This window comes from Algoriphagus algorifonticola (assembly GCF_007655305.1).
Lineage (GTDB): Bacteria > Bacteroidota > Bacteroidia > Cytophagales > Cyclobacteriaceae > Algoriphagus > Algoriphagus algorifonticola.
The window spans coordinates 1-57,671 of record NZ_VLOG01000048.1 but is presented as its reverse complement, the minus strand read 5'-3'; the positions used below and the strand labels follow the sequence as shown (position 1 = coordinate 57,671).

The window sequence follows — 57,671 nt, the reverse complement described above, 5'->3', positions numbered from 1 at the left end:
TGTAAGTAAAATATATGGCTAAGAATAGACCCAAAATATCAAAACCAGAAGCTTCGACAACCTCTACTAAGCGGAGTCGAAATATTTATCTTCTAGCCAGTCAATCAAAAAAATGGGATAAATGCCATGATTGAGAAATATCCGAAAAATTAAATTTTCTAATTTTATCTAATCATCTCAGAACTTAAAATACCTTCCCCCCTGGTACATGATACATTAAGATTATTCATTCAATTTAAATAATTGGGGCAAAAGTTCGCTTTCGCCCAAATACGTTGCTTCTTTTAGTCTAGTTAATTCACTTGTAGCGAAGAAAAGATAAACACTGATCAAAGTTTCCTTTAAAATATAAAGACTGCCATCCCATCTAGAATGATTTTGGTTCCCTTCCGGTCTCTTACCCTCATGTTGATTTTCAGAAACTTCTGAATTGAAAAGCAAATATTATCTTCCAAAATCGTCCTGGAGTCTTACAATATCATCCTCATCTGAGGGGTTTGTCGCATCTATGTGCTGCCAGATTTCAGCCACCATACTCCAATCCTCCAAACCTATCAGGCGATGTCTTTCTCCTTGCTGTAATTTTATTTTATCTCCTTTTTCAAGAGTGATTACATCCTTTTCCTCATCTGTCATACTGGTGGCTACTTTAACCTTTCCATCAATGCATCGCCAGATTTCTGCTCTTCTAAAATGATATTGCCAACTTAGCCTTTTTTCAGGTGCCACAAGTAATATTTTGGGACTTAACTTTTCAGAAATTTTTAATGCTTCAAAATCCTCCTCCGGAAAAAATTGTTTGGCAAATTTTTTTGCCTGATTTTCATGGATCACCAAGAATCCTCCCCATGGTCTATTTCTATCAAATTTGACGATATCAAAACCAAATACATCCATTAGTCTTTCAGCCTTTTCAAAGGCTGATTCAGTGCTTTTCATTTACCTAAAGTTTAGATCCTACAATTTTAAGATTATTTCGAATAATAGGACAACAGGTGTCCGAAATTGTAGCACCTCCTTGATGCAATTTTTTATAAAACACTCTAAATCAATGAATAAATTATTTAGGCATTTTCTTTGTTCTATTAATTTACTATTAAATTATCTATGCTCAACTTTCTACTTTGGTTAATCCTTCTGGTGCTTTGCTGGCCCATTGCGATCATAGCTTTAATTCTCTACCCATTTGTCTGGTTGCTTTTGCTTCCATTCAAATTACTGGGCCTTGCCATAGATATTTCATTCGACTTTGTTCGAGGCATTTTTATGCTTCCATTTCGACTCTTGGGAGTGAAATAATAGATTATTCCATCTCAGACTTTCTATTTTCCAATAGCTCTTTGGTCACCTCCTTATTGCCCCCACCAAACTGCTGGGTCTTTTCCAGGTGATCCAAGTATTCATTTAGATATCGCTGAGAAATCTCAGAGTTATCTCCATATTTTTTTCAAATTGATCTAATGATCGATCAGACGCAAATCCATCTCATTGATAAAAAAATGTACAAACTAATGATTGAAAGCATTGTACATCCGATAAACATCCTTCGAATTGAAAACGAATTCCTGAAAAATTAAAGTATAAGACAACCCGACTTATAACCAGTTGAGTTTTAAGCTATGAGATCAAAAATCCCTTTTTCTAAAAATCCGAGTGGCAAGATAATTCGGAACAAGCATCCATATCAACAATGCAAATGTGGCAATAAAAATGCCTGATCCACTGGAAAAGAACTGTTGGAAAAATGCCCCTGTATAGCCCATTAAGGCCGAAATATCCAACTGCATCAACATGAGTATTCTTCCCAGGTCAACAGGATTTAACATAACCAATGCCAAGGTGGCTTTTTCCAGAGGATAATCGGCAAAACTGTAAATGATGTACAAGACTAAACCATCATAGACCAAGGAAAAGTAAATCCACAGTGCCAAACTTATACCGATGGCTTTGGCTTTGTCCCTAGTAAGTACGCTCGCCAAAAATGCAAATCCTGCAAAGACTGAGCTTAGTACTACTCCAACAACCAGTAGCGTGATTAAGCTGCTATCAGCACCCCAAAGTAGCATGGGAAGTCCAAATCCTAGCAAAATAGATAAACTCAACATAATCACAACGGCCAGGAGTTGGCTGAGAAACACATGAATCCGCTTTACCGGCTGAGCCAGCATCAACTCGATAAACTCCAGGTTATTGTAAAAATGGGTAGTGGCAAAAACCGCCGAAATCAACGGAATAAACAGGATCATGATGTTCATCAGACTCAGAGAAACTTTGCTCAGATCGTCCGAAACCTGATAAATCGAAATCGCTACCAATGCCAGAAAAACGGTATAAATGATCGCAAAGCGGGATTTCAGAATGTCGTATAGCGCGTATTTGAGTAGCTTAAACATGATTCAGTATGGTTTTTTTTGACTTCTTTTTTAGGGTCCACTCCATCAGCTTGGCAATTGCCGGGGAAAACTTGCTCTCTCCGGTGATTTCCTTCAGCTCTTCAATGGTGTTGGAGAAAAACACCTCTCCTTCGTAAATGTAAATCGCACGGTTAGTCAGCTCTTCCAGATCACTGAGAATATGGGAAGTAATCAGAATCAGCTTCCCCTGATCCCGTTCCTTTTTGATTTTGGCTTTAAGTACCTCAACGGCAATGGGATCAAGCCCGGCAGTAGGCTCATCGAGAATAAGAATGCTTGGGTGGAAAAGAAAAGCCAAGGCTGCAGAGACTTTTTGGCGAGTACCGCCAGAAAGTGTCCCCATAGCTTTATCTTTCATTTCTTCGAGGCCATAAGCTTCTACAAGCTCCAAATCGTATTTTTTGATTTCGGGACGCATGTCTTTCATCATCGAAAATAGCTGACCGATTTTTATATTGGCCGGGTAGTGCCCAATCTGAGGCATATAGCCAATCTGTTTCCGATAGGACACATCACCTTTGATAGACTGATTTCCCACCCTAATATCCCCACTATCAGGAATCACCATACCGAGGATGGTTTTGATCAGGGTAGTTTTGCCGGAGCCGTTTGGCCCCATGAGCGCATAGCTGTTGCCGAGCTCAAATTCCAGATTGAATTCATTGAGCACTTGCAGCTTGCCAAATTTTTTGGATATGTTATGTACCGAAATCATAGGGTCTCATTTTGGGTGAATGATCAATCATTTCATCTGGGGTCATGGTAGGAAGGATTTTTTCCATCCTATCTAATAAGGTCACCAGAAAACTCCTCCAAAGCATAACTGATGCAGGAATTTTTTCCACAATCACACTATAAAGATTAATAGGACGAAAAGGCACATCACCGATTCTGTCTCGATTGAGATCATAACCTTCGTATTTGTCCCAGTAGTTTTCATTAAGTTGGTTGAGTACTAAGTTGCCATTCGTACTGATATCAAAGGTGTTTCTTGTGAAGTTGTTGGCTTGGAATAGATTTTGGTCACAGCTCGCCATCAGCTTGAGAGCCCAACCGTTTTCTTTAAAAGTATTTTCTTTAAAATCGATTCGGCTGCTGCCTTCCATGTAGATCCCAACTGTGTTTTTCAGAAAGACATTGCCGATCACTTTGCTGTCTGATATATCTTTCAACAAAATTCCATAGGCACTGCTTCCCCAGTTTTCTTCAAATCGGTTTTCCTGCATTGTGACGTTTTTAGTATACATGACCGCAACACCGGCTCCATTTCTTTTGAAGGTGTTTTTCAGATAGGTATTGTTATGAGCAAACATAAAGTGAAGCCCATAGCGCATATTGCCTTGGATGAAGTTTTCCTTTGCTAGAGTATTGGTCACAAACTCGAGGTAAATACCATCTCGATGACCAGAGACCTCATTTTTCTCTATCAGGCTGTCCTTGCATTTCCAGAGATGAATACCGTTTCCTACTTCAAATTCCCGACTAGCCGATGCATTCACTTTATTGTTTCGGATGGTCAGATTTGAGGAGTTGGAAAAGTGTAATCCAAAAAAAGTATCCACCAAAATATTATTTTCAATGACGCAATTTTTGGAATCAAAGAACTTGATTGCCGCAGAGTCGTCCATGTTGGATTTCCCGGTTCGGATAAATTTCAGGCCCCGGATCAGTACATTTTCGGAAGCTACCAGAAAAATATTGCCTTTATTCTCACCGTCCATGACCGGGTGATTATTTCCGATTAAACTCAAAGGCTTTCGTATTGTCACTGCCGAAGCTTGATAAATTCCAGGGGAGAAAATCAAAGTATCCCCTGCAGCTGAGCGATCTACTGCTGCTTGAATGGATTGTCCGGGCTTGAGAATGACTTTGCCTGCCTCTGCATGGATGGCGTACAGGCACAAAATCAAAATAAATGAAAAGATTCGGTTCATGGCTTTTCTGAGTTTGAGCATCACTTAAATTGAGTGGTTAATTCTCCCCAGGCGAGGTACACCCCACCATTTTTGACTTTATATTTTTTTAATAATTGGTAGTCCGGGAAAGCAACCACTTCAGAAGCCATGGGAGTTTTAAATTCGGGAGATTTGAGGTAATGGGCGAAATTGGCATCCAGTAAGGTGCCTGGATTCAGGTAGTCCATAACAAGTATATGTTTAAACACCTGGCCTTTTCCCTCCTCAGAATCCATATAGCCAAGCAAACAGTTGACATCGTCGAAAATGAATATTTTCCCTTTTTCTGTAACCAATTCTGCCCCAAACTTTGGATCCATCAGGGTCATTTTGCAATGGTGACAAGCGTCCTGCCCTAGTACAATCGGACGCGGGTCTGCATTGCAAGACATCAGAATTGGGATCAGAGCAATCAGTATTCGTTTCATGATCAGTTGGGTTAAATGAAAGTTTTTAATTCAGCAGGTGGATGAGATTTATTTTCCTTTCCAATCCAGGTAAACAGCCAATATCAAGAGGCCCATTCCTCCTATCAATATCCAGCTACCGGTATCAGGACCGGAATACGCCAAGAAGTTTAGAAGTTGTTTATAACCAATTAGAGGTGGCTGGTAGCTCATTCCCTCTACTTTGATAGCTGCCTTTGGGTCAAGCTCATGGCCATACTCATAGCCCCAGAGGTACATATCCACCAGAATAGCAATACCAAAGGCGGAAAGAAGCCCCAGAAAGGAGTAAATCGACCATCTTTTTCCCACTAAGAAAAAGATCAGACCTAGTCCGATCATCGCACCAATCACATACTTTAGGTAATTGAATTCAGGAAACATCTCTACCCCGATATGCTTCATTCCGATGTAGTGGTTGACGCCGTTGATCTGGTCCACATTACCACTAAGCTGGTCGATCCAAATCTTCATATTCAGACCCTCAGGATATTGAGGAGCCCAGAGGCTAATCTGCCAAAGTGGAGTGAAATACGCAGGAATCAAAGTCAATACCGCCAGTAAAAGCAATATCCGATTGGTGAGGCTGAGGGATTTCATAATCAATTTTTGAAAATCGCCGGTGGAGATTCCCACCGGCGAAAGTGGATAGTTTTATTCAGAGGCTCCTGTGGAGTATTTCAGCGAGACATTCGACCCTTTAGGCGAAACTCTCAGATAGCCTTGCATCTCTTGGTGAAGTGCCGAACAGAAGTCGGTACAGTAGAATGGGAACACCCCTACGCGATCGGGTATCCATTTCAGCGTAGAAGTCTCTCCCGGCATAATCAAGAGCTCCGCAGTATTGGCTCCTTTGATTGCAAATCCGTGAGGCACATCCCAGTCTTGCTCCAAGTTGGTGACGTGGAAGTATACCTCATCCCCTACCTGTACCCCTTCGATATTGTCAGGTCGGAAGTTGGATCGGATGGAAGTCATATACACGTGTACCTGATTGCCTTTTCGCTCCACTCGGGCGTCATTAATTCCTTTGAGGGCATAAGGGCTGTTATTTTTTTCGATTGGATAGAATTTCACCTGACGGTCTTTGATCAAAGAGGCAGGAAAGGCTTCTGCATAGTGAGGCTCACCAATGGTAGGAAAGTCGAGAAGCAACTGCATTTTATCTCCCGAGATATCGTAGAGCTGAGCTGAGTGGGCCAGTTCGGGGCCGGTAGGTAGGTACCTGTCTTTGGTGATTTTGTTGTAAGCCACCAGATACTTACCATGAGGTTTTCCGGTAGGTCCACCTGGGATACTCAAGTGACCTACTGAATAATAGGTAGGCGCTCTATCCAGCACTTCAAGGGTCTCGATATTCCATTTCACGATCTCTGAGGACACAAACATGGATGTGTAGGCATTTCCTTTTCCATCAAATTCCGTGTGCAAAGGACCTAAACCTGGTTTTTGAACTTCGCCATGTAGTACTGATTCATATTTCAAAACCGGCATGCCCTGGATATCTCCTTCAAAATCTTTCTTTTCGATTGCGGCCAGCATTTTGGTGAAGGAGAAAACCGGAATGATCGCTGCCAACTTACCTGAACCGATGATGTATTCTCCAGTTGGGTCGGTATCAGTACCATGTGGAGACTTTGGACATGGGATGAAATAAACAATGTCTTTCAACACAGTTGGGTCCAAAGTTAACACCTCCTCCATGATCGTGGAGGTAGCAGAATGCGTTTCTTCATTCCACTTGTTGTGAGCATACCTTGCTTTTTTCTTGGTGCCTTTTCCGGCTTTCACATATTCTTCTGCTTTTTTCCAGTTGACCGCCATGATAAAGTCCTTATCCTTTTGGGAAGCATTCACTTCCAAAAGTGTATGAGCCATTTCGGTATTGTAGGTAGAGAAGAAGAACCAACCATGAGATTTATTTTTACCGGCTCGGGCCAAGTCAAAGTTGAATGGCGGTGCTTCAATCTGGAAAGAAAGGTTCATTTCCCCAGTCTCCTGATTCACCCCGATAAAGGAAATATAGCCTTTGAAATTCTCCTTGTAGGAGTCAATAGACACGTCCTGATTATCGCCAACAGGCACTGAGAAACGGGTACCCGCCACCACATACTCGGTGTTTTGAGTAATGAAAGGCGAGGAGTGGTTACCGGCAGAATTAGGAATCTCGATGATTTCCACTGTCTTAAAACTGTTCAAATCTACCCTTGCAATCCTCGGGGTATTGTTTGCATTTCCAAAGGCCCATCTGGCATCGTGTTCTGCATTGGTTGTGGAAATTGCGATGTGGTGCAAGTCATCCCAAGGCACAAAACCGTTTGCAGTATTGAGCATGGGCTTGGATTGTTCAGAGTAACCCCAGCCATTTTCCGGGTGAACGGAAAAAACAGGGAGAATTTTCAATACCCGACCGGAGGGAAGACCTACGACGGACATTTGACCATTAAAACCACCAGAGACAATGTTGTAAAACTCATCATGCTGTCCTGGCGCTACATAGACCTTAGCAGCCGCATCACCTGTGATGGCACTTTGGGCTCCTTTGGGCTTACATCCGGGCGCTATTGCTGCCGCAATCAGACCTGCAGCAAGTAGCCATTTGTTTGTTTTCATTTGGATTTTAGTTTAACTGGGTTATTTCACGGCAGCATCGCGCTGGCCTGCTTTTTCTTCGTCATTTTTTCTCATAAACTCCAGAATACCTCTTGCATCATTCATGGAGATATTTTGATTTGGCATTCTGGTAAGACATTCTTCCAGAAGCTTTTGTGCTTCGGGGTCTTGATCCAGCATCACGTCCACATTGGTAATCATATTCATGATCCATTCCGGACGACGTCGATTGGTTACACCCTGAAAACCCGGGCCCACCAGACGCTTGTCATTGAGCTGGTGACAGGCCGTACACTTCATGTCCACGATAGCTTTACCCTGGTCAGCCAAGGTTGCGTTGACACCCGGTCCGAGATCAACCGATTTTATTTCGCCTATCCCTTTGGGATCGGCAACAGGTGCAGCTGCTTCAGCAGCAGGAGAACCCGATTCGGAGGAGGAAGACTGTGATTCGCTTCCACCACCACAGGAGGTCATCAGCATCGCTACGATGCCCAAGGACCAAATCATCACTTTTTTCATAGTTTCGACATTGAGTTGATTAGAGTTGGGATACTTTAAGAAAGATTGGTTTTGTACATATGGACCGGAAAACAGACTGATAAAGGACAAGGCAAGACCTAAAGGGAAAAGGACAGAAAAAACAAACAGTCCTAGGTGATACCATGAAAGGTATCCCAACTGCATCCAGACCAGGGTACCTTGACCAAAGAGGAGAAGTTCTGTTCCAAGAAAACCTCCCAAAATGAGGCTCCATCCAATTTTGGAAGAAAGCGTAGAAGGAAGTCTGCCTTCTTCCATGGCTAAACCCACTATTCCGAAAGTCATTGCTCCCAGCATAACCAGATGAAGGAAGCCGATGACATACATTCGGATGGTATAAGAAATCACAGCAACCTCCGGAAATACCAGAAGAACCTGAAGAAAAGCCTTGGCTACCAAGCTTCCCAAAGCAAGCAGGATCAGCATTTTTGTAAAGGGCTGAGGGAAAAGCCTTGGAAGAGTCTTTAGAACTTTTTGGAGAAGGATGTAGTACGCCAAGGCCTGAATTATTACGGCCAAGGAATTAATCCAAAAGAAGATAGGTGAAGGTTTCGCCCAGGTAATAGCTAAGGCAAAAGTCAAGAATACAGACCCAATTAACAGTCCCTGCTGAAAGCTGGACAATAAGATCTTAATACCTCTTTTTTCTGCAAAAAAAACGATCATGCCAAGTGTTCCGAGCACAAACCAGGCATTGAGTTGGAAGTGCAAAAACCACTGAATGGTCATGAAATACAATTCATGCATCCGTCCCAAAGTGGCTGTCACAGGCCCCAAAGCCCATAGCCCCAAGGTCGAGATCAAATACCCGATCAAAGACCAGCGAATCAGCCGAATGCCTAGCGTGTATTCTTTTTGCCCTAGGGTCTTCCAAAGCTTGAAGATCAATGCATAGGAAATGAGCACAAACAGGGTAGAAAAGGTAATACTCACTACTCCATAGCCTTGCACTGGAAAAGAAAACAGCATTCCGAGCAGGGAAATGAGCAAGGCTATGAATAGCCATCCGTATTTTTCCCCATAGCTTGCTTTTCCTTCCAGCTCGAATATCATGGTTCCCATCAGCATCATAAATCCCCATCCCAAAAGGGCTAAATGAGAATGGGTATGGAGAATATGACGGTATTCGAGAACGGGGATTTCCACGATATAAAATGCTCTCATAGTCACACCCAAAAGCGCAGCGATCAGGAAAAATCCTACTGCCCATCGGTTCCAGATGCGAATAAAGAGTTCGTTTGGTTTTGAAATCCTCATGATATTCGGACTAAAAGGGGTTTATTTTTAAGAGTTTAATTCTGTATAAAGCACCGTCGCCTTTGGAAACAATACATTGTTTTCCAAATGAATATGGGTATGTAAATCCTGCTCAAACTCCTGCAGCATAGAAAATGCAACCCGGTAAGTTTGACAAGCATCCGCAGGTGCAGTATATCCCTGAGTCAAGGAGTCAATTCTTCTAAACCGCTCCCCTTCTGTGTCATGCTCGTCTTCCATCATAGAAATCGGGTTTTCGATATGTCCAAAATGTGGCTTTGAAAGCGGGAATCTGTTGGACTTGGCTTCTTCCATTGCTTTGATGTAAGGGAAAAGCACAAATTCTTCCTTCTTCATATGGATGGTCAGTGCATCTGCAGCTTCAAAAAACTCCTGGCGGATATGGGTCAGTTCTGGATGACGGTCGCCATGAACCCGCTCAATTTTATCGAGATAAAATTTCAAAGCAGGAAGAGTATCTTCGACATACTTGTGATGGATACTCACAATATGGTCAATCAATTGGCTGAGAGACATATCCTGGTATGGGCTCTGATCCGCCACTTGCATGATTGTTTCAAGCTTTTCGACTACTTCATCCAAGTCGAGGCCTCTTGTGCTACAGGCATCGGATAGTTTTACACCTCCTTTGCAACAGAAGTCGATCCCATATTCTGTAAATACCTTTGCGGTTCGAAAATTCTCGGCTACAATTTTGCCTACTTTTTTGTCAGTGATAGTTGCCATTTGAGTTGATTTTAAAGGATATTTTTATCTTTTATATTGGTAAATTTTTTAAGTTTTTAAGAAGCTTACCCCACTTTGAATCCCAAGGGCCATATCCTGTAGAGAAGTGGTCATCATCATGCCGGTCAGGTGATCCCGGATAGCCTTAAACTTATGATGAACCGCACAGGGATGGGCCTCGGAACACTCCTGTAGTCCCAGCGCACAGCCAATGAAGATCGAGTCCCCGTCAATGACCTGCACAATCCTATAAAGAGTTGATTTTCTGCCCTCTTCACTAATTTCAAAGCCTCCATTTGGGCCTTTGATAGATAGAAGAAGATTCTCTCTCACCAAAGTTTGAAGGATTTTTGCGGTAAAGGCTTCCGGAGAATTTATCGCAAAAGCAATATCCTTGATCCCCGCACGCTCTTTTCCTTCCGGTAAAGTGGCTAGAAAAACCATCGAATTTATTGCGTACTTACAGGCTTTGGAAAACATCTTCGTTCCGATTGATGTCTCAAATGTAATAGAAAATTAATAAAAGATAAAAATATCCTGTAATATTTTTTTATTAGAAATTCGGTTTAAAAAGTTATTTCTTGAATTTCACCTCATCTGTATGTGCCTCATCATTATTAAAAACATCTTTTAAAGGTTAGGAGCGGGAAGGAATTGCGGAAAAAATTTCAATATTTGAAGCGATCATAATACCAAGTGAATTAAAAAAGGCAGGTATTTGTATGAATGCTGCTCATCTGGCATCTCTTCATAAATCCATCATTCATTTCCTCCACACCCCCACCCTGCTTTTTAAACCTGGCTTTTTGCTCTCACCCAAATCGCCAAGAGTCTGCTTATCTCCCCGAAAAGGCTGCAAGTAATAGCTTCCGAAATAGCCTTTCCCCCTTAGCCAGGTGTTCATGGCATCAAGGTCGGATGCCCTCAATTGCTCCGAATGAACTGTAGTCCGAACCTCAAAGGGAACGGAAGACGAGACCATGATTTCCAAAGTTTTCTCAAAAGACCAAAACAAATCAGATCGGGTAATTTCCCAATACTTTTCTGGTAAAGATTTAAAATCAAGGGCCACATAGTGCAGCAAATCTTCGATAATTAGCTGTCTAATTACCTCAGGCCGGCTGCCGTTGGTGTCGATTTTCACCTCAAACCCCATCTTTTTCACCTCCCTTACAAATGGAATCAACTGAGGATGCATCGTGCATTCGCCTCCGCTGAACACCACCCCATCCAGCAAGTGACGGCGGCTTTGCAGAAATTCCCTGACATGAGCCCAACTCAGCTTGCCTTTGCCAAGAACGATCTCGGGATTGTAGCAGTAGTCGCAGCGCATGTTGCAGCCGGCAAACCAAAGGATGCAGGCTGTTCGGTCTGGAAAATCCAGCATTGTAAAAGGGGAGATACTAAAAACAGGTCTCCCCTTTTCCATGCTATTCGACGAAGTGGGTGCGCTGCTTGTGTTCACCTTTTTTGCCGATGTTAAAACTTTCTACAGGTCGGTGGTAGCCCATCACGCGGGTGTAAACGAGACATTTGGTACGTTTTTCCTCATGGAGTTGGAGCTTGGTTTGGGTTTCGATGTGTTCAGTGCTTGTCTGCATAGTTTATTGGTTTTTGGTTAAGTGAATTGAGTAGATCTTCATCGCAATGCGGGCAGTATTCATGTTCGCCGTTGAGGTATCCATGTACCGGACAAATACTGAATACCGGAGTGACGGTGATGTAAGGCAACTTGAAGTTGGAAAGCACCTTCTTCACCAGTCGGCGACAAGCCTCAGGCGAAGAGATTTTTTCCCTCATGTACAGGTGCAGCACGGTACCTCCGGTGTACTTACATTGGAGTTCGTCCTGTAGCATTAAAGCCTCAAATGGATCATCGGTGTAGTCCACCGGGATTTGAGAACTATTGGTATAATATATGTTTTCCTCCATTCCAGCCTGGATGATATCGGGAAATCGTTTCTTGTCCTCTTTGGCAAAACGATAAGTCGTCCCTTCTGCCGGGGTGGCCTCGAGATTATAAAGGTTTCCGGTTTCTTCCTGAAATTCTTTCATGCGATTTCGGATGTATTCGAGGAGCTCAGCGGCAAAATTTTGTCCGAAGTGTCCCGTGATATCTTCTTTTCCCTGGGAATAATTCAGAATCATTTCATTTAATCCATTCACGCCAATGGTGGAAAAGTGATTTCGGAAATGCTTCAGATAGCGCTTGGTGTAAGGATAAAGCCCCCGGTCGAACATTTCCTGAATGAAAACACGCTTTTTCTCCAGGGTGGATTTGGAGATTTGCATCAGGTAGTCCAATCGCTCATAAAGCCCCGCCTTATTTCCGGAGTATAGGTAGCCCAAGCGTGCCATATTGATCGTCACCACCCCGATACTTCCAGTCATCTCGGCACTTCCAAAGAGTCCATTTCCCCGCTTGAGCAACTCCCGCAAGTCGAGTTGAAGTCTACAGCACATCGATCGAACAGCATTGGGTTTGTAAGCATTTGGATTTTCAACCTTTTGACCCTTTTCATCTAGCGTGTATTGACTTCCGATGAAATTTTGAAAATAAGAAGACCCAATTTTGGCCGTGTTTTCAAATAGCAAATCCGTATTGGGTCCGTACCAGTCAAAGTCTTCGGTGATATTGACCGTGGGGATTGGAAATGTAAAAGGCTGCCCATTCGCATCTCCTTCTGTCATGATCGTATAGTAGGCCTTGTTGATCAGCTCCATCTCAGGTTGGAAATGCTTGTAGGTGAGTTCTTCCAAGGAATGAACTCCTCGCTTTTTCGCCTTTTCCATCAACAAATCAGAATCAATTCCCTGAAATAAGTGAAGATCATTTTTTGTTGGCATTTGGTCTTTTAGATCCTCAGGCACCACCCAGTCGAGTGTCACATTGGTGAAAGGCGATTGCCCCCATCTCGCAGGCACATTGAGATTATAGACAAAAGAGCGAATGGCTTTCACAATCTCCTTGTAATTAAGCTGGTCCTTAAATACATACGGAGCCAAATAGGTATCAAAAGAACTGAATGCCTGTGCACCAGCCCATTCACTTTGGAGTATCCCTAGAAAATTGGCCATTTGTCCCAAAGCTTCTCGAAAATGTGCCGGTGGACGGCTTTCAACCCGGCCTCGCACCCCATTGAATCCTTCATTGAGCAAGCCCCTTAAGCTCCAACCTGCACAATAGCCGGTCAAGCAGTCCAAATCATGGATATGGATATCTCCATTGCGATGAGCATAGCCTTCCTCTTTGGTATAAACTTTATCAAGCCAGTAGTTGGCTATGATTTTTCCTGCCACATTATTGACCAAGCCTGCATTGGAGTAGGAAGTGTTGGCGTTGGCATTGATCCGCCAGTCAGTCTGCTGGATATATTCTTCGATTGTCTGGGTACTGTCCACATAGGTGGTGTCATCGTTGAGTCCAGCCACATGTTCACGCTGGAGTTTTCGGGTATGACGGTAGAGCATATAGGACCGCATGACCTGAAAGTAACCCGACTGAAAAAGCTCCTTTTCGATTAAATCCTGAATCTCTTCAACCACCCATGTGGTCTTGGAAGCTAAATTTCTGAGTATTCGATCAAAAACCAAGGAATTATAAGTTTCTGACACACTATAAAAGCCTTTTTTCAGGGCGTCTTCAATCTTAAAGGAGGCAAAAGGCTCATATTCTCCATTTCTTTTGATCACATATTGTTCCATATTTCATTTAATTAAGGGATTATTTTATCCTTTAATATTGAATAAAAAGCGAGCCAACTGAAAAAAATCTGAACTAATATTCCTCAGATTCCAGCATGATATTTATCATGAATTTTTATCGAAACAAGGTATCCTCAATTCATTTTTGAAAATATAAATTGGTTACCCTATGAAGTTAGCTAATCAAAATTCTTTTATTTTAGCCTTAAATGACTATTTACTAAAAAAAATACCTAGAATTTTATATGCTAATGAATTCAGAATGATTTTTCATCTGCAAAAATTAAAAAATTATCTCTCAAGTGAAATCCATAGATCTTAAGTCTTAGAAATAAAAAGTTGAGAAAATTATTAAAGGACTTTTTTATCTTTTAATAATAGATTTGTAACTTTATACACGAATCTGGGACGCCGTCCCTTTTCTTAACTTTAAAAAGAGGACACCAATATCCTTTATTATATGAAAAATATCGCAGAACTACCCATAAGCGAAATAGTCTCAAAGGATTACAGAGCTGCTTTGGTATTCCGGACTTTCGGAATAGATTTTTGTTGCAAAGGAGATCAGAAAATTCAGGAGGCATGCACTCAAAAAAAGGTAGACCCCCACCTTTTGTTTGAAAAACTTGTCGAAGCATTCACCCAACCTTCTGAGGACCACTTCGATTACAAAAGTTGGCCTCTAACCCTTTTGGCTAACTATATTGAAAATAAGCATCACGCCATGCTGCGGGAACGGATTCCACTAATCCGGAAATTCCTAAAGCGAGTCGTCAAGGTTCACGGCGCCCATGAACCTCAGCTCAAAAAAATCAAAGCCCTTTTTGAAGATTCCACCGAAGATTTAAAAAGACATTTAGAACAGGAGGAACTGATAGTTTTTCCGTTCATCCGCAAGATTTGCACAGACGAAAAGAGAAAAAAACTGCTTTTAAGCTCAAATTTCCAGAAAATCCGAGAATTGATCTACCAATTAATGGAGGATCATGCTCAAGAAGGAGCGTGTTTGGAAGAGATCCGGAGACTTTCAAATGATTACAATCCTCCCTCTTATGCCTGCAACACCTACAAAGTAGCCTTTGCATTACTTCAGGAATTTGATGTAAATCTTCAGAAGCATATGCACTTGGAGCATAATATCTTATTCCCCGAAGCCATTTCCTTGAAACCTGACCAGAGCATAAACTAATTGAAAGAAATGATTTCCTCCTCATTCAAGGCCTTCTACCTGCTCCCCTTTATTCTTTTGGGTTTGGTGGCCGGGATATCCGGAGGCTGGATCAGGCTTGGCTACCCAGCGCTCCCCCTTGCCGAAGCCGCAAGTCAACATGGATTGATTATGACGGGTGGATTCTTGGGTACTTTGATTTCTTTGGAGCGGGCCATGGCCATGGCAAAAAAAACATGGCTTTTGATTCCTTTCCTTACCGGGATTTCAGTTTTCGTTTTTCTCCTTGGTCTCTCTGAAGTCGGTTTGCTCCTATTGACCACAGGGTCTCTTGGGCTAAGCTTGATTATGCACCTGCAAACCCTGAAGCAACCAAAATTCCACTCCGCGTTGCTGTATGGAGGTGCGGTCTCCTGGTTTATCGGCAATTTTCTTGCATGGCAGACTGGATTGATTGCGGCGGGAAGTATTTGGTGGATTGGCCTCCTCCTGTTTACTATTGTAGGCGAACGGCTTGAATTGAGCCAGTTTTTACCAGTCCCGTCCTGGTCACAAAACGCCTTAAAATCTCTCCTTGCCCTATTCACTGTGGGCTTGATCGTTCCCTTTCACGCTTGGGGCAATGAGATTATGGGAATTTCAGCCCTATTGATTGCTGCATGGTTGTTGGTTTTTGACATGGCAAAGGTGGCCTCACGCAAAGCTGCCCAATTCCGCTATATCGGGATTGGATTACAGGTCGGATATTTATGGCTGGGGATCCATGGCTTGATTTTGATGGGAATGGAAAATCACGCCTTATACTACGACTTGATGCTTCACACCTTCTTTTTGGGATTTACTTTTTCCATGATTTGGGCACATGCTCCGATTATTTTCCCCACAATTTTTGGGATCAGGGAGACCCCTTATCATCCGGTTCTTTGGATCACCTGGATCGGTTTTCAGCTTAGTCTTTTTGGAAGGATTGTGACTAGTATCCTAGGTGAATATGAGCTGCGCAAAGTATTAGGAATAGCGAATGGGTACTTGATTTTGATTCAGTTTGTGCTGATGGCAGGAATTATTATCTGGAAAATAGGGAAAGGTGGTACTTCCAACCAATCTGGGAACAAAATTTACAGAGAAGGCAGGAAAAAGATACTTCATTGAGCTTATTTTCAGGATCCCAAGTCGTAAACCAAGTTTTCAGAAGGTAAAAGATTTATTTTCAAACTACTCTGGGGAATCCGAGATTTCGGGCATCAAGTTTTTTCACATCAAGAACTTATCACCCTCTTTTGCTCGATTTCAAAAGATCTCAATTTAAATAGTCGCCTCGAGTATCGAGGATTGTTTTACTCAATCATTTAAAAAATAAGCTAATAAATTAATTTCTGTATGCGTTTTCATACTTGAATACTGGCGAACCAACCTATTAAATAGGATAAAATTATCTCGCTAAAATAACCTTATATATATTAATATAAATTTTCTTAAGATTTTTAAAAAATAATAAAGGATTTATTTGTCTTTTATTTTTATAGCATTTACATTTAACTGATGATTCAATAACCTTAAGCATTCAACTTTCAAAAAGATCCAAATTCTTATCTCTCTTCACTATGAAAAAGTTGCTTTATCTCCCTTCTTTGTTTCTGGCCCTGGCCGCCTGGTCTTGTGGCGGTCAGGCCACAGAAAGCACAACTTCTACCGCTGAGTCTGCTCCAGGGCCTGGACAATCTTCTGTTGTGGACGATGTTTCCAATCCTAATGTGGTACAAGTAGCCATTGGCTCTACAGATCACAGCACACTTGTGGCGGCATTGAAAGCCGCAGACTATGTAGATGCTTTGACCAATGTTGGACCATTTACAGTCTTTGCTCCCACCAACACCGCGTTTGATGAATTACCCGCCGGTACTCTAGATGATCTAATCAAACCAGAGAATCAACGAAAACTTCGAGACATCCTCGAATACCATGTTTTACTGGGAGTTTACAAACCCGGTGATTTTGTAAATGCCAGGAATCTTGGAACAGCAGATGGTCGATCAGTCACCGTCACTGTTGCCGAAGATGGAACGGTAACCATTAATGGAGCAAAAATTATCGGTACTGTCACCGCATCCAATGGTATCATCCACGTCATTGACCAAGTCCTACTTCCAAAATAGGAGACTATTTAAGAATTTTCTTAGGGTTTTTCTTGAAAGGCCGGGGTTTTGCTACTTCCGGCTTTTTTCCTTTAATAAGTGAAGGTTATATTTCGGATAAAATTATCCAATATGTTCTCCCAAGCTACCAAGTACGCTATCAAGTCCGTGATTTACATTTGGACTCAAAGTCTCGAAGACAGGAAGGTTAGTGCTAAGGAAATTGGCCAAAAAATAGGTGCTCCTGAGGCGTTTACTGCCAAAATTTTACAGAATCTCACAAAAGCCAAGATTGTGGGATCAATCAAAGGCCCTAATGGAGGCTTTTTTGCAGATGAATCCCATGCAAATTTCAATTTGAAAGACGTGGTCAAAATCGTGGATGGAGATCAGCTATTTTCGGGATGTAGCTTGGGGCTTCATAAATGCTCAGAAAAAAATCCCTGCCCACTTCATTTCGAAGTAGTAAAGGTCCGTAAAGAAATTGATATTATGCTAACCTCAAAGAGTCTCAAACACCTTGCCGTAGAAGTGATCAAGGGCCAAACCCAATTGGGAAATATAATTTGATTTTCATCGAGTATGCCGCCCGAAAATCATGCAATTTTAATTGGTTAGGAGGCTAATCATTCTTCAATTAGCTGTCTTTTTTAATAGACCCTTCCAGAGATTAATTAAAAATCAATTTGAGGAAGCTTAATAATATTTTATTTGGGAGTTACTTTTATAGATTAAGAAACTGCCTTACTTTTTTGAATTTTCAGTTTAACTGAGTGGATATAGGATTTTTCAAAGCAAATAGCCAAAAAAGCAGTTCCCTTTTTCAGGAAAAAAGAAAAAGCCCAGATAAATTAAGTTCTGGGCTTATTAACATTTAAATATTTAAAGTCTAAGAATGGAATTTCATTTTTTCCTATTTTCCAACAATTGCTTAGTCACCTCCTTATTCCCCCCACCAAACTGTTGGGTCTTTTCCAGGTGATCTAAGTATTCATTCAGATACCGCTGAGAAATCTCAGAGTTATCTCCATATTTTTTTCTTAAGTCATCTAACTTTTGATGTAGCTCCTTTTTCACTTGGGCATAAGCTGGATCATCATAGACATTCTGGAGTTCTTTCGGATCTTTGATCCTATCAATCAACTCCCATTCGTCCACATCATAATAGTAGTGCGTCAGCTTGTACTCCTTGGTTACTACCGCATAATGCCTTTTAACCATATGAACGGATGGGTATTCATAATAATGATAGTAAACTGCATCTCTGGTCCATTTTTCATTTTCACCTTTGAGCAAAGGCAAAAGACTTTCACCCTGCATATGTGAAGGAGCCGGAATTCCTGCTGCTTCGAGTAGGGTTTGAGCAAAGTCTAGATTTTGAACCATCTCATCTGATTTGGTCCCTGGCTTAACCTTTCCCGGCCAAGCCACCAACAATGGAGTTTTGAAAGACTCATCATAGACAAATCGCTTATCAAACCAGCCATGCTCTCCTAGATAAAAGCCCTGATCTGAGGTGTAAACGACAATGGTATTTTCCATCAACCCATTCTCTTCCAAATAATCCAAAACTCGACCCACGTTTTCATCAACAGCTTTAATGGTAGCCAAGTAATCTTGCATGTAGCGCTGATATCTCCATCGCATCAAATCCTCCTGCGACATGGATGCATAGGTCTTTTTAAGGGAGTCAGCTATAGGTCTATAGTATTTATCCCAAGTTGCCCTTTGCTCAGGATTCATTCTTCCAATTTCATTTTCCAATGCTCTCCAATCCCAGTCAGAAGTCGGTGGAATGCCCAGTTCTTTCAAGACTTCCGGATATATTTTGGAATCACCTGCCCAGTTCATGTGTTTGAGCAAATTCATTTCCGCTTCTTTTGCAGCCCTTCCTCTTCCAGAGTAGTCATCAAACAAAGTAGCAGGTTCAGGGAATGTCCTTTGAGTAAACTCTTCCAAATGCCTTCCCGCGGGTGCCCATTCCCTATGAGGAGCTTTATGCAAATACATTAGCATAAAAGGCTGGTCGGTTTTTCTCTCATTCTGAAGCCAATCTAAAGTCATGTCAGTGATCACATCGGTCACGTAGCCCTCCACTTCTATCCTACCCTCGTTTTTGGTAATAAATGTAGGATTGTAATAAACTCCCTGACCAGGTAGAATTTTAAACTGATCAAATCCTTTAGGATTATTTCCGAAATGAAGCTTTCCAAACATAGCAGTTTGATAACCCGCTTCATGAAAGAGTTGAGGAAAGGTGACGTTGGTAGTATCGAAGGGAAAGTAATTATCGACCTTTCCATTCAAATGGGAATGTAAGCCAGTCAATATAGTAGCCCTGCTAGGAGCACAGATGGAATTCGTCACCGTGGCATTGGTAAAAAGCATCCCCATTTTTGCTATCCTATCAATATTGGGAGTTTCTATCAAATGATCGCTATAGGCTGAAATAGCCTGATAGGCATGATCATCTGACATGATGAATACAATGTTGGGAGGGCTTTTCTTCTCCTCAGGGGATTGACAGGAAAAAATAGCGATTAGGGAAAAACTGATGTAAAATAGGCTTAAGGATCGTCTCATAAGATTTATTGCTGGGTTTAGTGAGATACCCTAAATCTAAAAAACTTATGGAGACAAAATTACCCGTTCACATAATTGCCCCTCTTAATCGAAAAAATTGCCCGAATAGTCAAGTTGGCTTTCCATAAATTGGGGACATCCTTAAATTTGAGAAACCCAAAATACCCTTGATTGTGAAGAAAATCAGCCTCTTTTTACTATTCCTTTTTTACAGTGTAATCGGCTTCTGTCAGGAAACCCCAGTTTTCGAGGCAGGTCAAGAAGGTCATGCCATCTACCGTATTCCTGCCATTATTTCATTGCCAAATGGAGATTTACTGGCTTTTGCAGAAGGTAGAGTAAATGGAACCGATGACTTTGGGGATATCAATTTGGTCATGAAAAGAAGCTTGGATGGTGGACATACCTGGTCTCCTATTCAAACATTGGTGGATTATGACAGCTTACAGGCTGGAAACCCAGCCCCGGTCGTTGACCTGTTTGACCCTAAATACCCCCATGGCGTCATCATCCTTTTTTACAATACTGGAAATAACCATGAATATGATATTCGGATGAATAAGGGTGTGCGGGAAGTTTGGATGATGAAATCCTTCGATTTGGGAAGAACTTGGGAAACTCCAGAAAATATTACCCTACAAGTTCACAAACCCAATAATCCGAGTTTCAATCCTGCCTATCAAAACCCGGAAGATTGGAGACATTATGCAAACACTCCGGGGCATGCATTTCAGTTTCAAGAAGGTCCCTACAAAGGAAGAATCTATGTAGCAGCCAATCATTCTAAAGGAGATCCGCAAGACAATTTTTCAGAATATCAAGCCCATGGTTTTTTTACAGATGATCATGGCAATAGTTTTTCATTATCTGAGTCCATAGATATTCCCGGTTCAAATGAATCCATCGCTGCCGAAATAAGTAATGGACGCATGATGATGAGCATCAGAAATCAACGTGGTGATATCCCGCAGAGGATTTTGGCCTACTCCTCAGACGGAGGCCAAACTTGGGAAAATGTTCATTTTGAAGATCAGTTACCAGACCCCGTTTGTCAGGCATCTATTTTGTCTATTGGTGAAATAGAAGGCAAAACCATTTTGGCACATTCAAATGCCGCAGATACGGAAGAACGCAATTATCTGACTATCAAAATCAGTTATGACGAAGGCCAAACATGGGACCATATGATTCCCGTCGATTACACTGGAGACTCAGCCCTTTTACCTTGGACAGCTTATTCTGATCTGGTGAAACTCGATCAAAACAAGCTGGGCATACTCTATGAGAGAAATCAGTATCAGGAAATAGTTTTCAAGGTATTGCCTTGGAAATAAGGCTCAAAAAGTGAATACTGTTTATCTTGATTATACCTAGCAAAAAGGCTGGAAGTTTAACCATTCCAGCCTTTGACTTGCTTAGCTTTTATTATTTTAATTTTTTCAACCCTTTCAACTCCTCTTTGGAAGCTTCCTTGATGTGAACGGCATATCCTCCACCCGGAGCGGAAAATTGTTTAAGTATTGATTTAGCATCCACTGCAAATTTTTTAATTTCATAAGCCTGTGGATTGCTTTTGAAATGGGCACCTGATTTATCCGAATAAATTACCGCTATATAGGATTTGGATGGGTCCAGAAAGTTGAAACTTACCTGCCCTACTCTTTCGTCCATTCCATTGACATTACCGACAAACCACTCGCCGGAATCCTTCGCTTTCCTCGCAATAGTCAGGTAATAGCCAGGTTCTGCCTCCAAGTACAAACTTTTCTCCCAGTCTATAGCCACGTCTTTGATAAACTGAAATGCATGAGGGAAACGGTCATAATTTTCTGGATAATCTGCTGCCATCTGAAGCGGTGAATACATGGTCACATACAAGGCTAGTTGGTTAGCCAAAGTACTGTTGACATGGGATCCATTGAAAACATCCATTTCAAAAATTCCCGGCGTATAATCCATCGGCCCTCCAATTTGTCTTGTAAATGGTAAAATGGTCACGTGATTTGCCTTGCTTCCGCCAAATGCCTGATATTCTGTTCCCCTGGCTGATTCGTTGGCAATCAAGTTAGGCCATGTCCTTGCAACCCCAGTCGGTCTAACCGCCTCGTGAGCATTGACCATGATTTGATATTCCGCAGCTTTTTCTATGGCATATTGGTAATGATTGACTAGCCATTGGGAATAATGATATTCTCCTCTTGGAATGATATCTCCCACATAGCCACTCTTCACCGCTGGATATCCATAGTCTTTCATCAACTGATAGGCTTCATCCATGTGTCGCTCATAATTTCTGACTGAAGAAGAGGTTTCATGGTGCATAATCATCTGCACACCTTTCGCTTTTGCATAATCCCTCACACCATCTATATCAAAGTCTGGATAGGGAGTCACAAAATCAAACACATAGTCCTTGGAATTGCCAAACCAATCTTCCCATCCTACATTCCAGCCTTCCACAAGTACTCCATCAAAACCATGCTTGGCTGCAAAATCAATGTACTTTTTAACATTTTCAGTGGTAGCACCATGTTTGCCATTGGGTTTTACTTGAGAGTAATCAGTTATACCCAATTTGACCGCTTTTAACTCATCGGTGTATGCCCAGCTACTTTGCCCCGTAATCATTTCCCACCAAACTCCCACATATTTCATAGGCTTAATCCAGGAGGTATTTTCGATTTTTGAAGGCTCATTTAAATTATAAGTGATGCGGGATTCCAGAATTTTTGCAGCATTTTCACCCACAATTACTGTTCGCCAAGGGCTTTGTGAAGGAGTGACCAAAAAACCTTTATTGCCTTGAGAGTCGGGCGTCAAGTGGCTTTCAAAAACCAAGTCTTGATCGTTTAGATCCAAGTGCATAGCAGGGTAATCTATCAAAGCTGCCTCATGGATATTGATATATAAACCATCCGCTGACTTCATCATCAAGGCTGTCTGTACTCCAGTATCTGAAAATGGAGTTTGGGAAGCATTTGGAGTAATGGCTTCTTCCATTAAGGATCGAATTTCCGTCAACTTGGACTCCATGTAATCGTATTCCTGGGTATCATAATCTCCCGGAATCCAAAAAGCCGTATGATCTCCAGCCATAGCAAACTGTGTTCTTTCCTCCTGAACAACAAAGTGTCCCAGGTTTTCCTGAACAGGAAACTCATAGCGAAAGCCCAGTCCAGTATCAAAAAGTCTAAATCTGATTTTGATAATTCTGCCTGTTTCTGCCTGCTCTAACTCTACCAAAAATTCATTGTAATGATTTCTGATTTGGCTTTCTTCTCCCCAAACCGGATTCCAAATTTCATCTTTGGATGAGGTCTCTGAGTTTTTGACCTGAAATCCCTCCAACAAGTCGATCTCATCATTTTTCAAATCAAAGCCCAAAAGACTGGAAAGAACCACCGGCTTATTTTTGAAATTCAGCTGATAGCTAGGTTCTCCCTTATCGGAAAGAGAAAATTCCATTTGGAAATTCCCGTCGGGAGACCTGAGTACCTGTGCCTCAACAAAAAGCGAAATAAAGAATCCTGCAAGTAGCAGGAAGGTTGATTTTTTAAGCATAACAACATAAAATTTAAGCATACAAAGAAAGGATTTATCCTCTTGCCATTGTAGCAATGCCATTAAATTATTAGATTTTGAAACAAAACCCTTTAGCCTACATCTATGAAAATCTGCACTTTACGAGTATCAGGCTTTTTCTCCCTACTTTTCTTGACAAGCCTGATTTTAACTTCCTGTCAAAGCCCCAAGGAAGAGGAGAAATCAAGTCCGATATCCTCAGGAAATTTACTTCGGGATTATGTTCAAGCTCCTGATCCAACTTTTAGATACGAAATCGTCCATAGCAGCTCTGAATCAGACCATGATTACCATGTCTTAAAAATGTACTCCCAGCATTGGTTGGCCGATAGTCTAGTCGATGAAACTGAATGGTGGCATTGGGTGTCTATTGTTGTTCCAAAAAAGGTAGAACATCAAACCGGCATGATGTGGATAGGTGGCGGGGCAAGAGATACTCCACTTCCCACCAAGGCTCCACCGCTTATCTTGGAAGCGGCAAAACAAACAAACTCCATCACAGCGCAAATTCACAACATCCCCTTTCAGCCGCTGACCTTCGCGAATGATTCATTTGGAGAGCGATATGAAGATGCAATTATTGCTTACGGTTGGAGGAAATTTTTGGAAGGTGGAGCCAAAGATGAAGATGCCATTTGGCTGGCCAGATTTCCCATGACAAAAGCAGTAAAATTGGCTATGGATGCTGTATCTGAAGTGGCAAAAAATACCTATCAACAGGAAATCAACAACTATTTTGTAGCTGGAGCATCTAAAAGAGGATGGACCACCTGGACAACGGCTGCCACGGATTCAAGAGTAATTGCCATAGCACCAGTTGTGATAGATCTATTAAACTTGGAGCCCTCCTTTGCACATCACTGGAGAAATTATGGCTATTGGGCACCTGCTGTCAATGATTATGTGCGGGAAGGAATCATGGACTGGATGGGTACTCAGGAATTTGGAAGACTTTTAGAGTTAACTGAGCCTTATTCCTTCATCGATGAGCTGAACATTCCAAAGTTATTAATCAACGCCGCGGGGGATCAGTTTTTTCAGCCTGACAGTTGGGAGTTTTATTGGAGTGACTTGAAAGGGGAAAAGCACGTTCAATATGTTCCCAATTTCGGCCATGACTTATCCGAATCTGATGCCCTGCCAAATTTGATTTCTTTCTATGCCTCAATTTTGAACCTAACACCTAGACCCACTTATAGCTGGGAGGTTCAGGAGGATAAGATCCTCATTCAAACTGACAGTACCTATTTACCAACTTCGGTAAAACTTTGGTCAGCATTCAATCCCCTTTCCAGAGATTTTAGAATAGATGAATTCGGGCCTAATTGGGTAGCCGAAGAAATCAGCATGCCTGCTTCAGGAAAATTGGAAGTTATGATGAAGGAGCCGAATGAAGGGTTTAGAGCGTATTTCGTAGAGCTAACTTATACAGGTAAGAGTCCGCTCAAAGTGTCTTCCGGAGTAGAAGTTTTACCAAGAGCTTATCCATTTGAGGCTTTTACTCCCAAAAGGAAGGCTACCGCAGCGGAATAAAATCCCAACCCAAAATTTGACCGATAAACAATAAACTTTGCCAATAATATTCAAGAAGCCTTAAATTCAGATTCTCCAATCAATTTTAAACTATTAAACCTCAATTAACCAACCCATGAAAGACCCTAAAAAAACCGGTTCTGGACAGTCCCGGAGAGAGTTTATTAAAAATGCAGCCATTGCCTCTTCTTTTTTTATAGTACCTAGAAATGTACTGGGAGGAGTTGGATTTACAGCTCCTTCTGATCAACTGGTATTGGCAGCAATAGGTGCCGGAGGAAAAGGTGCCAGTGATATAGAACTTGCTTCAGTAGGAGGAAGAGAAAGAGTCATCGCTCTTTGTGACGTTGATTTTGCAGGTTCAGCCAAACGTTCAGTTGACAATTTCCCCAAAGCCAAGCTTTTTGCCGACTATCGGGAAATGTTGGATAAGATGCCTGAAATAGATGCTGTGACCATTTCTACCCCAGATCATGTGCATGGGCCTGCAGCCAAATATGCGATGGAGAGAAATAAGCATGTGTACGTGCAGAAGCCCATGACCCATAATATCCGTGAGGCTAGAATGCTGACAGAAATGGCAAGAAGCCAGAAGGTAGTTACTCAAATGGGAAATCAAGGTGGTTCCAACCCCCTATTGAAGCTGGTGCAGCAATGGATAGATGAAGATAAAATCGGTGCTATTTCCAAAGTTCAGGTTTGGACCAACAGACCTGTTTGGCCACAAGGCGGAGCTTTCCCCAAAGCAGAGCCCGGAGCCAAACCGGATGCACTAAACTGGGATTTATGGTTAGGACCGGCACCTGAGATTCCTTTTACTCCTAACCTTCATCCATTCAATTGGAGAGGTTGGTGGGATTACGGAACAGGTGCATTGGGCGATGTAGGATGTCATTTGATTGATATTCCGTTCAGAACTTTAGGATTGAAATACCCGACTGATGCAGAATGTAGTGTAGGCTCTGTATTCAGCCAAATGTGGACTCCGGATTACCATCCTGAGGGATGCCCTGCGTCCTCTTTCATCACCTTACATTTTGACGCTACGCCAAAAAGTAAGTCAAAAATTGAAATGACCTGGAGCGACGGAGGTATCCGCCCTTCTCATCCTGACATCATCCCTGCCAATGAGGATATTGGAGGAGCAAACTCTGCCAATGGAGTATTAATTATTGGTGAAAAAGGAATCATTTCCACCAATATCAATGATTCATCCCCATTGATGCCTAAACTCTACCTCAATGACGGAACCACAGAAATGGGACCACAGTCTGAAGAAGGTTTTGAAAGAGAATATGGCCATCAGAGACTATGGGTCGAAGCATGTAAAGCTGGGTTTGGCAGCAAAGAACACCAAGGCTTGACTTCATCCTTTGACTATGCAGGTCCTATGACAGAAACAGTATTGATGGGTAATTTGGCCATCCGAAGCTATATGCTTCGCAAGGAAAACAGTCAGGGTAGAATGGAGTTTTTTGCCAGAAAAAAACTACTCTGGGACGGCGAAAATATGCGAATTACCAATCTGGAGGAAGCCAATCAATTTGTTGGTAGACAGTATAGAAAAGGATTTGAAGTTTAGATTTCAAGTCTACTTAAGCCCTTTCGAATGCTGTCGAAAGGGCTTTTTTCATTATGATAAATGATAAAATTAGCTTCATGAAAAATTTATACACTCGCTGGTTAATCCAATCTGTATTGGGTCTGCTTCTCACGGGAACTGGTCTCTCAATGGCTATTGATGCAGGATTGCAAAAGCTTTCCGGAAATGAATGGTTTTGGTATGGGGCCGCTGCTCTGATTGTATTTCAAGCAGGGCTATGTTTAGTAATTGACGGATTGAGATTTCATCCAAAATCTTCGAAATGAACGCTTCATAGTCTTATATTTCTGAAAAATTAAAACACCCAACAATATGATTAAGAAAATCAGCATAGCAATTTTGATTATACTCATTGCTGTTCAATTCATTCCTTATGAAAAGAATGAGTCTGCCAATTACGAGTTTGATATTTCAAAAAGCTATAATATACCAGACAATGTGCAGACCATCTTTAAAAATGCCTGTAATGATTGCCATACCAATCAAACCATTTATCCTTGGTATAGTCAGATCGAACCTGTGGGCTATTGGTTGAATAGTCATGTTACTGATGGCAAGCGACACCTGAATTTTTCTGAATTTACCAATCGCCCATTGGCAATTCAATATCATAAATTGGAGGAAGTAGTTGAAGTAATGGAAGAAAAGGAAATGCCTTTAGATTCCTATACTAATTTCGGATTACACCCCGAGGCAAATTTATCAGATGAGGAGAGGGAAATTTTAATAAACTGGGCCAAAGAGCAACTAGCCTACCTGCAAGCTACCTACCCTGCTGACAGTTTGGTTCGAAAAAGAAACTAAAAAAACTGGCTAATAAATTAGCCTAATGTCACCTTGAGTCTTAAATATTTTGCGAATTTACAAAAAATGGAAATGACAGAACTATCCAAAAATAAACTTTTGTCTAATCATTTTTTAAGTGAAAAATCTATTTAGTGAGGGCGCGGTGGCCTGACGCAGCAGGGGGCCAGCGTCCGGCCTTGTGCGGCTGGAGCTTTGCTGCGTCTTGAACTTTTGGTTCTTTTGGTTCAAGCCAAAAGAACGAAGAATAAAAGAGAAATTCTTGGTCGGACCTGAATATGGTCATTATAGCTTACACTAATTCTTAATAACGGATAAATGAACCCCGAAATCAATGAATTTTCAAAATTTCATTTAATCTCTTATTTATAAGTGTCTACCTGACAGAAGACAAATAGGCGAAATTCACGTCGTAAGTTTTTACCTTTAATTCGACTTGATTAGACATAAAAAAAGAGAGACTGAAACCAGTCTCCCTTATTATTTAACTAATTATTTTATTCTCCAAATAGGTCAAAGTTGAAATCATTAAATATAGAAATCAACTTTCTATCTAAAATTGACATATTCTTCATGTCAGTTTCATTGAAGGCACCTGAGGCAAATCCTTGCCATAATTGATTACCTGTAGTAGCATCCATAAAGTTAACTATTACAGTCCCTTCTTTCACAGGTACCATTTTAGTGGACACTGACCTTGGACCAAATCCTAAATAATCTTGACCATTTGTCATAGTGTAGGTTCTCAATTCTGTGTCTTCTTCCAAAATCTGAAAGTTGACTAACATATCAGGATCTTTCTCATCCAAGATAAATCCTCTAGCTTTCATTTGAGTCTCGATAGCTTCTTTCAAATGACTTCTGGCTGTCAAATTGTTATAGACCAACACCATATCATCACTCACTAGCATTTGATCGTTTGGGATCATATCTTTTTCAAAAACCCAATTGTAGGTTTGATATTCAGACAAATCAGCACCTTCTCTTTTATCGGTATAGACTGTCTGGCTCAACGCAAAGCCAACAAGGAGAAAATTAGCAAATATTAAACTAAATATATTTTTAAAATTAAATAACTTCATGATTGGTTAAAATTTAAGATGAAACAAATTATTATAAATCTTTAAATGACTTACACTATATATAACGTTAATATATAATAAATGTTACGAACATATATAGATTAAAACATTATATATATTTGATAGAAAGAGGCTATGTTGGATAATTATTTTTATATGCTCTCTCCTTAGCTCCACTACAGATAAATTAAGCACTGGAAAAGTTTACAAATCCAATGTATATTCCACCAATTCTGACAGGTCTTACTTCATTGGGTTCTATAGCCTAAACAAATTCCAATTTTATATTTATATAAAGGTACTTGCAAATCACGACTAGTCCTAATCAATTTTTTTTACTCACAGCAAGGATGATAATACAGAAAAGCGTACACCACCAAGTAAAAAAGCCCTGCATGCCTGCAAGGCTTTAAATAAATTCTTGTCATTTTTCCTTATCTAAAACGTAGACTTATCTTGATAATGAGGAACACAAGAAGATAAAAAACGACCGACCAAAATAGTATATTCAATAATAGGAACCATCCGGAGATTTCTACAATTAAATGCACCCAATCAACAGGAAATTTGTAAAAAGCCTTTACAATAGAATCCAAAGTAGTAGGCTTAGACCAGCCCGAAAAAAATATAATACCAGTAAAATTAAATAAGCCGTATAGGCAAAAGAAAGCAAGTGCTAGTTTAAGTGCTAGTTTATTCATTAGTTCCCCCCCCTAGGCGTAGATTCTCCAAAGCAGCTCTGAAGTGCCGATTGAGGCTGGGTGAAGTTTTCCCGCCCTGCATGCTGGCCCAAGGTTAAAATCTTCCAAAGGGAAGATTTCTTAACACCTTGTCCTACCCTCATATCCTTTCCAATTTGCAATTGGTTCATTTTAATCGTCTTTTATCATAAGCAAATTACAAATTTGTATTCATATGAAGGTAGGATCGAGCGTTACAAAAAGCTTTAGTAAAGCTTTTTAGGGAGAGGCCGGTTTGCAGGGTGGACACTCTACACCTAGTCCTAACCATGATTCTACTCCCAGAGGGGGACTACGCTTAGTCCCACTCTCCGTTTTTCAAATAACATGATCATGTATACATGTTTTCGGGAGCTGTTCAAAAAGTTGCTCTTCTTCTTAAGCGTATTCCACCTCCATGGTGACCCGAAAAGCTAGAGTAAAAGATGCACGTATTACCTGACGGACGACTTGTCCGTGGTGGATTACCGAGGTGGTCTTTAAAAAAAACAATCCAAACGCTTTTTGATTTTTAAATAGCCTTTTCTCCCCCTATTTTTAAGCATGAAGAAGTTTAATCATTCGGAAGTTTGCTGGGGTATTATCGGAGTTGGGGATGTATGTGAGGTCAAATCAGCTCCTGCCATGGACAAAATCCCAAATAGCAAGATAGTAGCTGTCATGCGCAGATCAGAAGAAAAAGTAAAGGATTATGCCCAAAGGCATGGAATAGATACTTGGTATACGGATGCGCAACAACTGATTCATGACCCCAAAGTCAATGCAGTCTACATAGCCACACCTCCACATGTACACCTGGAACTATCCAAATTGGCTGCAGAGGCTGGAAAACCGGTATATGTGGAAAAACCCATGGCTAGAAATTATGCAGAATGTCTGGAAATGATCCAGGTATGTGAAAAGCATGAGGTGCCTTTATTTGTTGCCTATTATCGAAGAGCGCTCCCTCATTTTGTCAAAATCAAAGAGTTAATAAATGAAGGACATATTGGAGATATACGGACTGTTCACATCAATATGAAACAGGTGGTTGAGCCTGAAATTATTGCACAGTTGGAAAACAACTGGAGAATTCAGCCGGAAATATCAGGAGGTGGCTACTTCTTTGATTTGGCCTCCCATCAATTGGACCTGCTGGCTTTCTTTTTTGGAGATATCATTTTTGCTAATGGGCTTTGTAGCAACCAAGCGCAAGCCTATGAAGCAGAGGATATTGTTGTCGGGTCTTTTGCCTTTAAAAACGGAGTTTTGGCAACCGGAAACTGGTGCTTCACCAGTTCCAAGTCAGCAGAAAAGGATGAAATCGTGATAGACGGAAGCAAAGGTCAAATCAAAGTGGAAACCTTTGGTAAAGGAGAGTTCACAGTTTTTAAAGACGGGAAAGAACCTTACCACTATCAAGTAGATCTACCCAAGCATATTCAGCAACCTCTCATAGAAAGCATTGTCTCGGAATTGCTTGGAAAAAGCAGCTGTCCAAGCACAGGAATCACCGCTTCCAAAGCAAACTGGGCAATGGATCAGTTGACTTCAAAAAAAATCTAAAAAAATTTCAATTTTTTCTATCAATCTCAATTTCTGAGAAAACCCCCATTTTCAGGCTAGTTTTTACTGAAAGCTTATTTGCTTTGGAAAAACTTTTATCCCTAAAAATAAGCATAACTTAATTTTTTTATATAAGTGTATATTTTTATTAGGTATTTTTCATTAAAATGAAATATTATCACCGAACCTTCTATTAATTTTTTACGATAATACCAATGAACCAACTGGATTTTCATGAAAGCTCGAAAGATTGGCTTGATTTTAGTTTCTATGAGAATGCAACCTTTACTGAGAAAGATGCATCTATAAATTAAAACCAACCAGCCGGAAAATCCAGATTTCCCACTTTAAACCACAAACAAATGAAAAAGCTACTCTCAAATTACTGGCACCGGTCCATACTCGCTGGAATAGTATTCTTAGGGATCTTATTCACTCAACCTTCCAAAGCAGAAGATTGGAATGGAGTTTCATTTCAGGTATTTTATGATGAATTACAGCCTTATGGAGACTGGATCAAAGATGCTCGACATGGATACATTTGGTTGCCTGCTGTTCAGGGAGATTTTCATCCTTACCGAACCAACGGCCATTGGGTAATGACTGAATATGGCAATACCTGGGTGTCTTATTATGATTGGGGCTGGGCACCATTTCACTATGGAAGGTGGTACTTCGATGACTACTTCCAAAGCTGGGCTTGGATACCGGGTTATGATTGGGGACCGGCCTGGGTAAGTTGGAGAAGTGGGGGTGGTTATTATGGTTGGGCTCCATTAGGTCCGGCTTTTTCTGTCAATGTGAGGATCAACATTCCTACTTATCATTGGGTTTTCTTGCCTTGCAACAGGATCTATGACAGATATTCTTACCGATATTATGCACCATACAATCATAGGGTTAAGATTATCAACCGAACCAAGATCATCAATAACACGGTAATTTATAATAACAACACCTATATCACAGGACCTAGCAGAAGAGAGGTAGAGAGAACTATCAGAAGAACAGTTCCAGTATATCAGGTAAGACAAAGCAGTAGTCCAGGAAGAGCTTCTGTATCCAGAAATTCAGTAGATATCTACAGACCTGATTTGCAATCTTCTTCAAGAGACAGAACTGTGGACGCAAGACCCTCCAGAGTATCAAGTCCTGATCAGGTGAGAAGCACCAGAAGCGCAGGTTCGGCAAATGTAGGTGGAAGAAATTCAGAAATAAGATCAGATGAGAGATCTGCCTACCCTTCTAGAGGTGGACAAAACTCCCGCTATGAAAGTAGCCCTTCCAGAAGCTCGAATGACAGCAGGGTAAGAACTGCCGAGCCGAGCAGAGGTAGAGATGCAAACTTCGAGATGAGACCTTATCAAGAAAATAGAAGAAGCAGCTCCCCTGCTCCTTCGAGACAAGGTGAAGTTCGTAGTTCTCCAAATACTTCTAGAGAGGCAGATGTCAGAAGGCCTTCAGCACCTAGCAGACAGTCTGATGTCAGAACTCAGCCCAGTAGACAATCCAATGTGAGAACTCAGCCAGCACCAAGCCGACAAGAGTCAGTAAGGCCTGATGCCTCGAGAAGAAGTACTCCGCAAGTGAATACACGGTCAAGCGCTCCAGGTAGAAGCAGCTCAAGTCCTGCCGGTTCAAGGGTTCAAAAACCTAGCTCCAATACCAAAAGTACAGGGGCAAAAGTAGAGTCCAGATCTTCCTCCAGTAGATCGACTTCAGGAAGTACAAGAGGAAGCTCCTCTAGAGGAAATTCCAGGAATAATTGACAAGGACTGAAACTATTTGATGGGTCAATAAGAGTCTACCTATCCACTAACTTTGGATAATAAATCCGGTGACCGATGCTTGCTTTAATTGAACTTCAGCCCATCTTTCAAGCCGAATGAATCAAAATTGATTGATAAGAGTATCCTGATACAAATGTAAAGAGCGCGGTTTTAAAAGCCGCGTTTTTTATTTCAACAGACAAGAAAAGGTATATTTTTTCTATCTTTTGGATTGAATCCACCAATTCCAATATGAAAAAATATCTATTTGTTTTATTGATCTTTTTAGTTTTTGAAAGCCCTGCACAAAGCATTTATGATTCTTCCATCCCCATCAAATACCGAAATATAGGGCCTTTTCGGGGTGGCCGTTCAGTTACTGCCACAGGGGTAGTCGGTGATCCATTGACCTATTATTTCGGAACCACGGGTGGTGGAGTCTGGAAAACCAGTGATGCCGGACAGCATTGGGTCAATATTTCTGACGGATACTTTTCGACAGGATCTGTTGGAGCCATTGCCGTTTCAGAATCCAACCCAAATATCGTCTATGTAGGAATGGGCGAACATGCACCCAGAGGAGTCATGACTTCCTATGGTGATGGAGTATTTAAATCTACGGATGCCGGAAAAACCTGGAAAAAACTTGGACTGGAAAAGACAGAACATATCTCCAGAATCCAAATTCACCCAAGCAATCCAGACATCGTTTATGTGGCAGCTCAGGGTGCTTTGAATGCACCAAACCCTGAGAGAGGGATTTATAAATCTGTCAATGGCGGAGAGACTTGGGAAAAAGTACTTTTTGTGGATACTAAAACCGGGGCGGTGGAACTTTCCATGGACATGAATACTCCGGAGGTGCTTTATGCCGCCATGTGGGAGCACCAACGCAAACCTTGGCAGGTGATTTCAGGTGGACCGGGTTCAGGCATGTATAAATCTACGGATGCGGGAAAAACTTGGAAAAAAATTGAAAACGGATTGCCAAAGGAAAAAGGTAAAATGGCCGTTTCAGTTTCCAGAGCCAATTCCAATAAAGTATATGCTTTGGTTGAAAGTGACACCTATAAAGACTTGGGGGGACTGTTTGTTTCCAATGATGCAGGTGAAAGCTGGGAGCTGGTCAATAAGGATAATCGCTTAACCCAACGCGCTTGGTATTACATTGAAGTTTTCGCAGATCCCAATGATGAAAATACGGTTTGGGTGCAAAGTGCTCCCATGCTCATGTCATATGATGGGGGTAAAAGCTTTGAGGCAGTAGACGGGGCACATGGAGACTACCATGATTTATGGTTCAATCCCAAAAATTCCAAAAACATGATTTTGGCAGATGATGGAGGAGGTTCTATTTCCTTCGATGGTGGAAAAACCTGGTCTACTCAAGATAATATGCCAACCGCCCAGTTTTACAGGATCAATACCGACAATCAATTCCCTTATAGAATTTATGGAGGCCAACAGGACAATACTTCTGTTGTGATTTCCAGTATGGCTTTGGGGAGAGGTGGAATTTCCCGTGAAAACTGGAATTATTCTGCAGGAGGTGAATCTGCATTTTTAGCATTCGATCCTGATAATCCCCGCTATGTATTAGGCGGTAGCTATCAGGGAACGATCGAGGTTTTGGATATGGAAACCCAAGGTTCAACCAATATCATGGCGGCTCCCATCCAATACTTGGGAATGGATGCCAAAGACATGAAATACCGCTTCAATTGGAACGCACCTATAATCTGGTCTCAGCATGAACCCAATACTTTTTACCATGCTTCTCAGGTCTTGTTGAAGACCCAGGATATGGGACAAACTTGGACAGAAGTATCTCCCGATTTGACGAGGAATGAAAAAGAAAAGCAGGGCACTCCAGGGGTACCCTATACCAATGAAGCTGTGGGAGCTGAAAATTATGGCACGATTGCCTATGTCATGGAAAGCCCACATGAAGCTGGTGTAATCTGGACAGGAAGCGATGATGGACTGGTGCACCTTACTAGAGATGGTGCAAAAACTTGGACCAATGTAACTCCAAAAGGATTGCAGGAGACTTTGATCAATGCTATTGAAGTGTCTCCACATGATCCTGCTACGGCCTATATTGCCACTACCCGCTATAAATTCAATGATTACACTCCGGCGATTTATAAAACCACAGATTACGGAAAGACCTGGACCAATATTTCCAAAGGAATTCCATATGGAGCATTCACACGAGTAGTTCGAGAAGACAGCAAAAAGAAAGGTCTACTTTATGCGGGAACAGAGCAAGGGGTTTACATTTCCATAGACGGAGGAGCAAACTGGACTTCATTTCAGTTGAATCTACCTGTCACCCCAATTACTGATTTGAAAGTGGCTCATGATGATTTGATTGTAGCAACCTCGGGACGTTCCTTCTGGATTTTGGACGAGTTGAATGTGGTACGGGAAGTGAAAGAAAAAGTGGCTCAACCCACACTCTACACTCCTGAAAATGCACTTTTAGGAAACTGGTATTCCAGTATGAACGGAGGAAATCTGGATGATTTTACAGGAACACACCCTTTCCAAGGTTTGAATCCAGCCAATGGAATGGTTATTCACTATTCCCTTCCTGCATCAGTGACAGACTCTACTGAGCTGACCTTGGAAATTCTGGATGCAAAAGGCAATTTGGTTCGGAAAATATCCTCCAAAAGAAATCCCGAAGCCAAAACCTGGGCTGGTGGACCACCATTGGAACCCACCATTTCAACCAGAAAAGGATTGAATCGATTTGTTTGGGATTTGCGTTACCCGACAATGCCTGGAATCCCGGGAGCTTATATTGAGTCAAGTTATCGAGGGCACAAAGCTATTCCGGGCATGTATACCATTCGCTTGAGCGGAATGGGTGTGAGTTCGGAGGCCCAAGCTGAAATAAAGGATATTCCTGCCTATAAACTTACTGCGGCTGATTACCAAGCTTATCATGAGTGGATGAGCAAATTGGAAGCTGAGGTAAGCACTATGCATAATATGGTAAACACCGCTAAAGACTATCAAGATCAGCTTGCTGCCTTATTGAAAAGATTGGAAGGAAAAGCTGAGTATAAAGAAATCAAGTCTGCCGGAGAGGTACTTCTCAAAGAGCTAAAAGCCTGGGATGAGGAAATGATCCAGAGAAGATCCACCGCATATGATGATGTGGAGAACTTCCCGAATAAGTTTACCGCTAACTTCCTATTTATGCTCAACCACGGTGAAAGCAGTATCCCGAAAGTAAATGAAGGAACCAAGGCAGATTATGCCCGATTGATGGAGCAATGGAAGCCTTTAAAAGCTGAGGGAGAAAGATTGATTCAAAGCGCTGTTCAGAATTTTAATCAAAAGGCCAAAGAAGCTGGGGTTGGGGTTTTGTTTGTGAAATGAAGGAAATCAAGATTATAGCAGATCCTACCAAGGGTGGTGATCTAGGTAATTATTGGCATTATATGTTAGGCTTCTTTCTGCCAATTTTAGTTTGGCTTGAAAAAAACTCGGATAATCTAAAAGGAAAAAAACTGATTATCGATAGTTGTAACCCTATGACTGATAAAATTCTTGAAGAATTTTTGAAGGAAAGTGTATTTCCTTATGAAATAAAGCAACTATCTGAAAAGAAATTGGAGCTTTCAAAAAAGTACTGGAAGTCCTACAAAGAAAAGCTAAAAAGGCGCCTTTTGAAACTTGAAATAAAACTCAGAGGCACCAAGGCTTCATTATTTATTTTCCATGAATTTCTAGAAAAAAAAGATTCTATTATTATTCCTCGATGGGATGTTTATTTAGAGCTTATTGGCAGCTTTCCAAAAGCTTACGAATCCCAAATCATGAGCATAAGAAATAGCTTAATAGATTGGGCAGATTCACAGAAGAAAGAAACTAGTGGAGCCTATACATTGATTTTAAAAAGGTCTGATCCTCCCACCTCTACTTTAGGGAAAAACTCTATTGAAAAAAGGTGGCTTAAAGGATATGGTTCTGAAAGAAGGCAACTGAAAGGTATCGACTCCCTATTCATTGAATTAGAAAAAAGAAATGAAAATCCTTTGATTTTTGCCTCAGGAGATCATAATTTAAAGAAACAAATATGTGTCCATCATCGCTCAAAAACTTTGATCGCAATTAGAGGAGCAGATTTATTTAACATGTTTTGGATGCCAAGCAACTCCACCATAATTATGCAAGCTAGTAGTGGACTCATAAACAAAGCTGCTCAACCTTTTTTGGCAAGATGTTGTGGTCACCAATTTTATGAAATTCCTCACAATGGTGAGAAATCACCAACTTTAAACTTTGAAACAATAAGATCTATTTTAAATGGAACGAGAAATACAAAGACCTATAACCATTATTGATTCGGAACAATACTTAATCGATTTTTTAAATGAGACGAAAGAAAGATCTGCATTTGATTTGAAGGAAATTGATTTTGAATCCCAAAATCAATGGAATTTTTCCGAAGGAGCATTATCTCACTCGTCTAAAGGTTTTTTTCAAGTTGTAGGTGTTGAAAACACTACCGGGCTGAATGATCAAAAATTAATGCTATATCAGCCCCAAAGTGCATTAACAGGTTTGATAATTTCAAGACAACAAAATGAAATATACGTTTTACTTCAAGCTCGCGTAGAACCTGGAAATACCGGAGTAATTCAATTTGGCCCTACTATCCAAAGTACACCTGCAAATTACCTGAGACTTCATGGCGGGAAAGCAACTGCATACATTGAGTATTTCACAAGTTTTGTACCTGGATGTAATCTTATTACCCACTCCATGCAGCATGACCTAGGTTCCAAATATTTCCAAAAAAGTAAAACTCATCACTACCTACTTTCCGAAGATTTAATTGAAACCAAAGAAAATATGGTTTGGGCTTCTTTAAAAGCAATTAAGGGAGTCTTATTAAAAGAAAATTTTTTAAACGCAGACCTTAGATCTCTTTTAGCCGTTTTTGACTGGGACAGCCTAATGATGGAGGATAAAAAGGATAGAAAAAAAATTGAAATTGATCAGCCTAATAATAGCACGTTAGGGAATTACAAAATGATTCCTGTAGATCAATTAAAAAATTGGAGTATCACTAAAAATGGAATAAGTTCATTAAACCCAGTACTTCCGACGATCGGATTTTTTCATTTTTCAGCAACAAATAGAGAAGTAAAAGCTTGGTCTCAACCTTTATATAAATTACCGAACCAAGGTTTAATTCAATTAGCCTACAGAGTAATTGGTGAGAGTCTTGAATTTTTAATCAAAAAAGATCATGAATGGGGTATTTCAACTGAATTTGCACTATACCCAACCTATATATCAAGTCCTGAAAATCCAAATTCTAGTAAACCAATAACCAATGGAAGGTTGAAAAGAAAAATAATTCAATGTGATGAAGGGGGAAGATTTTTTCAAAATGACAGTGAGTACCAATTGATAGAAATCAATGACTTCAATTTGACAGATGAATTCATTTGGACCAGCGTTGACTCTTTAGTGTTCTACTTAAAACAATCCAATTATTGCAGTTTTCAATTGCGCTGTGCCGCTTCTGTAGCTCTTGATTTATTGCATCCAAAAGCGTTTGGGGATTAATCTGCTTGGAATAGTAAGGGTTCTGAGATAGAATTAAAATACTGAGTTTAATTTTACCCATAAAATTTAAATCCTTTGAAATACAAGAATCACCTTATTTGGATGGGAGTTATCACTATTTTGATAATGAGCCTAGTGGAATACCTGGGTTGGATGATCGTGGAAAAGTATTCAGAAGAATCTGCTGAGCATGGATTCTTTTCAGTTCAAGGACTGATAGGCATTTTTGAAAATTGCATTGGTGCTTTTGTATTTGGATTGATATTCGTCGGACTGGCTTTTATTATCCCTTCTTTCAGAAATAATTGGAAACATCGCTACCACCAACCTGCCTTGGTTGGAGTATTATTCTTTTGTATCATTCTGCTCATTGTCACTGTCTGGGGATTTTTAACCAATTAATCCAAAATACCAAAATCTTCTCTTTAAAATAAAAAGTTAGCTCATTACTAATTTTTTTAATCAATCCTATTATCTTAATAGTTTAAAGTTATTTTATGAAGAAACTAATCCTATTCTTTGGACTTTTATCTCTCCTTTTTGGATGTAATTCAGCTGAGAAGTCAGAATCTAAATCTAAGATTCAATTAACTATCACTGACACCATCAAGACTTTTGAACTCCCTGTGGGAGTTGGGCATTTCAACCATGCCTTTCAAACGGTAGAAGATCGATACGTCTTGTTTTTTGATTATAAATCCTTTCAAATCATTACCTATTCTAAGGAAGATGGATCACTGATCCAAACTGTTCAGCTTGAAAAAGAAGGTCCGAATGGAGTTGGAAAGAATGTATTAGGATTTTTTGCAAAAAGCCTGGATGAAATTTATCTCACTGCTGGTTCGAATACCCTATACAAAATGAACGGGAAAGGGGAAATTCTTCAAAAATTCCAGATGGATACAGAGGAATTAGAGAAAGATGGGATCAGTCTTTTTTCCAATATCTTCACCATTGCCAATGATGGAATTTACTTTGCAGCCTTTCCTATGGTTTTTGAATGGACTTCTTTGAGCCCGGAAGAATTGACTACGATGCCAAATTTACTCAAGTTTGACAGCCTCAGCAATTCATTTACACCGGTAAGTTATTTCCCTGCTGAATTTGTAGGAACCAATCTTAACAAAGCAATTTTTCCTCTACTCTCACTCGGACCTGATCAGGAGCCAGTGATCAATTTGAATTTTCGAAATTTATATCAAGTGAAAAACGGGAAAATTCAAGCCCATTTGGCAGCACATTCAGAATTTCCGGAGGAGCCAACCACCTCTTCCATGCCCAATATGTTTGAGGACATGAACGAGATCATGAAGATGATCAACAATGTGGATATCTATACTGATCTATTTTATTTGCCAGAGCAAGAATTGCTTGTTCGAGTGGCGAAATTCGAAGACATTCCGGAAAGCACCGCAGATGCTACCTTTTTAGCTTCTCAATGGGGCTTGGTGTTTCTGGACACTGATTATAAAAAGATTGGAGAAATCACTTTAGAGCCAAATCAATATAATGGTCAATATATATTCGGAACCAATGAAGGAATTTGGATATCTACCGATCATCCTGAAAACCCTGAGTTATCAGAGGATTTTATGAGATTTCAGTTGATTGAGGTGAATCGGTAGAAAAATCAAGCATTAGGCATAATACACTTGATATTTTCCCTTTTTCCCTATCATTTCTATCTTGCACTTAGTGCTTATGAAGAAATCTGTCAAACGTATTTTTCAGATAGGAATGCCTCTATTAGGATTAGCTTCCTTGATTTTTTTTGTTCCATGGACCATCCTTTGGCTTTGGTTATCTCCATTACCGGAAACAATCCAAGACCAAGTCGATGATGCTATCACTTTCGGTTTGGATGGAATTATGGTTTACGTAGATCAGTCTGGCAAAGAGCCAATAATTTACTCGGCAGGATATAGAAATCGAGATAAAAAAGAACCATTTCATTCACAGGATTACTTTAAAATAGCCAGCATCAGCAAGCTATACCTAGCAGCTGCCGTCACTAAATTGGTGCATCAAGAGAAGTTATCCCTAGATAAATCCTTGCAGAATTACCTTCCTGAATTAGCTGGAAAAATTGAAAATTCCGGCAAAATAAGTTTAAGAATGTTAGTTCAGCACAGAAGTGGCATCCCAAATTTCAGTGATCATCCTGACTATCCTTGGGGGAACCCTCCTCCAAATGATGAAGCTTTGAAGTTTGTATATAATAAACCTTCAGAGTTTACTCCAAATGAGGAATATAGGTACTCAAATACCAATTATTTATTGATTGGAGAAATTATTGATCAAGTCTTGGGATATAGCCATCATCAATTTATTCGAGAAGAATTATTGAAGCCAAATGGCCTAGATCATACATTTAGTCTACTCAAAGAAGTAAATCCCGATGATGTAGTAAGTGGATATTTTGTTGGCTATGAACCAGATATTAAGATGAATGACTTCACCAATCCGGGAGGATCCATGGTTGCAACTATCGAGGATGTTGGGAAATTTCTAAGGCTACTAAATGATGGAAGTCTTTTTTCAGCGAAGGAAATGCAAATCTATTCTTCTTTATATGCCTATGAGCATACAGGCCTTTTACCCGGATATTCCAGCATTGCCAAATTTCACCCAAATTTAGACACAGTAGTAATTCAATTCGTCAACACTAGCGGAGGGGATACTTGGACAATTACTGAACTTATCTATAATAGGATAGTTAAAATCCTTCAAAATCAAAAAGATTGATTTTACACCAAATTCAAAAACCATGTCCCAAAAAAGAATACTATTCACCGGAGGTTCCGGAAAGGCCGGAAAACATGTAATCCCTTACCTTCTCAATCAGGGGTATCGGGTTTTGAATGTGGATCTTACCCCACTCAATATACCTGGAGTAGATAATCTTCATGCAGACATCACAGATTCCGGACAAATGTTTAATGCCATGAGCTCTTATGCGGGGCTGGATGAATTAGAACCTGGAAATGGAGTTCCTCCCTTTGAAGCAGTGGTTCATTTTGCTGCGGTTCCAAGGATATTAATAAAGCCAGATAATGAAACTTTTCGAGTTAACACTGTAGGCACATACAATGTAATCGAGGCAGCAGTCAAATTAGGAATCAAAAAAATCATCATTGCCTCTTCTGAAACCACCTACGGAATTTGTTTTTCGGACGGTCAAACAGATCCTGATTACCTACCTCTGGACGAAGAGTATGATATCAATCCCATGGATAGCTACGGCCTTTCCAAAGTGGTCAATGAAAAAACCGCAAGAGCTTTTCAGAGAAGATCTGGTTTTGATATTTATGCATTGCGAATTGGTAATGTGATTGAACCTCATGAATATCAAGAGCTTTTCCCACACTATTTGAAGAACCCTGAAGTCCGTCGCAGAAATGCATTTTGTTACATAGACGCAAGGGATTTAGGACAGATAGTGGACTTATGTATACAGAAAGATGGCTTGGGTTTTCAGGTTTTTAATGCTGGAAATGACCATAATGGAGCTGTCATTCCGAGTAAGGAATTAGCAGAAAGGTTCTTCCCCGGAGTTCCTTTAAAACGTGATTTGGAAGAACACGAGGCTTTATTTTCCAATAAGAAAATCAAGGAAGTTTTAGGCTTCAAAGAGCAACACAACTGGAGAAACTATCTGAACTGGAAATAAATCCTCCACTTAGCACCGCATCCAACCGCCTGTTAAATGCTTGACTTAGCAGGCGTTGCTCCGCATACTTTTTGAAAAATTTCGATTAACTTAAAGCATCACTAATTAATGAAATTTTTGTATGCAATTAGCCATTCACAATTGGATGAGAGCAGAATCCCTGGAAAGTACCCTAAAGCGTATTTCTGCTTTAGGTTATACTCATCTGGAGATTCAGGGCGCGCCAGAACAATATGATAATCAGGAGGTCAAGAAACTACTGGAAAAATACAATATTCAGTGTTGGGGCTCTGTAACCCTCATGTTAGAGGATAGAAACCTGCTTGCCAAAGATCCCAATCAACGTAAGAAATCTGTGCAATATGTATTGGATTTGGCCAAAATGGTCAAAGACTTGGGAGGCAAGGTAATCTCTTTGGTTCCAGCTACTGTGGGAAAAATTGTACCTGACGCAAGACCAGAAGAAGAATGGCAATGGGCAGTGGAAGGTGTGAAAGAAATTTACGCTTATACCGAGGCAAATGGCCTAAAAATAGGAATTGAGCCGATCAATCGTTTTGAAACCTACTTTATCAACCGTGGAGAACAGGCATTAGCTTTGGCTGAGGCAGTAGGACCGAATTGCGGGGTTTGCTTGGATACTTTTCACATGAATATTGAAGAGATTGATCTTTTTGAAACCATCCGAAAAGTTGGCAAAAGGTTGGTGAATTTTCATGTGGCAGACAACAATAGAATGGCGCCCGGTATGGGAAAACTGAATTGGGAAAAAATCATGAATACTTTGTCAGAGATTGGCTACAATGAGGTGATCTCAGTGGAATTTTGCGCACCACTTGATAGAACTCCTGCCAATCCTTTCCCAAATTCCATTGACGAAGCTCCAGAAGGTTTGAGTAAAGAGCAATTGAAGTTTCTCCAAGACCATGGCAGCACCGCAATTACCGATGAATTTTACACCATGCTTACTCAAAAATCTGCCGAAAAACTTAAGCCTTATCTAAAATGATCATCACAAATATTGAGGCATTTTGGCTTCGTTGCCCAATCCCAACAGAAAAGCAGCATCGTTCTGATTATGGATTACTAACCAATTTTGATATGACTTTGGTGGTAGTCACCACTGATTCGGGACTTCAGGGATTTGGTGAAGCAAAAGCAGCGGTTGGATCCTCAGGATCCTGCGCGAGCATAGTAAGTTGCATTGAAAATGAGCTCAAACCCATTTTAATTGGAAAAGATGCCAGTGAGATCACCCGGGTTTGGGAGATTGTATATAATGGCACAAGAGATCATTATGCGCTTTCCAGAGGTAGAAAATTCCCGATTTTGGGAAGAAGAGGCTTGACAATTTCTGCTTTGAGTGGAATAGACACGGCGCTTTGGGATATAAAAGGAAAAATGCTGGGTGTTCCTGTGGTAGATCTTCTGGGTGGCAGTTGCAGAGATAAAATGCCTGCCTACGCTAGTGGTGGTTGGGCCAATGCAGAAAAGATAGGTGAGCAGTTGAACAGCTATACTTCAAAGGGTTTTTCAGGGGTAAAAATGCGCGTTGGGGTCATGGATGAATCCGTGGCAGAAAGTATCAAACGCGTCAAAGCTGCAAGAGAAGCACTCCCCGATCACATCAAATTGATGGCTGATGCACATGGTACTTTTAGTGTTCCGGAAGCCAAGCAATTCTGTAAAGGTGTGGAAGATTGCAATTTGTATTGGTTTGAAGAGCCCATCAGCCCTGACAATAAAATCGGTACTGCTGAAGTGAGGGCTTCTACTTTCATTCCAATTGCAGCAGGAGAAAGTGAATATACAGCTTTTGATATTCGGGACCTTATCGCTGAAAAAGCACTGGACGTCATTCAGCCGGATTGTGCTATCATAGGCGGAATCACTGAAGCGATGCGTGTTTCACAGCTCGCACATACCTACCAACTGGAATTGGCACCGCATTGCTGGGGTTCGGCTTTTTCATTTATGGCTGGACTGTCTGTAGCCTTTGCATCTCCTTCAGCCAATGTTATTGAGTTTTCACTGGGAGGAAATCCTATGATGTATGATTTGGTCAAAGAGCAAATCATTGTGGACCAAGATGGAAATCTACCAAAACCTACTAGCCCCGGTTTAGGATTGACTCCAAATTGGGATTTTGTAAAAGAATTTAAACAATAGCAGCCATGGCAAAAGCAATACAAATCAATCATGTAGCCTTAGTGGTCAGCAACTTAGAGGAGGCTTGCGAATTTTACGAGCATGAATTGGGCCTAGAACCTATCCCTGCTTTCTTATTTGACTACCCTACTGCCTTCTTTAAGATCAATGAGGATCAACAGTTACACTTAACAGAATGGGAAGATGTTTTTTCTTTCCGTGGACATATTTGTCTTCAGGTAGATGACATTAATACGATTTTTTGGAGAATGAAAGAACTGGGCATCATTGATATCAAGCCTTGGGGAAATGTCAGACAGCTTCCGGATGGCCCAATTCAGATGTTTGTTCGTGACCCATCCGGCAACTTGATTGAACTCTCCTCATCCCCTGAGACTAAAATAGACCCCAACATATTTGAAGACGAACTCTTCAAGCCAGGAATCTATGTATCAGGAAGAAATGATTTCCGAGGATACAAGTCTAAGGATGCTACGCTTTATCACAAGAAGAAATGAAACCAGTGATCTTGCTTTTGGAAACCGTGGCAGAAGAGGCTATGGAAATCCTTTTGGATACAGAGGAATTTGAAACGGTTTTAGCTCTGGATAAAAATTCCCTTCAAGAAGCTATGGGCAATAGAAGTATTTCGGCAATTATCACCCGGGGGAAAGGTCAGGTAAGGGCTGAATTGATGGACCAATTACCCCAGCTTCAAATCATTGCACGCTGTGGTGTTGGTTTGGATAACATTGACGTAGAAGAAGCTTCCAGAAGAAAAATCAAAGTCGTCAATGCCCCCAATAGCAACGCAAACACCATTGCAGAGCATACCATTGCCTTGATGTTGAATTTGCAAAGAAAGCTTTACAGCGCTTTTACAATGGTTAAAGAAGGTAGGTGGAATGATCGGGGAACTTATGCCGGAGATGAGCTAAACGGAAAAACTTTAGGAATTTTGGGCATGGGCAATATTGGAAAAAAAGTAGCCCGTATTGCAGATGCTTTGGGAATGCAGGTTTGTTATTGGAGTGCAGAAAAAGAAGATGTTCCCTATCCTATGCTGCCATTTGAGGAGGTTTTGAAAAAATCAGATGTACTCAGTTTACACTTGCCACTCACTCCTCAAACTTCCAATCTAATTAATGCAGAAGCTATTGGAAAAATGAAAGAAGGAGCATTGCTTATCAATACAGCAAGAGGACCTATCATTGATCAAAAAGCTTTACACGAAGCTTTGGAATCCGGGAAATTGGGAGGATTTGCGGCTGACGTCTTAACTGAAGAGCCCCCTTCCCAAAATGAACCTTTAATTTCCCACCCAAATTCTTTAATCACAGCACATGTGGGTAGTTTGACCAAATCGACCTATACTCAAATGTGTGTAATGACGGTGAATAATACTTTATCCATTTTGAAAGGAATGGAGCCTAGCAAAAACTGTATTTTCAATCAAGCTCAATTAGAGCTAAATTGATAGCAGCATTCAATATTTTATCAAAAAAACATGATCAAACTACGCTTTCTCTTCTTTTTAGCTATACCCTTTGTCCTCTTTTCCTGTGAAAAGAATGACAAATCAGGAGATTCAGACTGGTTGCTTTCAGATGCTGATTCTGTATTCTCCACGCCCCTTGGGAAAACCTATACTATTACAGCACCGAGCGAAAAAACGCTCAAACAATTTGAGGAAGCAAAATCTACTTATGAAGCAAACCCGGATGATGTAGAAGCTTTAATTTGGTATGGAAGAAGGACAGCCTACTTGGGCCAGTATGTACAGGCAATTGAGATTTATTCCAAAGGAATTGAAAAATTCCCCGATGAACCCAAATTATACAGGCATAGAGGTCATAGATATATCAGCATCCGTGAATTTGACAAAGCAATTGAAGATTTGGAAAAAGCAGCCACTCTGATTCAAAGAACAGCAAATGAAATTGAGCCGGACGGTATGCCTAATGCAAAAAATATCCCCGTAAGTACTTTGCACGGAAATATCTATTATCATTTAGGATTGGCATATTATCTCAAACATGATTATGAGAAAGCCTACAAAGCTTACCTAAAATGCAGAGAAAGTGGAGATTTGTATGACAACATTGTATCTAGTACCCATTGGCTTTATATGATACAGCAACGTTTGGGAAATCCGAGCAAAGCCGATTCACTTTTAGCTCCGATCCATGCTGATTCAACAGTAATTGAAAACCAGAGTTATGCAGATTTATGTGCGCTTTACAAGGGGTGGTTGCCTGTGGATTCTTTGATTCAGACAGGTCCGGGCGGAAATCCTTCCAATGATGCTATTCGCTATGGAGTGGCCAACTGGTATTTATATAATGGAGATACCCTAACCGCCAAAATGATGATGGAAGAGCTCATTCAAACCAATTCCTTTGCCTCTTTTGGATACATAGCGGCAGAGAGTGATTTGATAAAATATTTTGGAGACAAGTAGACTGTAGAGGAGTCCAATAAAGCTCAAAAATCATTGATTAAACCTTTTGCTTTGGGCAGAGTCAAATCATTAAATTTTCTACAATGAAAATTAGACCTTCACTTTTGATCTTGGCTTCTATCCTGATTTTTTCCTGTGAAAAAGTCGATCCTAACCCATCTATTTCTGAGATGTATTTCCCGCCCATCCAAGGATCAAGCTGGGAAACAGTCAATAATTCAGAACTAGGTTGGAAACAAAGTGAATTGCCATCACTACTGGATTTTCTAAGGACAAAAAATACCAAATCCTTTCTTATTCTGGTCAATGGAAAAATCGCAGTGGAAGAATATTTTGATGGCCATACCGCGAATACCATGTGGCAATGGAATAGCGCCGGGAAAACACTAGTTACTGCTACCACCGGAATCGCTCAAATGGAAGGCCTGATTGATATCAATAGACCAGTTTCTCAATACCTTGGACAAGGCTGGACTAATATGCCAATAAGTAAGGAAAATTTGATTACCCCCAGATCTCTTTTGACCATGACTTCGGGAATCAATGATGAAAGTGAACTGATTATCAAATCTAATCTCACTTATCTGGCTGACGCAGGAACAAGATGGTCCTATCACAATGTATTTCAAAAACTGATGGATGTAGTATCATCTGCAAGCGGCCAGAGTTTTGAATCTTATTTTGATTCCAAGCTTGAGAGTAAGATTGGAATGGAAGGTTTTTGGAATACCGGAATTGTCTTTACAATTTATCATAGCACGACCAGAAGTATGGGGAGATTTGGACTTTTAGCGCTGAATCAAGGGAAATGGGCTGATCAGCAAATAATAAAAGAGGATTATTTCAAAGAAAGCACATCAACTTCACAGACGATTAATCCTGCTTACGGCTATCTATGGTGGCTTAATGGTAAATCTCAGGCTATGTTGCCGGGTAGCCAAAATATTTTCCCCGGACAACTAATCCCTAATGCTCCAGCTGATATGGTTGCCGCCATGGGAGCAGAAGATCAAAGAATTTACGTGATTCCAAGCAAAAAAATGGTCATTGTAAGGATGGGAAGAGCCTCAGATCCTGCAAGGCCTAGCTTTGCCCTTTCAGGCTTTGATCAGGCACTTTGGGAAAAAATAAATGCGGTGATTAATTAATCTTGATTTAACTCTATCTGATTATCTGCAATCTTGCCACTTACCATATTTTCTTTGCTTGACCGATTAGGTACTTCGACTCCGCTCAGCACAGGCAACCGATGACCGATGACCCAGCCACGGCAGGCGAAGCTTCGGGATATTGATCCTTTGGGCTAATACTAAGCCATATTCTTCTTACTGGTAAGAAAGAGGATATTCATGTAACTCTAAAACCATTTTACTTTTTTCATCCTTTTGCATCTCGAGTTCAGCTTTTGTTCTGAAAAAATCGAGCGTGATTAATTCCTTTTCAAGATCAATATCGATCGGATAGGCACTAATAAAATCGCCTAATTTCACTTGATTGAAATATTCCTTTTCCTCTTCAGTCCTAGCTGATTTGATAGATAGATTTCCATTGATGTAGTAATCTTTGATCACGACAGTTATTCCTGCATTCGACCGGTGAACGACCTTCCCTTCTATTTTTTGTGCATTTTCAATCCTTAAAATTAAATCTTTGACTTTGCCTCTAAAGGGTATGTCTAATAAATAGGCAACGACCTTTTCCTCTCCTTTTGGCAGGTTGATTTTAAACTTTACCCAATATTGAATTCTCTCTTCCATCCAGCATTTAGGGTCTTTGTATAAAGAATTTTCCATTACTTTAACCCAAGCGCCCGTTTCACGATGCTTGACAAAAAATTCATCCCCTAACTTTTTTAAAGTTCCAACCAAATACTCTTTCTTCATCGCCATTTCAATCATTTTGAGGCGGTCAAAATTGATCATTCTGACTAATCCTGTAGCAATCGGGGGATCATCCGCCCTAAAGTTTGGCCTCAACACAAAACTTACCAGATCACCAATCAGCGCTTCGTAGCGCTTGAGGATCAATCCTTCTGCAAAGTCTGCCTGGTAATTCAATTCTGATTGGTAAAAAAAATAGGTGTCTTCAGTTTGAGTTTGAATGAATCCATAATTCTTGTCTGGATAAAATGAAACTACGACACCTATTAATCTATCTGTTTGCATGATGAAAAATTTTTAAAAAGCCTTTGCTATTACGATGTAACTAAAGTTTAAAAATAAAATTTTTGACCAAAAAACAATAGGAAAAGGGTAAATTGAATGAATTAATTGTAGAGAGATATGAGCAAAACTACAGATCAGAGAATTGCCGAAATGACATTTTCTTCCGTTTACCCACATTATGTCACAAAAGTGGAAAAGAAAGGCAGAACTGAAGAAGAATTACTGGAAGTAATCAAATGGCTGACTGGATTTGATGACAAGAAAATTCAGACCTTGATTAATAAAAAAGCCAATTTTCAAGATTTTTTCCAACAGGCCAATTTAAACCCCAACGCTCATTTAATTACGGGGCTCATTTGTGGTATCAGAGTGGAAAATATAGAAAATCCACTATCTCAAAAGGTCAGATATTTGGACAAGTTGGTGGATGAATTAGCCAAAGGAAAGAAAATGGAGAAGATCCTAAGACAATCTTGATTTAACCAATTGCTCAATTTTTCCATTGAAATCACCAAATCAAGCAAAAAATAGCGTTTCGGTAATTGGTGCCGGTATCATCGGTTTAACCTCAGCAATTGCATTGCAGGAAGCTGGATTTCTAGTTAAAATCTTTGCTGAGAAAAAAATTGATCACACTCTTTCTAATAAAGTCGGGGCTGTTTGGTTTCCATATTCCATCGAACCCAAAATTAAAACCGACCGTTGGGCAGGCGTGAGTTATGCGCGCTACCTAAAAGAATCCTCCTTTGCCAAAGGAGTAAGCATGATTCCATTTTTGAATGCTTTCAATGACCTGAAGGAAGAAGAATGGGTTAAGCACTTACCTCCCGGAACAGTGAGAGAGGCTACAGAAAGAGAGCTTCCAAAAGGCATGGAAAAAGGACTCATTGCCGAAGTACCACTTGCCGAACCTCCTTTATACCTTCCTTATCTTTTTGAAAAATTCCGTGATGCAGGAGGAGAGTTTGAGCTGCGTACTTTTGATAGTTTGGAGGAAATGAATCAATTGGGATTTTTTGTAATAAACTGTACCGGTTTAGGTGCAAAAGCCCTCTGTAAAGATCAGGACCTGCATCCCATGAGAGGTCAGATCTTACGAACCGAAAAAATGGAAGTTTCCTCTTTCGCTGATCCCACCAAAAAAGGAGCTCTTTCTTACATTATCAATAGGAGTCAGGATGCTGTCATTGGTGGAACTGATTATGACAATGATTGGAATGAGAACGAGGACGCTAGAGATACTGACCTCATTTTAAAAAGACTAGAAGCTTTTGGAGTCAGTACTCCTCCAAAAGTTTTGGAAATTTTAGTAGGATTAAGACCAAAAAGAAGTGCCGTCCGATTTGAATTTGATCCCCAATATCCTAGAATTTTTCATAATTATGGACATGGAGGTGCTGGCTTTACCGTAGCTTGGGGTTGCGCTTTGGAATTGGCAGAGGAGCTAAGGAAAAAGGTTTCTTCCCAATAGAAATAACCTTGTTCTCAGAATAATATTTGGTTTGACTCATTTTTTGTAACTTTGCGCTTCCTTTCAAACCAAGGCAGTCACGATAGAGAAAAATTTTCTTTTAAAACTCTGCTAATCAAACCTATTTATGAAGAAGTATTTGAACCTATTCGACTTTTCTCAAAAAGTAGATTATAAAATTGAAATTCTTTCCGGACTAACGGTAGCCATGGCTTTAATTCCTGAAGCAGTGGCATTTGCCCTGATTGCAGGACTATCACCCTTGACTGGATTGTATGCTGCTTTTATGATGGGACTGGTCACTTCTATTTTGGGCGGTAGACCGGGGATGATTTCCGGAGCAACAGGCGCCATTGCAGTTGTATTGGTAACTTTAGCCGCTTCACATGGAGTGGAATATATTTTTGCCACGGTGATTTTAGCCGGTATTTTACAGATTGCTGCGGGTACACTAAGACTTGGAAAATTGATGAGACTAGTGCCGCATCCTGTGATTTTTGGCTTTGTCAATGGTTTGGCAATCATCATTTTCATGTCACAGTTGGATCAGTTTAAAGGAGAAGATGGGAATTGGTTGAGCGGTTCTACTCTTTACATTCTACTGGGACTAGTATTATTGACCATGCTGATTATTTGGGGTCTACCAAAACTGACAAAAGCTATTCCTGCATCCCTGACCGCTATTTTATCAGTCTTTGCGATCGTAACATTTTTAGATATTGACACGAAAACAGTGGGTGATATTGCCTCTATTAAAGGTGGCTTCCCTCCTTTTCATATTCCCGCAATTCCATTCAATCTAGAAACTCTTCAGCTAATTTTTCCTTATGCTGCTATTGTAGCTGGAGTGGGATTGATTGAAAGTTTATTGACTTTGAATATCATAGATGAGATTACTGAGACTAGAGGAAGAGGAAATAAAGAAGCTGTAGCACAAGGAACGGCCAACATTCTATCTGGATTTTTCTCAGGAATGGGTGGTTGTGCAATGATCGGGCAGAGTTTGATTAATGTCTCATCAGGTGCAAGAGCAAGACTCTCGGGAATCGTTGCTTCCGTAATGCTTTTGGTATTTATCATGTTTGGGTCCAGCTTGATCGAACAAGTTCCAATGGCAGCATTAACAGGCCTAATGATCATGGTGTCGATTGGAACTTTTGAGTGGGCAAGCTTGAGAACCTTCACCAAAATGCCTAAGTCAGATGTATTTTTGATGGTCTTGGTAACTTTAGTAACTGCCGTATTGCATAATTTGGCATTAGCCGTATTGATTGGGGTGATCTTGGCGGCCCTGTTTTTTGCTTGGGATAATGCTAAAAGAATCCGTGCGAGAAAGCATGTTGATGAAAATGGGGTGAAACACTATGAAATGTATGGTCCACTGTTTTTTGGTTCAATTTCAGCCTTCAATGATAAATTCGATGTGCTCAATGATCCGGAAGAGGTCATTATTGACTTTAAAGAAAGTAGAATTGTCGATATGTCAGCCATAGAGGCACTGAACAAAATAACCGAGCGATATTTGAAAGTCGGAAAAAGAGTCCACCTGAGACATTTAAGCCCTGATTGTAGACGATTAATTGATAAAGCTGATTCCATTATTGATGTCAATGTAATGGAAGACCCCACTTACAAGGTCGCAGTTGATCAGTTATAAAATTAGAAGCGCAAAGAAATCCAATCCTTTGCGCTTTTTTTTGGTTTATCTTAGAGGAACCTATCTAATGATGAACCTGTTTCGGATAGGTAAAGTGAAGTTTTTCTGATTGATGAAACGATAGAATATTATTCCATTTATGGGGCAAGCTCTTTCTGATTCCCAAATAAAAAAAGTACTTCCAATCATCCTGGCAACAGCCATTTTTATGCTGATGTTGGATTCCACTATCTTGAATACATCATTACCTGCCATTGCAGAGGATCTGAACGAGTCACCTCTCAACATGCAAAATGCAATTATCAGTTATGTATTGACAGTGGCTCTTTTGATGCCAATTAGTGGATTTGTAGCAGACCGTTTTGGAACCAAAAGAGTATTCATTTTTTCTTTAGCCTTATTTGCATTGGGCTCTTTGTTTTGTTCCTTATCCCAAAGCCTTACTCAATTAGTCATATCCAGAGTGATCCAAGGTGTGGGAGGCAGCATGATGACCCCAGTGGGTAGACTGACCTTAATCAAGGCTTTTCCAAAAAACGAAGTAGTAAGAGCTATGAATTATGCCATTATACCCGCCTTGATTGGACCTATTTTAGGTCCATTGGTGGGTGGATACATGGTGGATTATCTCTCTTGGCATTGGATTTTCCTGATCAATCTTCCTATCGCAGTGGCTGGAATTATACTTAGCATCAAGTATTTACCCGATTACTATTCCAGCCCTTCAGATTTTGATTTAAAGGGATTTTTGATCTTTGCAGCTGCCACTTTTGTGCTTTCCGTTTCCCTGGAACTATTAGGAAATTCTGTTCAGACCACTCCCCTTCTGGTAGGTTTATTTTTCGGGATTTTATTGTTTTATTTTTACTATCGGCATGCTAAAAAAAGAGAGACTCCACTTTTCCCTTTGGACTTATTTCAAGTTCGGACCTTTAGAGTTGGAATTATCGGGAACTTGGCGACAAGGCTAGGAATCAGCTCAGTCCCTTTGCTTTTGCCTCTGATGATACAAATAGCCTACGGAAAATCCGCAGTGATTTCAGGGTGGATTGTTGCTACTATGGCTTTAACAGCCATGCTTGGAAAGTCTGTGGTCATGAAAATTCTTCAAAAGTTAGGATATAGAACCACTTTGATGTTCAACACCTTTTTAATTGGGCTTTTGATTTGTGCATTTGCAATTCCAAGTCTTCAGAGCTCAATTTATTGGCATCTTCCTATTATCGCAGTTTTGGGATTTTTCAATTCCATCCAGTTTACTTCCATGAACTCCATTGCCATTGCCAATTTAAGACCATATCATACTAGCAGCGGCAATTCTTTATTATCTGTTAATCAGCAACTGGCAATAGGATTTGGGGTAGCATTCGGCTTGATCGTTTTAAAGCTTTTTGAAGGGGATGCAGGTTTAATTGATCACGAAATTCACAATGCCTTTCGGTATACCTTTTTAATAATTGGAGGTTTGACCATTTTCTCTGCTTTTGTATTCAGAAAACTCCATTATAAGGACGGAGAAAGTTTGCAAGAGAAAACAGCATAATCATCAGCAATTGACCAATTCTATAACTCCTCAAATTTTAGACAGTACAGAATTTTAGCCATTCAATTACTCGATTAAGGTGAATACCATTTGCCGAAATTTCCAACCTGTCTGATCTCCATTACCTGCTCCGGAAGTTTGTTTGAAGATCAATCCGATGATGTTTTCCTGAGGATCTGCAAAGTATTGGGTATTAAAATAACCTCCCCAATCGAAGGTTCCCTCGCTACCCAATCCCCCAGTTGCAACCCCTTGTTCGGTGACAACTCCAAATGCAAGCCCATAAAATTTGTCCCCATTCCACAAATCACCAACCTGATTTCTCATCATGGTTTCAATAGTCTGGGAACTCAATATTCTTTTTCCATTTAAAAATCCTCCATTGAGGTACATCTGAAGGAATTTAGCATAATCTGCTGTCGTACTTGATAAGCCGGCTCCACCTGAAAAAAAGCGTTTAGCTCCTTTTCTTGGATATTCAGGATCATAAAAAGTGACAGGATAAGGGTTCCATTTGCTTTGATTATAAGTATGTACAGTAACCAATCTTGGAGCTTGAATATCAGAAAGGTAAAAACGGGTGTCATTCATTCCTAAGGGATCAAAAATTCGCTCCTGTAGAAAGCGGTCAAATGGCATTCCGGAGACAACTTCAACAAAATATCCCAACACATCCAGTCCCTCGCTGTATGTATATTTACTTCCAGGCTCATGATGTAGTGGAAGCTTTGCCAACTTTTTCACACTCTCTTCAATGCTAATGTTTTCTGTGGTAAATAAGTCAGTGATGCCTGCTTTGTGATAAATCATTCTCATGCGTTCATCCCCATCTATCACTCCATAGCCCAAGCCAGAAGTATGAGTCAAAAGATGGCGGATGGTGATCTCTTTGGGTGAGGGCTTTGTAGTATAGCTGGTATCAGCATAACGAAAATTAGAAAGAACCTTAGGATTCTTGAATTCAGGGATATACATAGATATTGGATCATCCAATCTGAATTTTCCCTCCTCCCAAAGCATCATAACCGCAGTGGACGTAATAGCTTTTGTTTGGGAGGCAATTCTAAAAATATCATCTTTTTTCATCAGCCTATTGCTTGGCACATCCGCAAAACCTTTTGCTTCATGATAGACCACTTTCCCGTCTTTGAGAATCATTGCAACCAGGCCAGGAACCTGTTGATTTTTTATTGCCTCATCCAGCATAGCATCCAATTTGGATACTCGATCTGAAATTATTCCGGGAACAGATTGAGCAAAGGACTGAGTAAGTCCTAGAAAAAAGAACAGAAAGAAGAATTTTAATTTGGTCATTTTCAGGATATTTATTCGGATAAATTAAGCCTTTTCCAAATAATTACCCAGTATTAATACAGGAAGCATTTAATTATTATACTTTCCCGCTGACCGACAGCATCTCTAAAACTCCTTATTGTCAGGAAGCAATTCTTGAAGAATACTTGATGCTACGGTTTTGGAAGCCTCCTGCTCTCCTAATCTCTCTCGGATCAAATCATAGCCCTGAAGCATTTGACCCTTGTAAATAGGATTTCCTAAAATCAAGAGTAGTTCCTTCTCCAGATTTTCAATAGAGAAATCATCCTGAATCAATTCTTTCACTACAGTCTGATCCGCAATTAAATTGACCAACGAGATATATGGAATTCGAATAAGCCTTTTGGCAATGTGGTACGAAATAGGTGATGTACGGTATACTACAATCTGAGGAACTCTAAAAAGGGCTGTTTCCAAGGTAGCGGTACCAGAGGTTACCACTGCGGCTGTAGCATGGGAAAGAAGATCATAAGTCTGATTAAAAACAAGCTTGATTCCAGCCTCTTTAGCAGGTTTATAGAGGTTTGGATTCAAACCATCGACACCTGCAATTACAAACTGGGCGTTGGGAAACTTCGGAACCAAGGCTATCATCTTATTGAGCATGGCGAGTACTTCCTGTGTCCTGCTTCCCGGTAGTAGTGCAATAATAGGAGCATAACTGAGCTCATTTTTTTGAAAGAAAAAATCATGAGCTTTGAATTTTTTGATTTCATCCAATAAAGGATTTCCCACATATTTCACCTCCATGTCATACTTCTTAAAAAAATCAGGTTCGAATGGAAGTATACTATAAACCTTATCAGTAAAGGCTTTCAGTTTTAGCGCTCTTTTTTGATTCCAAGCCCATACTTTTGGTGGAATATAATAGTGAACAGGGATTTGATTGGCTTTTGCAAATTGGGCTATTTTCATGTTGAAGCCACCATAATCCACCAAGACTAAAATATCCGGCTTGTAGTTAAGTAAATCTTTTTTAACTAAGTCGAGGTATTTAATTACTTTTCTAAAACCCAAAACCACCTCAATAAAGCCCATCAAAGCCACTTCTGAATAATCCACCGCTAAATCCAGGCCAGCTTCTTTAGAATAAGAACCACCCATTCCCCTAAATTGAATAGATGAGTCGGTGACTTTCAAAGCCTGAATCAAATTAGAAGCATGCAAATCGCCCGAACGCTCACCGGAAATGATATAAATTTTTTTATTTTTCACTACAAAAGACACAGGGGGTTATCAATTTTTTAGTCTAAATAAGCCGTTGACTAATTTCAAAACATTGAAGTTTAACAATAAACCTATTCTATATCCACTTAATTTCAAACAAGTAATCAGTTGGGTTTTTGAATAGCTCTAAGATTTTTCCAAATTTCATTTAAATAGACCCAAAAAATGGACTTAAGTTCAATTAAAGAAAGTCTTGTTCAAACCAGCCTGCCGTAGATAGGTATCTTTTTTTGCCTTTGCTGAGCATAGTCTAAGAATCCAGTCTATTACGAGTCGAGGAAATTTTGTAACTGGTATGATTAGGTGTATTTAGAAAAATTAAAAAATCTCAGATTCTCTGGGTCCTCTGTGGTAGAGAAAAAGATTACCCGAAATACTCCACAAAATTCCTTGGAGTTTCATAAAGCGTAAGCTTATGCAAGCCTCCATTAGGAGTTATTTCTTTAACAGCAGGCTCCAAGATTTTCCAGAACTCCATTACCAGGATTTCGCAGCTAGCCATCTTTCCTTCCATGAAGTCCACGTCCATATTGAGGTTTTTATGGTCTACTTTATCGATGACCAACTTTTTAATAAGGTTACTTAATTCCTTTAAATCAACCACAAAACCGGTTTCAGGGTCAGGCAATCCTTTTACAGTCACAATTAACTCAAAGTTATGCCCATGCCAATTCACATTGGCGCATGGACCAAAAACTTCAAAGTTTTTCTCATTAGACCATTTGGGATTCCAAAGCTTGTGTGCGGCGTTGAAATGTTCTTTTCGGCAAACGTAAATCATGACTCCTCTATTGGGGTGCAAATTTATAGAAAAGATCTGGAACTGCTGAATAATCAGTGATTTTCAAGATATGAATTCAACAATAGAAAAATATGCTTTTGAATTACTTAAAAGCTTCTTTATCATACTGCAAAAAAGCTCACTCCTCTTTAAGGAGTATTTCAAATACCTTTTTCATTTCTGCTGGATTATTTAAATCCAATTCATTCTCTTTTAAATAAGACTCAACTTCTTTCCAGAATGAAGATTCGAGCTGTTTTAGTCCTGATTTAGACTTCTTTACTTGCCGTGTTCAATTCATAAATGCAACACCTAATTTTTGTTTGAGTTTTTGTAATGGACTAAGGTAATCAAACTTTCTAACGGGTCTGTTATTGATTTTTAATTCTATGGATTGAATTTGTTCCACCGAGTACTGATTCAGGTCTGTTCCTTTGGGTAAAAAAGCCCTGATCAATCCAATTCTGTTTTCCACCGTTCCTTTATCCTGAGACGTATAGGGCCTTGTAAAAAAGGTTGGCAGGTTGAATTTATCCCTGATTCGATGGTGGTTTGCGAAGGCTTTGTCATTATCGAACGTGATTGACTTAAAAAATGAGGCGCCAATCCGTTCGATTCTTCTGGTTATTTTCTGTTCAATGACATCGGCGTTCTTACCCTCTAACTTTTCCAACGTGGTGATTAAAGTAGCCCGGTCTACCAGTACCAGAAGTGCCGATTGATGGTTTTTACCCATCATCAGATCCACTTCAATATCACCGATCCGCTGCCTCTGCTCCACTACGGGAGGCCTTTTTTCAATGGAAACTCTTTCTTTGATCAGTCCTCTGGAATCCCTGTAATTACCTCTTTTACGTTTTCTTTTACCGTGTCTGAGATGTTTGTATAATCCTCTATCCTTCCTGAACTGCCAATGGTTACTTTTTTTTGCCAGCCAGATCCATTGGTAGAGGGTCTCATGGGACACTCCCGGTTGGCCATTGACTCTCCACCTGGCGGCAATCAGTTCCGGACTCAGTTTTTCATCTTCCAGCCAGATTCTGCTCTGCTCCTTCATTACCTCGGTAAACCGTCTGTGTTTGGGTTTGTATTTATGGCGTTCTTGAGCCCGGTTCATTGCTATGCGTGCTGAGTAATTTCCTGCACTACGTCCCCGTTTCCCAGTGTTTCTTTTCAGTTCCCTACTGATGGTACTTTTGTGTACGCCGACCCGACAGGCTATTGCAGTTTGACTGAATCCCTCTTTGTTTAAAACCTCGATTTGATATCTTTGCTCTAGGCTGAGCTGATTGAATTTTTGCATGTCAACACTAATTTAATTATTCAGCCTAAGGAAGGAAGCCTAGGCTTCCTTCCTTAAACTATTAGTGTTGCAATTATTACTTGAATCTGGG

At 40.4% G+C, this 57,671-nt stretch carries 49 protein-coding genes; 28 read left to right on the top strand and 21 right to left on the bottom strand.

What is annotated here, in order from left to right; all coding sequences use genetic code 11:
• Positions 1-444: 444 nt before the first annotated feature.
• The 13 genes from FL972_RS12630 to FL972_RS12565 all read right to left on the bottom strand — a co-directional run bounded on the left by FL972_RS12630 (position 445) and on the right by FL972_RS12565 (position 13,680).
• Positions 445-939 (bottom strand): cupin domain-containing protein, encoded by a 495-nt coding sequence (locus FL972_RS12630; protein WP_144605820.1) that lies wholly within the window; start codon positions 937-939, stop codon positions 445-447.
• Between the two features lie 686 nt (positions 940-1,625).
• The gene (locus FL972_RS12620; RefSeq protein WP_091649275.1) at positions 1,626-2,393 is read right to left on the bottom strand and encodes an ABC transporter permease subunit; all 768 of its coding nucleotides are present in this window, start codon (positions 2,391-2,393) and stop codon (positions 1,626-1,628) included.
• Entirely contained in the window at positions 2,386-3,129 is a 744-nt protein-coding gene (locus tag FL972_RS12615; RefSeq protein WP_144605819.1) for an ABC transporter ATP-binding protein, read from the bottom strand. Before FL972_RS12615 ends, FL972_RS12620 begins: the two co-directional genes overlap by 8 nt.
• On the bottom strand, positions 3,113-4,348 hold the full coding sequence (locus FL972_RS12610) for a nitrous oxide reductase family maturation protein NosD (RefSeq protein WP_144605873.1): 1,236 nt from the start codon (positions 4,346-4,348) through the stop codon (positions 3,113-3,115). Before FL972_RS12610 ends, FL972_RS12615 begins: the two co-directional genes overlap by 17 nt.
• A 20-nt stretch (positions 4,349-4,368) precedes the next feature.
• The gene (locus FL972_RS12605; protein WP_144605818.1) at positions 4,369-4,797 is read right to left on the bottom strand and encodes a nitrous oxide reductase accessory protein NosL; all 429 of its coding nucleotides are present in this window, start codon (positions 4,795-4,797) and stop codon (positions 4,369-4,371) included.
• A 48-nt stretch (positions 4,798-4,845) separates the two neighbouring features.
• The gene (locus FL972_RS12600) at positions 4,846-5,415 is read right to left on the bottom strand and encodes a hypothetical protein (RefSeq protein ID WP_144605817.1); all 570 of its coding nucleotides are present in this window, start codon (positions 5,413-5,415) and stop codon (positions 4,846-4,848) included.
• A 54-nt stretch (positions 5,416-5,469) separates the two neighbouring features.
• Entirely contained in the window at positions 5,470-7,428 is a 1,959-nt protein-coding gene (nosZ, locus tag FL972_RS12595) for a Sec-dependent nitrous-oxide reductase (RefSeq protein WP_144605816.1), read from the bottom strand.
• Positions 7,429-7,449: 21 nt separating this feature from the next.
• Positions 7,450-9,228, bottom strand: a complete 1,779-nt coding sequence (locus FL972_RS19600; RefSeq protein WP_250161346.1) for a c-type cytochrome — start codon at positions 9,226-9,228, stop codon at positions 7,450-7,452.
• Positions 9,229-9,255: 27 nt separating this feature from the next.
• Positions 9,256-9,975 (bottom strand): iron-sulfur cluster repair di-iron protein, encoded by a 720-nt coding sequence (ric, locus tag FL972_RS12585; RefSeq protein WP_144605815.1) that lies wholly within the window; start codon positions 9,973-9,975, stop codon positions 9,256-9,258.
• A gap of 48 nt (positions 9,976-10,023) precedes the next feature.
• The gene (locus FL972_RS12580; protein WP_144605814.1) at positions 10,024-10,455 is read right to left on the bottom strand and encodes an RrF2 family transcriptional regulator; all 432 of its coding nucleotides are present in this window, start codon (positions 10,453-10,455) and stop codon (positions 10,024-10,026) included.
• Positions 10,456-10,738: 283 nt separating this feature from the next.
• Complete coding sequence (locus FL972_RS12575; protein ID WP_144605813.1) at positions 10,739-11,404, bottom strand: anaerobic ribonucleoside-triphosphate reductase activating protein; 666 nt, start codon at positions 11,402-11,404, stop codon at positions 10,739-10,741.
• A gap of 1 nt (position 11,405) precedes the next feature.
• Positions 11,406-11,576, bottom strand: coding sequence for an anaerobic ribonucleoside-triphosphate reductase (gene nrdD, locus FL972_RS19680; protein WP_144605812.1), 171 nt, complete (start codon positions 11,574-11,576; stop codon positions 11,406-11,408).
• Complete coding sequence (locus FL972_RS12565; protein WP_144605811.1) at positions 11,560-13,680, bottom strand: ribonucleoside triphosphate reductase; 2,121 nt, start codon at positions 13,678-13,680, stop codon at positions 11,560-11,562. Before FL972_RS12565 ends, nrdD begins: the two co-directional genes overlap by 17 nt.
• Positions 13,681-14,140: 460 nt before the next feature.
• On the opposite strand from FL972_RS12565, the gene ric (FL972_RS12560) reads away from it, so the two are divergent.
• The 4 genes from ric (FL972_RS12560) (at position 14,141) to FL972_RS12545 (ending at position 17,553) form a co-directional block, all read left to right on the top strand.
• Complete coding sequence (gene ric, locus FL972_RS12560; RefSeq protein ID WP_144605810.1) at positions 14,141-14,869, top strand: iron-sulfur cluster repair di-iron protein; 729 nt, start codon at positions 14,141-14,143, stop codon at positions 14,867-14,869.
• 9 nt (positions 14,870-14,878) lie between these two features.
• Entirely contained in the window at positions 14,879-16,000 is a 1,122-nt protein-coding gene (locus FL972_RS12555) for a hypothetical protein (RefSeq protein ID WP_144605809.1), read from the top strand.
• A gap of 452 nt (positions 16,001-16,452) precedes the next feature.
• A complete protein-coding gene (locus FL972_RS12550) occupies positions 16,453-17,004 on the top strand; it encodes a fasciclin domain-containing protein (protein ID WP_144605808.1) in 552 nt (183 codons plus the stop codon).
• A gap of 111 nt (positions 17,005-17,115) precedes the next feature.
• Entirely contained in the window at positions 17,116-17,553 is a 438-nt protein-coding gene (locus tag FL972_RS12545) for an RrF2 family transcriptional regulator (RefSeq protein ID WP_144605807.1), read from the top strand.
• A 333-nt stretch (positions 17,554-17,886) separates the two neighbouring features.
• Here FL972_RS12545 and FL972_RS12540 read toward each other — a convergent pair whose 3' ends face one another.
• Positions 17,887-19,566 carry a sulfatase family protein gene (locus tag FL972_RS12540; RefSeq protein ID WP_144605806.1) on the bottom strand — a complete coding sequence of 560 codons (1,680 nt, stop codon included), beginning with the start codon at positions 19,564-19,566 and terminating at the stop codon, positions 17,887-17,889.
• A gap of 173 nt (positions 19,567-19,739) precedes the next feature.
• On the opposite strand from FL972_RS12540, the gene FL972_RS12535 reads away from it, so the two are divergent.
• On the top strand, positions 19,740-20,900 hold the full coding sequence (locus FL972_RS12535; RefSeq protein ID WP_144605805.1) for a sialidase family protein: 1,161 nt from the start codon (positions 19,740-19,742) through the stop codon (positions 20,898-20,900).
• A gap of 91 nt (positions 20,901-20,991) precedes the next feature.
• Here the strand turns inward: FL972_RS12535 and FL972_RS12530 are convergent, their stop codons facing one another.
• The gene (locus FL972_RS12530; protein ID WP_144605804.1) at positions 20,992-23,127 is read right to left on the bottom strand and encodes a glycoside hydrolase family 97 protein; all 2,136 of its coding nucleotides are present in this window, start codon (positions 23,125-23,127) and stop codon (positions 20,992-20,994) included.
• Between the two features lie 105 nt (positions 23,128-23,232).
• Between FL972_RS12530 and FL972_RS12525 the strand changes: the two genes are divergently transcribed.
• The 4 genes from FL972_RS12525 (at position 23,233) to FL972_RS12510 (ending at position 27,088) form a co-directional block, all read left to right on the top strand.
• Complete coding sequence (locus FL972_RS12525; protein WP_144605803.1) at positions 23,233-24,681, top strand: PhoPQ-activated pathogenicity-related family protein; 1,449 nt, start codon at positions 23,233-23,235, stop codon at positions 24,679-24,681.
• Positions 24,682-24,796: 115 nt separating this feature from the next.
• On the top strand, positions 24,797-26,263 hold the full coding sequence (locus tag FL972_RS12520) for a Gfo/Idh/MocA family protein (protein WP_144605802.1): 1,467 nt from the start codon (positions 24,797-24,799) through the stop codon (positions 26,261-26,263).
• Between the two features lie 77 nt (positions 26,264-26,340).
• On the top strand, positions 26,341-26,550 hold the full coding sequence (locus FL972_RS12515; RefSeq protein ID WP_144605801.1) for a hypothetical protein: 210 nt from the start codon (positions 26,341-26,343) through the stop codon (positions 26,548-26,550).
• A gap of 46 nt (positions 26,551-26,596) precedes the next feature.
• On the top strand, positions 26,597-27,088 hold the full coding sequence (locus FL972_RS12510; protein ID WP_144605800.1) for a heme-binding domain-containing protein: 492 nt from the start codon (positions 26,597-26,599) through the stop codon (positions 27,086-27,088).
• Between the two features lie 497 nt (positions 27,089-27,585).
• On the opposite strand, the gene FL972_RS12505 is transcribed toward FL972_RS12510, so the two are convergent.
• Positions 27,586-28,170, bottom strand: coding sequence for a DUF4136 domain-containing protein (locus tag FL972_RS12505; protein WP_144605799.1), 585 nt, complete (start codon positions 28,168-28,170; stop codon positions 27,586-27,588).
• Positions 28,171-29,453: 1,283 nt separating this feature from the next.
• Between FL972_RS12505 and FL972_RS12500 the strand changes: the two genes are divergently transcribed.
• The 15 genes from FL972_RS12500 (at position 29,454) to FL972_RS12430 (ending at position 47,246) form a co-directional block, all read left to right on the top strand.
• Positions 29,454-30,455: a Gfo/Idh/MocA family protein gene (locus FL972_RS12500; protein ID WP_144605798.1), complete on the top strand. Its 1,002-nt coding sequence runs from the start codon at positions 29,454-29,456 to the stop codon at positions 30,453-30,455.
• Between the two features lie 362 nt (positions 30,456-30,817).
• Complete coding sequence (locus tag FL972_RS12495; RefSeq protein ID WP_144605797.1) at positions 30,818-32,224, top strand: DUF6600 domain-containing protein; 1,407 nt, start codon at positions 30,818-30,820, stop codon at positions 32,222-32,224.
• Positions 32,225-32,476: 252 nt separating this feature from the next.
• The gene (locus FL972_RS12490; RefSeq protein ID WP_144605796.1) at positions 32,477-35,617 is read left to right on the top strand and encodes a glycosyl hydrolase; all 3,141 of its coding nucleotides are present in this window, start codon (positions 32,477-32,479) and stop codon (positions 35,615-35,617) included.
• Complete coding sequence (locus FL972_RS12485; protein WP_144605795.1) at positions 35,614-36,585, top strand: glycosyltransferase 61 family protein; 972 nt, start codon at positions 35,614-35,616, stop codon at positions 36,583-36,585. Before FL972_RS12490 ends, FL972_RS12485 begins: the two co-directional genes overlap by 4 nt.
• Entirely contained in the window at positions 36,548-37,819 is a 1,272-nt protein-coding gene (locus FL972_RS12480) for an NDP-hexose 2,3-dehydratase family protein (RefSeq protein ID WP_144605794.1), read from the top strand. The genes FL972_RS12485 and FL972_RS12480 overlap by 38 nt, the downstream gene beginning before the upstream one ends.
• 75 nt (positions 37,820-37,894) lie before the next feature.
• The gene (locus tag FL972_RS12475) at positions 37,895-38,221 is read left to right on the top strand and encodes a hypothetical protein (protein ID WP_144605793.1); all 327 of its coding nucleotides are present in this window, start codon (positions 37,895-37,897) and stop codon (positions 38,219-38,221) included.
• 95 nt (positions 38,222-38,316) lie between these two features.
• A complete protein-coding gene (locus FL972_RS12470; RefSeq protein ID WP_144605792.1) occupies positions 38,317-39,444 on the top strand; it encodes a DUF4221 family protein in 1,128 nt (375 codons plus the stop codon).
• A gap of 76 nt (positions 39,445-39,520) precedes the next feature.
• Complete coding sequence (locus FL972_RS12465) at positions 39,521-40,564, top strand: serine hydrolase domain-containing protein (RefSeq protein ID WP_144605791.1); 1,044 nt, start codon at positions 39,521-39,523, stop codon at positions 40,562-40,564.
• Between the two features lie 22 nt (positions 40,565-40,586).
• Positions 40,587-41,489, top strand: coding sequence for an NAD-dependent epimerase/dehydratase family protein (locus FL972_RS12460; protein ID WP_144605790.1), 903 nt, complete (start codon positions 40,587-40,589; stop codon positions 41,487-41,489).
• Positions 41,490-41,610: 121 nt separating this feature from the next.
• Positions 41,611-42,498, top strand: a complete 888-nt coding sequence (locus FL972_RS12455) for a sugar phosphate isomerase/epimerase family protein (RefSeq protein ID WP_144605789.1) — start codon at positions 41,611-41,613, stop codon at positions 42,496-42,498.
• Positions 42,495-43,658, top strand: coding sequence for a mandelate racemase/muconate lactonizing enzyme family protein (locus tag FL972_RS12450; protein WP_144605788.1), 1,164 nt, complete (start codon positions 42,495-42,497; stop codon positions 43,656-43,658). The genes FL972_RS12455 and FL972_RS12450 overlap by 4 nt, the downstream gene beginning before the upstream one ends.
• A gap of 5 nt (positions 43,659-43,663) precedes the next feature.
• Positions 43,664-44,155: a VOC family protein gene (locus FL972_RS12445; protein ID WP_144605787.1), complete on the top strand. Its 492-nt coding sequence runs from the start codon at positions 43,664-43,666 to the stop codon at positions 44,153-44,155.
• The gene (locus FL972_RS12440; RefSeq protein ID WP_144605786.1) at positions 44,152-45,114 is read left to right on the top strand and encodes a 2-hydroxyacid dehydrogenase; all 963 of its coding nucleotides are present in this window, start codon (positions 44,152-44,154) and stop codon (positions 45,112-45,114) included. The genes FL972_RS12445 and FL972_RS12440 overlap by 4 nt, the downstream gene beginning before the upstream one ends.
• A gap of 30 nt (positions 45,115-45,144) precedes the next feature.
• The gene (locus FL972_RS12435; RefSeq protein WP_144605785.1) at positions 45,145-46,098 is read left to right on the top strand and encodes a tetratricopeptide repeat protein; all 954 of its coding nucleotides are present in this window, start codon (positions 45,145-45,147) and stop codon (positions 46,096-46,098) included.
• 83 nt (positions 46,099-46,181) lie between these two features.
• Positions 46,182-47,246, top strand: a complete 1,065-nt coding sequence (locus tag FL972_RS12430) for a serine hydrolase domain-containing protein (RefSeq protein ID WP_222116035.1) — start codon at positions 46,182-46,184, stop codon at positions 47,244-47,246.
• A gap of 177 nt (positions 47,247-47,423) precedes the next feature.
• Here FL972_RS12430 and FL972_RS12425 read toward each other — a convergent pair whose 3' ends face one another.
• Entirely contained in the window at positions 47,424-48,263 is an 840-nt protein-coding gene (locus tag FL972_RS12425) for a hypothetical protein (RefSeq protein WP_144605784.1), read from the bottom strand.
• Between the two features lie 117 nt (positions 48,264-48,380).
• On the opposite strand from FL972_RS12425, the gene FL972_RS12420 reads away from it, so the two are divergent.
• The 4 genes from FL972_RS12420 to FL972_RS12405 all read left to right on the top strand — a co-directional run bounded on the left by FL972_RS12420 (position 48,381) and on the right by FL972_RS12405 (position 52,934).
• The gene (locus FL972_RS12420; protein ID WP_144605783.1) at positions 48,381-48,740 is read left to right on the top strand and encodes a DUF2200 domain-containing protein; all 360 of its coding nucleotides are present in this window, start codon (positions 48,381-48,383) and stop codon (positions 48,738-48,740) included.
• 25 nt (positions 48,741-48,765) lie between these two features.
• Positions 48,766-49,734 carry an FAD-dependent oxidoreductase gene (locus FL972_RS12415; RefSeq protein ID WP_144605782.1) on the top strand — a complete coding sequence of 323 codons (969 nt, stop codon included), beginning with the start codon at positions 48,766-48,768 and terminating at the stop codon, positions 49,732-49,734.
• 127 nt (positions 49,735-49,861) lie between these two features.
• A complete protein-coding gene (locus tag FL972_RS12410; protein WP_091649157.1) occupies positions 49,862-51,391 on the top strand; it encodes a SulP family inorganic anion transporter in 1,530 nt (509 codons plus the stop codon).
• Between the two features lie 139 nt (positions 51,392-51,530).
• Entirely contained in the window at positions 51,531-52,934 is a 1,404-nt protein-coding gene (locus tag FL972_RS12405; protein ID WP_144605781.1) for an MFS transporter, read from the top strand.
• 66 nt (positions 52,935-53,000) lie between these two features.
• On the opposite strand, the gene FL972_RS12400 is transcribed toward FL972_RS12405, so the two are convergent.
• From FL972_RS12400 to FL972_RS12385, 4 genes are all read right to left on the bottom strand, one after another.
• Positions 53,001-54,248, bottom strand: coding sequence for a serine hydrolase domain-containing protein (locus tag FL972_RS12400; RefSeq protein ID WP_250161345.1), 1,248 nt, complete (start codon positions 54,246-54,248; stop codon positions 53,001-53,003).
• A gap of 105 nt (positions 54,249-54,353) precedes the next feature.
• On the bottom strand, positions 54,354-55,496 hold the full coding sequence (gene lpxB, locus FL972_RS12395) for a lipid-A-disaccharide synthase (protein ID WP_144605780.1): 1,143 nt from the start codon (positions 55,494-55,496) through the stop codon (positions 54,354-54,356).
• A gap of 364 nt (positions 55,497-55,860) precedes the next feature.
• Positions 55,861-56,277: a 6-pyruvoyl trahydropterin synthase family protein gene (locus tag FL972_RS12390; protein ID WP_144605779.1), complete on the bottom strand. Its 417-nt coding sequence runs from the start codon at positions 56,275-56,277 to the stop codon at positions 55,861-55,863.
• A gap of 292 nt (positions 56,278-56,569) precedes the next feature.
• Positions 56,570-57,580 (bottom strand): IS30 family transposase, encoded by a 1,011-nt coding sequence (locus tag FL972_RS12385; RefSeq protein WP_144602280.1) that lies wholly within the window; start codon positions 57,578-57,580, stop codon positions 56,570-56,572.
• Positions 57,581-57,671: the final 91 nt, after the last annotated feature.

Bases quoted from the DNA above. Each gene is read 5' to 3' on its own strand.
- FL972_RS12455 (WP_144605789.1), top strand. From the start codon at position 41,611: ATGCAATTAGCCATTCACAATTGGATGAGAGCAGAATCCCTGGAAAGT.
- nosZ (WP_144605816.1), bottom strand. From the start codon at position 7,428: ATGAAAACAAACAAATGGCTACTTGCTGCAGGTCTGATTGCGGCAGCA.
- FL972_RS12550 (WP_144605808.1), top strand. From the start codon at position 16,453: ATGAAAAAGTTGCTTTATCTCCCTTCTTTGTTTCTGGCCCTGGCCGCC.
- FL972_RS12445 (WP_144605787.1), top strand. From the start codon at position 43,664: ATGGCAAAAGCAATACAAATCAATCATGTAGCCTTAGTGGTCAGCAAC.
- FL972_RS12500 (WP_144605798.1), top strand. From the start codon at position 29,454: ATGAAGAAGTTTAATCATTCGGAAGTTTGCTGGGGTATTATCGGAGTT.
- FL972_RS12620 (WP_091649275.1), bottom strand. From the start codon at position 2,393: ATGTTTAAGCTACTCAAATACGCGCTATACGACATTCTGAAATCCCGC.
- FL972_RS12435 (WP_144605785.1), top strand. From the start codon at position 45,145: ATGATCAAACTACGCTTTCTCTTCTTTTTAGCTATACCCTTTGTCCTC.
- FL972_RS12545 (WP_144605807.1), top strand. From the start codon at position 17,116: ATGTTCTCCCAAGCTACCAAGTACGCTATCAAGTCCGTGATTTACATT.
- FL972_RS12600 (WP_144605817.1), bottom strand. From the start codon at position 5,415: ATGAAATCCCTCAGCCTCACCAATCGGATATTGCTTTTACTGGCGGTA.
- FL972_RS12555 (WP_144605809.1), top strand. From the start codon at position 14,879: ATGATTTCCTCCTCATTCAAGGCCTTCTACCTGCTCCCCTTTATTCTT.
- FL972_RS12615 (WP_144605819.1), bottom strand. From the start codon at position 3,129: ATGATTTCGGTACATAACATATCCAAAAAATTTGGCAAGCTGCAAGTG.
- FL972_RS12485 (WP_144605795.1), top strand. From the start codon at position 35,614: ATGAAGGAAATCAAGATTATAGCAGATCCTACCAAGGGTGGTGATCTA.
- FL972_RS12515 (WP_144605801.1), top strand. From the start codon at position 26,341: ATGAAAAATTTATACACTCGCTGGTTAATCCAATCTGTATTGGGTCTG.
- ric (WP_144605810.1), top strand. From the start codon at position 14,141: ATGAAAAATATCGCAGAACTACCCATAAGCGAAATAGTCTCAAAGGAT.
- FL972_RS12440 (WP_144605786.1), top strand. From the start codon at position 44,152: ATGAAACCAGTGATCTTGCTTTTGGAAACCGTGGCAGAAGAGGCTATG.
- FL972_RS12610 (WP_144605873.1), bottom strand. From the start codon at position 4,348: ATGAACCGAATCTTTTCATTTATTTTGATTTTGTGCCTGTACGCCATC.
- FL972_RS12450 (WP_144605788.1), top strand. From the start codon at position 42,495: ATGATCATCACAAATATTGAGGCATTTTGGCTTCGTTGCCCAATCCCA.
- FL972_RS12605 (WP_144605818.1), bottom strand. From the start codon at position 4,797: ATGAAACGAATACTGATTGCTCTGATCCCAATTCTGATGTCTTGCAAT.
- nrdD (WP_144605812.1), bottom strand. From the start codon at position 11,576: ATGCAGACAAGCACTGAACACATCGAAACCCAAACCAAGCTCCAACTC.
- FL972_RS19600 (WP_250161346.1), bottom strand. From the start codon at position 9,228: ATGAGGATTTCAAAACCAAACGAACTCTTTATTCGCATCTGGAACCGA.
- FL972_RS12490 (WP_144605796.1), top strand. From the start codon at position 32,477: ATGAAAAAATATCTATTTGTTTTATTGATCTTTTTAGTTTTTGAAAGC.
- FL972_RS12520 (WP_144605802.1), top strand. From the start codon at position 24,797: ATGAAAGACCCTAAAAAAACCGGTTCTGGACAGTCCCGGAGAGAGTTT.
- FL972_RS12565 (WP_144605811.1), bottom strand. From the start codon at position 13,680: ATGGAACAATATGTGATCAAAAGAAATGGAGAATATGAGCCTTTTGCC.
- FL972_RS12400 (WP_250161345.1), bottom strand. From the start codon at position 54,248: ATGACCAAATTAAAATTCTTCTTTCTGTTCTTTTTTCTAGGACTTACT.
- FL972_RS12480 (WP_144605794.1), top strand. From the start codon at position 36,548: ATGGAACGAGAAATACAAAGACCTATAACCATTATTGATTCGGAACAA.
- FL972_RS12470 (WP_144605792.1), top strand. From the start codon at position 38,317: ATGAAGAAACTAATCCTATTCTTTGGACTTTTATCTCTCCTTTTTGGA.
- FL972_RS12525 (WP_144605803.1), top strand. From the start codon at position 23,233: ATGAAAATCTGCACTTTACGAGTATCAGGCTTTTTCTCCCTACTTTTC.
- FL972_RS12420 (WP_144605783.1), top strand. From the start codon at position 48,381: ATGAGCAAAACTACAGATCAGAGAATTGCCGAAATGACATTTTCTTCC.
- ric (WP_144605815.1), bottom strand. From the start codon at position 9,975: ATGGCAACTATCACTGACAAAAAAGTAGGCAAAATTGTAGCCGAGAAT.
- FL972_RS12425 (WP_144605784.1), bottom strand. From the start codon at position 48,263: ATGCAAACAGATAGATTAATAGGTGTCGTAGTTTCATTTTATCCAGAC.
- FL972_RS12495 (WP_144605797.1), top strand. From the start codon at position 30,818: ATGAAAAAGCTACTCTCAAATTACTGGCACCGGTCCATACTCGCTGGA.
- FL972_RS12540 (WP_144605806.1), bottom strand. From the start codon at position 19,566: ATGAGACGATCCTTAAGCCTATTTTACATCAGTTTTTCCCTAATCGCT.
- FL972_RS12575 (WP_144605813.1), bottom strand. From the start codon at position 11,404: ATGGAAAAGGGGAGACCTGTTTTTAGTATCTCCCCTTTTACAATGCTG.
- FL972_RS12410 (WP_091649157.1), top strand. From the start codon at position 49,862: ATGAAGAAGTATTTGAACCTATTCGACTTTTCTCAAAAAGTAGATTAT.
- FL972_RS12580 (WP_144605814.1), bottom strand. From the start codon at position 10,455: ATGTTTTCCAAAGCCTGTAAGTACGCAATAAATTCGATGGTTTTTCTA.
- FL972_RS12465 (WP_144605791.1), top strand. From the start codon at position 39,521: ATGAAGAAATCTGTCAAACGTATTTTTCAGATAGGAATGCCTCTATTA.
- FL972_RS12505 (WP_144605799.1), bottom strand. From the start codon at position 28,170: ATGAAGTTATTTAATTTTAAAAATATATTTAGTTTAATATTTGCTAAT.
- FL972_RS12385 (WP_144602280.1), bottom strand. From the start codon at position 57,580: ATGCAAAAATTCAATCAGCTCAGCCTAGAGCAAAGATATCAAATCGAG.
- FL972_RS12630 (WP_144605820.1), bottom strand. From the start codon at position 939: ATGAAAAGCACTGAATCAGCCTTTGAAAAGGCTGAAAGACTAATGGAT.
- FL972_RS12510 (WP_144605800.1), top strand. From the start codon at position 26,597: ATGATTAAGAAAATCAGCATAGCAATTTTGATTATACTCATTGCTGTT.
- FL972_RS12430 (WP_222116035.1), top strand. From the start codon at position 46,182: ATGAAAATTAGACCTTCACTTTTGATCTTGGCTTCTATCCTGATTTTT.
- FL972_RS12460 (WP_144605790.1), top strand. From the start codon at position 40,587: ATGTCCCAAAAAAGAATACTATTCACCGGAGGTTCCGGAAAGGCCGGA.
- FL972_RS12530 (WP_144605804.1), bottom strand. From the start codon at position 23,127: ATGCTTAAAAAATCAACCTTCCTGCTACTTGCAGGATTCTTTATTTCG.
- FL972_RS12390 (WP_144605779.1), bottom strand. From the start codon at position 56,277: ATGATTTACGTTTGCCGAAAAGAACATTTCAACGCCGCACACAAGCTT.
- FL972_RS12405 (WP_144605781.1), top strand. From the start codon at position 51,531: ATGGGGCAAGCTCTTTCTGATTCCCAAATAAAAAAAGTACTTCCAATC.